This is a genomic window from Brevibacterium sp. SIMBA_078 (genome assembly GCF_046534565.1).
In the GTDB taxonomy this organism is placed as follows: Bacteria; Actinomycetota; Actinomycetes; order Actinomycetales; family Brevibacteriaceae; genus Brevibacterium.
The window spans coordinates 401,769-457,993 of sequence record NZ_JAWRYQ010000003.1; the positions used below are offsets into that span (position 1 = coordinate 401,769).

General features: G+C 65.4%; 54 protein-coding genes, 1 tRNA gene, 1 other RNA gene and 1 pseudogene (2 of these 57 cut by a window edge). 25 read left to right on the forward strand and 32 right to left on the reverse strand.

Going from position 1 to position 56,225, the window contains the following annotated elements:
• From SB749_RS13695 to SB749_RS13735, 9 genes are all read right to left on the reverse strand, one after another.
• Window positions 1–1,684 carry the 5' portion of a transglycosylase domain-containing protein gene (locus SB749_RS13695; RefSeq protein ID WP_410710779.1) on the reverse strand. 635 nt of this gene lie to the left of the window's left edge, so the window shows 1,684 of its 2,319 coding nt (coding positions 1–1,684); the start codon lies at window positions 1,682–1,684; its stop codon lies beyond the left edge, outside the window.
• Between the two features lie 103 nt (window positions 1,685–1,787).
• Window positions 1,788–2,735 carry a metallophosphoesterase gene (locus SB749_RS13700; protein ID WP_410710780.1) on the reverse strand — a complete coding sequence of 316 codons (948 nt, stop codon included), beginning with the start codon at window positions 2,733–2,735 and terminating at the stop codon, window positions 1,788–1,790.
• Window positions 2,736–2,820: 85 nt separating this feature from the next.
• Complete coding sequence (locus SB749_RS13705; protein WP_410710781.1) at window positions 2,821–3,729, reverse strand: metal ABC transporter permease; 909 nt, start codon at window positions 3,727–3,729, stop codon at window positions 2,821–2,823.
• Window positions 3,726–4,595, reverse strand: a complete 870-nt coding sequence (locus SB749_RS13710; protein WP_410710782.1) for a metal ABC transporter ATP-binding protein — start codon at window positions 4,593–4,595, stop codon at window positions 3,726–3,728. The genes SB749_RS13705 and SB749_RS13710 overlap by 4 nt, the downstream gene beginning before the upstream one ends.
• Window positions 4,596–4,597: 2 nt before the next feature.
• On the reverse strand, window positions 4,598–5,668 hold the full coding sequence (locus tag SB749_RS13715; protein WP_410710783.1) for a metal ABC transporter solute-binding protein, Zn/Mn family: 1,071 nt from the start codon (window positions 5,666–5,668) through the stop codon (window positions 4,598–4,600).
• 379 nt (window positions 5,669–6,047) lie between these two features.
• The gene (locus tag SB749_RS13720) at window positions 6,048–7,100 is read right to left on the reverse strand and encodes an aspartate-semialdehyde dehydrogenase (RefSeq protein ID WP_410710784.1); all 1,053 of its coding nucleotides are present in this window, start codon (window positions 7,098–7,100) and stop codon (window positions 6,048–6,050) included.
• The gene (locus tag SB749_RS13725; RefSeq protein WP_139468722.1) at window positions 7,097–8,422 is read right to left on the reverse strand and encodes an aspartate kinase; all 1,326 of its coding nucleotides are present in this window, start codon (window positions 8,420–8,422) and stop codon (window positions 7,097–7,099) included. Before SB749_RS13725 ends, SB749_RS13720 begins: the two co-directional genes overlap by 4 nt.
• Before the next feature lie 385 nt (window positions 8,423–8,807).
• Window positions 8,808–9,413, reverse strand: coding sequence for a recombination mediator RecR (recR, locus tag SB749_RS13730; protein ID WP_025780860.1), 606 nt, complete (start codon window positions 9,411–9,413; stop codon window positions 8,808–8,810).
• On the reverse strand, window positions 9,410–12,739 hold the full coding sequence (locus tag SB749_RS13735) for a DNA polymerase III subunit gamma and tau (protein ID WP_410710785.1): 3,330 nt from the start codon (window positions 12,737–12,739) through the stop codon (window positions 9,410–9,412). Before SB749_RS13735 ends, recR begins: the two co-directional genes overlap by 4 nt.
• Window positions 12,740–12,831: 92 nt before the next feature.
• Between SB749_RS13735 and SB749_RS13740 the strand changes: the two genes are divergently transcribed.
• Genes SB749_RS13740 through SB749_RS13775 form a run of 8 tightly spaced genes read left to right on the forward strand, consistent with a single transcriptional unit; the run spans window position 12,832 to window position 18,640 of the window.
• Window positions 12,832–13,494, forward strand: a complete 663-nt coding sequence (locus SB749_RS13740; protein ID WP_410710786.1) for a DUF1707 domain-containing protein — start codon at window positions 12,832–12,834, stop codon at window positions 13,492–13,494.
• Window positions 13,491–13,757 carry a hypothetical protein gene (locus tag SB749_RS13745; RefSeq protein WP_410710787.1) on the forward strand — a complete coding sequence of 89 codons (267 nt, stop codon included), beginning with the start codon at window positions 13,491–13,493 and terminating at the stop codon, window positions 13,755–13,757. Before SB749_RS13740 ends, SB749_RS13745 begins: the two co-directional genes overlap by 4 nt.
• 31 nt (window positions 13,758–13,788) lie before the next feature.
• Window positions 13,789–14,817: a GNAT family N-acetyltransferase gene (locus SB749_RS13750; protein ID WP_410710788.1), complete on the forward strand. Its 1,029-nt coding sequence runs from the start codon at window positions 13,789–13,791 to the stop codon at window positions 14,815–14,817.
• A 24-nt stretch (window positions 14,818–14,841) separates the two neighbouring features.
• On the forward strand, window positions 14,842–15,492 hold the full coding sequence (locus tag SB749_RS13755; protein ID WP_410710789.1) for a DUF4178 domain-containing protein: 651 nt from the start codon (window positions 14,842–14,844) through the stop codon (window positions 15,490–15,492).
• Window positions 15,492–16,118 (forward strand): DUF2617 family protein, encoded by a 627-nt coding sequence (locus SB749_RS13760; RefSeq protein ID WP_410710790.1) that lies wholly within the window; start codon window positions 15,492–15,494, stop codon window positions 16,116–16,118. The genes SB749_RS13755 and SB749_RS13760 overlap by 1 nt, the downstream gene beginning before the upstream one ends.
• Entirely contained in the window at window positions 16,115–16,552 is a 438-nt protein-coding gene (locus SB749_RS13765; protein WP_410710791.1) for a hypothetical protein, read from the forward strand. The genes SB749_RS13760 and SB749_RS13765 overlap by 4 nt, the downstream gene beginning before the upstream one ends.
• A 28-nt stretch (window positions 16,553–16,580) precedes the next feature.
• On the forward strand, window positions 16,581–17,009 hold the full coding sequence (locus tag SB749_RS13770; protein WP_052240077.1) for a DUF350 domain-containing protein: 429 nt from the start codon (window positions 16,581–16,583) through the stop codon (window positions 17,007–17,009).
• On the forward strand, window positions 17,006–18,640 hold the full coding sequence (locus tag SB749_RS13775) for a polyamine aminopropyltransferase (RefSeq protein WP_410710792.1): 1,635 nt from the start codon (window positions 17,006–17,008) through the stop codon (window positions 18,638–18,640). Before SB749_RS13770 ends, SB749_RS13775 begins: the two co-directional genes overlap by 4 nt.
• A gap of 95 nt (window positions 18,641–18,735) precedes the next feature.
• Here the strand turns inward: SB749_RS13775 and SB749_RS13780 are convergent, their stop codons facing one another.
• The 3 genes from SB749_RS13780 to SB749_RS13790 form a co-directional block, all read right to left on the reverse strand.
• On the reverse strand, window positions 18,736–19,137 hold the full coding sequence (locus SB749_RS13780) for a DUF4190 domain-containing protein (RefSeq protein ID WP_410710793.1): 402 nt from the start codon (window positions 19,135–19,137) through the stop codon (window positions 18,736–18,738).
• Window positions 19,138–19,240: 103 nt separating this feature from the next.
• Window positions 19,241–19,831, reverse strand: coding sequence for a TIGR03085 family metal-binding protein (locus SB749_RS13785; protein WP_410710794.1), 591 nt, complete (start codon window positions 19,829–19,831; stop codon window positions 19,241–19,243).
• An 83-nt stretch (window positions 19,832–19,914) separates the two neighbouring features.
• Window positions 19,915–20,826 (reverse strand): Sir2 family NAD-dependent protein deacetylase, encoded by a 912-nt coding sequence (locus SB749_RS13790; RefSeq protein ID WP_052240076.1) that lies wholly within the window; start codon window positions 20,824–20,826, stop codon window positions 19,915–19,917.
• A 58-nt stretch (window positions 20,827–20,884) separates the two neighbouring features.
• On the opposite strand from SB749_RS13790, the gene SB749_RS13795 reads away from it, so the two are divergent.
• From SB749_RS13795 to SB749_RS13810, 4 genes are all read left to right on the forward strand, one after another.
• Complete coding sequence (locus tag SB749_RS13795) at window positions 20,885–21,334, forward strand: flavodoxin family protein (RefSeq protein WP_410710795.1); 450 nt, start codon at window positions 20,885–20,887, stop codon at window positions 21,332–21,334.
• Between the two features lie 147 nt (window positions 21,335–21,481).
• Window positions 21,482–21,904 carry a hypothetical protein gene (locus tag SB749_RS13800; RefSeq protein WP_098730695.1) on the forward strand — a complete coding sequence of 141 codons (423 nt, stop codon included), beginning with the start codon at window positions 21,482–21,484 and terminating at the stop codon, window positions 21,902–21,904.
• Between the two features lie 13 nt (window positions 21,905–21,917).
• Window positions 21,918–22,280 carry a winged helix-turn-helix domain-containing protein gene (locus SB749_RS13805; RefSeq protein WP_083532759.1) on the forward strand — a complete coding sequence of 121 codons (363 nt, stop codon included), beginning with the start codon at window positions 21,918–21,920 and terminating at the stop codon, window positions 22,278–22,280.
• A 70-nt stretch (window positions 22,281–22,350) separates the two neighbouring features.
• Window positions 22,351–23,757 carry an amidase gene (locus tag SB749_RS13810; RefSeq protein WP_410710796.1) on the forward strand — a complete coding sequence of 469 codons (1,407 nt, stop codon included), beginning with the start codon at window positions 22,351–22,353 and terminating at the stop codon, window positions 23,755–23,757.
• Window positions 23,758–23,772: 15 nt separating this feature from the next.
• Here SB749_RS13810 and SB749_RS13815 read toward each other — a convergent pair whose 3' ends face one another.
• The 4 genes from SB749_RS13815 to SB749_RS13830 all read right to left on the reverse strand — a co-directional run bounded on the left by SB749_RS13815 (window position 23,773) and on the right by SB749_RS13830 (window position 27,343).
• Window positions 23,773–24,438 (reverse strand): DNA alkylation repair protein, encoded by a 666-nt coding sequence (locus SB749_RS13815; RefSeq protein WP_410710797.1) that lies wholly within the window; start codon window positions 24,436–24,438, stop codon window positions 23,773–23,775.
• 15 nt (window positions 24,439–24,453) lie between these two features.
• Entirely contained in the window at window positions 24,454–25,524 is a 1,071-nt protein-coding gene (locus SB749_RS13820) for an FUSC family protein (RefSeq protein ID WP_410710798.1), read from the reverse strand.
• A 187-nt stretch (window positions 25,525–25,711) separates the two neighbouring features.
• Window positions 25,712–26,911, reverse strand: coding sequence for an RNA polymerase sigma factor (locus tag SB749_RS13825; RefSeq protein WP_410710799.1), 1,200 nt, complete (start codon window positions 26,909–26,911; stop codon window positions 25,712–25,714).
• A 24-nt stretch (window positions 26,912–26,935) separates the two neighbouring features.
• Entirely contained in the window at window positions 26,936–27,343 is a 408-nt protein-coding gene (locus tag SB749_RS13830) for a YciI family protein (protein WP_410710982.1), read from the reverse strand.
• A gap of 256 nt (window positions 27,344–27,599) precedes the next feature.
• On the opposite strand from SB749_RS13830, the gene SB749_RS13835 reads away from it, so the two are divergent.
• The 3 genes from SB749_RS13835 to SB749_RS13845 all read left to right on the forward strand — a co-directional run bounded on the left by SB749_RS13835 (window position 27,600) and on the right by SB749_RS13845 (window position 30,766).
• Window positions 27,600–28,295 carry a hypothetical protein gene (locus SB749_RS13835; protein ID WP_410710800.1) on the forward strand — a complete coding sequence of 232 codons (696 nt, stop codon included), beginning with the start codon at window positions 27,600–27,602 and terminating at the stop codon, window positions 28,293–28,295.
• A 238-nt stretch (window positions 28,296–28,533) separates the two neighbouring features.
• Window positions 28,534–29,067 (forward strand): type 1 glutamine amidotransferase domain-containing protein, encoded by a 534-nt coding sequence (locus tag SB749_RS13840; protein ID WP_062861167.1) that lies wholly within the window; start codon window positions 28,534–28,536, stop codon window positions 29,065–29,067.
• A gap of 124 nt (window positions 29,068–29,191) precedes the next feature.
• On the forward strand, window positions 29,192–30,766 hold the full coding sequence (locus SB749_RS13845) for a SpoIID/LytB domain-containing protein (protein ID WP_410710801.1): 1,575 nt from the start codon (window positions 29,192–29,194) through the stop codon (window positions 30,764–30,766).
• A 19-nt stretch (window positions 30,767–30,785) separates the two neighbouring features.
• On the opposite strand, the pseudogene SB749_RS13850 reads toward SB749_RS13845, so the two are convergent.
• The 3 genes and pseudogenes from SB749_RS13850 to SB749_RS13860 form a co-directional block, all read right to left on the reverse strand.
• Window positions 30,786–31,421 (reverse strand): annotated as a pseudogene (locus SB749_RS13850) (LLM class flavin-dependent oxidoreductase); the annotation flags it as partial.
• A 408-nt stretch (window positions 31,422–31,829) separates the two neighbouring features.
• A tRNA-Ser gene (locus SB749_RS13855) sits at window positions 31,830–31,917 on the reverse strand.
• Between the two features lie 139 nt (window positions 31,918–32,056).
• Window positions 32,057–32,956, reverse strand: a complete 900-nt coding sequence (locus SB749_RS13860; RefSeq protein WP_410710802.1) for a helix-turn-helix transcriptional regulator — start codon at window positions 32,954–32,956, stop codon at window positions 32,057–32,059.
• Window positions 32,957–33,077: 121 nt separating this feature from the next.
• On the opposite strand from SB749_RS13860, the gene SB749_RS13865 reads away from it, so the two are divergent.
• Window positions 33,078–34,574 (forward strand): MFS transporter, encoded by a 1,497-nt coding sequence (locus SB749_RS13865; protein WP_410710803.1) that lies wholly within the window; start codon window positions 33,078–33,080, stop codon window positions 34,572–34,574.
• On the opposite strand, the gene SB749_RS13870 is transcribed toward SB749_RS13865, so the two are convergent.
• The 3 genes from SB749_RS13870 to SB749_RS13880 are packed head-to-tail and all read right to left on the reverse strand — an operon-like array spanning window position 34,552 to window position 37,627.
• A complete protein-coding gene (locus SB749_RS13870; RefSeq protein WP_370037356.1) occupies window positions 34,552–35,751 on the reverse strand; it encodes an ABC transporter permease in 1,200 nt (399 codons plus the stop codon). The genes SB749_RS13865 and SB749_RS13870 overlap by 23 nt on opposite strands.
• A complete protein-coding gene (locus SB749_RS13875) occupies window positions 35,748–36,497 on the reverse strand; it encodes an ABC transporter ATP-binding protein (RefSeq protein ID WP_410710804.1) in 750 nt (249 codons plus the stop codon). Before SB749_RS13875 ends, SB749_RS13870 begins: the two co-directional genes overlap by 4 nt.
• On the reverse strand, window positions 36,494–37,627 hold the full coding sequence (locus tag SB749_RS13880; RefSeq protein WP_410710805.1) for a hypothetical protein: 1,134 nt from the start codon (window positions 37,625–37,627) through the stop codon (window positions 36,494–36,496). Before SB749_RS13880 ends, SB749_RS13875 begins: the two co-directional genes overlap by 4 nt.
• 160 nt (window positions 37,628–37,787) lie before the next feature.
• Here SB749_RS13880 and ffs point away from each other — a divergent pair.
• Together ffs and SB749_RS13890 are read left to right on the forward strand one after the other, a co-directional pair.
• Window positions 37,788–37,883, forward strand: an RNA gene (gene ffs / locus SB749_RS13885) — signal recognition particle sRNA small type.
• A gap of 180 nt (window positions 37,884–38,063) precedes the next feature.
• Entirely contained in the window at window positions 38,064–39,560 is a 1,497-nt protein-coding gene (locus SB749_RS13890) for a L,D-transpeptidase (RefSeq protein ID WP_410710806.1), read from the forward strand.
• 51 nt (window positions 39,561–39,611) lie between these two features.
• On the opposite strand, the gene SB749_RS13895 is transcribed toward SB749_RS13890, so the two are convergent.
• Window positions 39,612–40,640, reverse strand: coding sequence for an iron-siderophore ABC transporter substrate-binding protein (locus tag SB749_RS13895; RefSeq protein ID WP_410710807.1), 1,029 nt, complete (start codon window positions 40,638–40,640; stop codon window positions 39,612–39,614).
• A gap of 178 nt (window positions 40,641–40,818) precedes the next feature.
• On the opposite strand from SB749_RS13895, the gene SB749_RS13900 reads away from it, so the two are divergent.
• Entirely contained in the window at window positions 40,819–41,178 is a 360-nt protein-coding gene (locus SB749_RS13900; RefSeq protein WP_410710808.1) for a helix-turn-helix domain-containing protein, read from the forward strand.
• On the opposite strand, the gene SB749_RS13905 is transcribed toward SB749_RS13900, so the two are convergent.
• From SB749_RS13905 to SB749_RS13925, 5 genes are all read right to left on the reverse strand, one after another.
• Entirely contained in the window at window positions 41,175–41,456 is a 282-nt protein-coding gene (locus tag SB749_RS13905; protein WP_410710809.1) for an SHOCT domain-containing protein, read from the reverse strand. The genes SB749_RS13900 and SB749_RS13905 overlap by 4 nt on opposite strands.
• A gap of 119 nt (window positions 41,457–41,575) precedes the next feature.
• A complete protein-coding gene (locus SB749_RS13910; RefSeq protein WP_410710810.1) occupies window positions 41,576–42,250 on the reverse strand; it encodes a response regulator in 675 nt (224 codons plus the stop codon).
• Window positions 42,247–43,536 (reverse strand): sensor histidine kinase, encoded by a 1,290-nt coding sequence (locus tag SB749_RS13915; RefSeq protein ID WP_410710811.1) that lies wholly within the window; start codon window positions 43,534–43,536, stop codon window positions 42,247–42,249. The genes SB749_RS13910 and SB749_RS13915 overlap by 4 nt, the downstream gene beginning before the upstream one ends.
• An 80-nt stretch (window positions 43,537–43,616) precedes the next feature.
• Complete coding sequence (locus SB749_RS13920) at window positions 43,617–44,198, reverse strand: ClpP family protease (protein ID WP_410710812.1); 582 nt, start codon at window positions 44,196–44,198, stop codon at window positions 43,617–43,619.
• Window positions 44,195–44,839, reverse strand: a complete 645-nt coding sequence (locus SB749_RS13925) for a ClpP family protease (protein WP_410710813.1) — start codon at window positions 44,837–44,839, stop codon at window positions 44,195–44,197. The genes SB749_RS13920 and SB749_RS13925 overlap by 4 nt, the downstream gene beginning before the upstream one ends.
• Before the next feature lie 147 nt (window positions 44,840–44,986).
• Between SB749_RS13925 and SB749_RS13930 the strand changes: the two genes are divergently transcribed.
• Together SB749_RS13930 and SB749_RS13935 are read left to right on the forward strand one after the other, a co-directional pair.
• Window positions 44,987–45,292 (forward strand): hypothetical protein, encoded by a 306-nt coding sequence (locus SB749_RS13930; protein WP_264800804.1) that lies wholly within the window; start codon window positions 44,987–44,989, stop codon window positions 45,290–45,292.
• A 135-nt stretch (window positions 45,293–45,427) separates the two neighbouring features.
• Entirely contained in the window at window positions 45,428–46,240 is an 813-nt protein-coding gene (locus SB749_RS13935) for a YidC/Oxa1 family membrane protein insertase (protein WP_410710814.1), read from the forward strand.
• 96 nt (window positions 46,241–46,336) lie between these two features.
• Here SB749_RS13935 and SB749_RS13940 read toward each other — a convergent pair whose 3' ends face one another.
• Window positions 46,337–48,886, reverse strand: a complete 2,550-nt coding sequence (locus SB749_RS13940; protein ID WP_410710815.1) for an ATP-dependent Clp protease ATP-binding subunit — start codon at window positions 48,884–48,886, stop codon at window positions 46,337–46,339.
• A 176-nt stretch (window positions 48,887–49,062) separates the two neighbouring features.
• On the opposite strand from SB749_RS13940, the gene SB749_RS13945 reads away from it, so the two are divergent.
• On the forward strand, window positions 49,063–49,713 hold the full coding sequence (locus tag SB749_RS13945) for a TetR/AcrR family transcriptional regulator (protein WP_410710816.1): 651 nt from the start codon (window positions 49,063–49,065) through the stop codon (window positions 49,711–49,713).
• Window positions 49,710–51,458 (forward strand): DHA2 family efflux MFS transporter permease subunit, encoded by a 1,749-nt coding sequence (locus tag SB749_RS13950; RefSeq protein ID WP_410710817.1) that lies wholly within the window; start codon window positions 49,710–49,712, stop codon window positions 51,456–51,458. The genes SB749_RS13945 and SB749_RS13950 overlap by 4 nt, the downstream gene beginning before the upstream one ends.
• 88 nt (window positions 51,459–51,546) lie before the next feature.
• Here the strand turns inward: SB749_RS13950 and SB749_RS13955 are convergent, their stop codons facing one another.
• The 3 genes from SB749_RS13955 to SB749_RS13965 all read right to left on the reverse strand — a co-directional run bounded on the left by SB749_RS13955 (window position 51,547) and on the right by SB749_RS13965 (window position 53,783).
• Window positions 51,547–52,320, reverse strand: a complete 774-nt coding sequence (locus SB749_RS13955) for a DUF3152 domain-containing protein (protein WP_410710818.1) — start codon at window positions 52,318–52,320, stop codon at window positions 51,547–51,549.
• 105 nt (window positions 52,321–52,425) lie between these two features.
• Window positions 52,426–53,094, reverse strand: coding sequence for a VOC family protein (locus SB749_RS13960; protein WP_410710819.1), 669 nt, complete (start codon window positions 53,092–53,094; stop codon window positions 52,426–52,428).
• Complete coding sequence (locus SB749_RS13965) at window positions 53,082–53,783, reverse strand: VOC family protein (protein WP_410710820.1); 702 nt, start codon at window positions 53,781–53,783, stop codon at window positions 53,082–53,084. Before SB749_RS13965 ends, SB749_RS13960 begins: the two co-directional genes overlap by 13 nt.
• Window positions 53,784–53,973: 190 nt before the next feature.
• On the opposite strand from SB749_RS13965, the gene SB749_RS13970 reads away from it, so the two are divergent.
• A complete protein-coding gene (locus tag SB749_RS13970; protein WP_410710821.1) occupies window positions 53,974–55,695 on the forward strand; it encodes a TIGR04028 family ABC transporter substrate-binding protein in 1,722 nt (573 codons plus the stop codon).
• Window positions 55,692–56,225, forward strand: the beginning of a protein-coding gene (locus tag SB749_RS13975) for an ABC transporter permease (RefSeq protein ID WP_410710822.1). 546 nt of this gene lie beyond the right edge of the window; only the first 534 of its 1,080 coding nucleotides appear in the window; the start codon lies at window positions 55,692–55,694; its stop codon lies off the right edge, out of view. The genes SB749_RS13970 and SB749_RS13975 overlap by 4 nt, the downstream gene beginning before the upstream one ends.

Consider the following 56,225-nt stretch of genomic DNA (forward strand, 5'->3'; position numbering starts at 1 on the left):
TGATCTCGATGATCGGCTTCGGTCCGCAGAATTCGCCCTCGTTCGCGAAGGTCGCGAACGCCGCGGCCATGGCGATCGGGGTGGTCTCCGTCGTACCGAGGATCGACGACGGTGACAGGGCTTGGATGAAGCCGGACTTGTCCTTGTAGTCGAGCGCTTCTCCGCTGCCATAGCGGATGCCGAGGTCCATCGCGGTATCCATGATGTCACACATGTTCAGCTGGTTGCCCATGGCCGCGTAGCCCGTGTTGACGGACTTCTTCGTCGCCTCGAGCGCGGTCATCGAACCCTTGCCTTCACCGTCGCCGGCGTTGTTCGGGTCCCAGTCTCCGCCCATGTTCGGACAGCCCTCGTACTTCCAGGAGCTGGCCGGGAAATTGCGCTTCGTCGCATTGACGGTGGTGTTGAGGCTCTTGCCTTCCTTCAACCATGCCGTCAGGACGAAGGGCTTCCACGTCGAACCGACCTGGAAGCCACCGCCGCCGTTGTGCTTCTTGTCGACGGTGTAGTTGATCGAGGTCTTCTTGTTCTTGTCCTTCTTCTTCACCTCGCCGACCGTGTACTCACGGTTCTCGGCCATGGCGATGACTTCACCGGTTCCAGGTTCGATCGTCACCAGGGCATGGCCGGCACCGGAGGGATCGCCGACGGGAACGCGCTTCTTGATCTCTTTGTCCGCGATCTTCTGGATATCGGGGTTGAGGCTGGTCTTGATCTTCAGACCGCCACGTTGGAGGAAGGCCAGGCGTTCGTCAGCCGTGTCGCCGAAGGTGTCGTCATTCATGATGACGTTCTGGACATAGTTGCAGAAGAATTCTGCCTTGCTCTTGGCAGCCGAACAGCCGTTCGGGGTCTCATGCAGGTCGAGGTCGAGGTCGGTCTTGACCGCCTTGTCGTATTCCTTCTGCGTGATGTGGTCGTATTTGAGCATCTGCCCGAGCACAGTGTTGCGACGCTTGAGCACCTGGTCGGGGAACCGCTGCGGGTTGAACGCCGAGGGGTTCTGCACAATTCCGGCGAGCATCGCCGACTGCTGGATGTTGAGATCCTTCGCGTGGATGCCCCAGTACCGGTAGGCGGCGGCTTCGACGCCGTAGACGTTCGGGGATCCCGAGTAGTTGTTGATGTTCATGTAGCGGTTGAGGATTTCCTTCTTGTCGTACTTCTTCTCAACCGCGACAGCGAGTTTAGCTTCGCGCAGCTTACGCGCGTAGCCGGCGGTGCCTTCGGACTCCTTCGCCGCAGCCACACCTTCGGAGTCCTCCTCGGCATGCGCGTTCTCTGCCAGCACGTTCTTCACGTACTGCTGGGTCAGCGTCGATCCGCCCTGAGTCGTCGAGGACACCATATTGTGCACCGCTGCACGAGCAATGCCCTCGATGTCGACGCCGCCGTGTTCGAAGTACCGGTAGTCCTCGACGGCGATCGTCGCATTCTGCATATCCTTCGAGATCTTATCCAGCGGGACCTCCTGGCGGTTCTGCCAGTAGAACTCCGCAAGCTCGGACCCGTCGGAGGCAAGCATCGTCGACTTCTCACCGAGGTCCTTGATCTCCAAGGTCGCGGGGAGTGAATCGAAGATCTCGACAGCGCTGTTCGCACTGGCTGTTGCGACACCGACTCCGGGAATGGCCAGACCGGCAGCGACGATTCCCGCCACTGCGCTGACGGCCACGAACTGCATGAACGCGCCCATTTTTGTGGGTGGGGCGTTTGACTCAGGAGACACCATGGTAGCCAGTTTAACGAATTTGCCTTGTGCAGATCTTCAGAAACCGCTGAACGGGTTAGGCCATTGCGACGAGTTCCAAGACGCTGACTTCGGGTCGGCAGGCGAAACGCACTGGTGAGTACGGTGAGAATCCGAGACCGGCGGAGATGGCGACGAGGCTCTTCCTGTACGGAAAGACTCCGCGTGCGCGTGTCCGATCGAGGTCGCAGTTCGTCACCGGCGCACCCCAGAAGGGCACGCGGATCTGTCCCCCGTGAGTGTGTCCGGCCATGATGAGGTCCGCCCCCGCCGAGGCGAACGCCTCCAAGGTCCGCGAATACGGGGCGTGTGTCACGCCCACCTTGAGCCCGGCCTCGGAATCGAACCGCGGATGCTCAAGCACGCCCTTGCCGGGTGCTCCCCCACTCCAACGGATCCGGTCGCGGTCGATATGGGCGTCGCCGAGCCCGGTGAAGTGGATCCGAGTGCCCTTGATCGTCAGGGTCGCCTCGGTGTTGTCGAGGAAATGCCATCCCTGACTACCGGCCGACGAGTCCGACGGGGATGTCGGTTCTTCGAATCCGCGGACGAGGGCCTCGACATCGAGATCGGGGTTCACTCGGTGTTTGACCTGGGACGGCGAGCGCAGATACTTCGCGGGATTCTTCGCCTGCGGCGAGAAGAAGTCATTTGACCCCAGGACGAAGACTCCGGGTGTGTCGAGCAGACCGGAGAAGACGTCGAGGACGTCGGGCACGATATCGGCCGAGAGGTTGTCACCGGTGTTGACGACGACGTCCGGTTCGAGCCGGGTGAGCGCTTTGACCCAGGAGGCACGGTGCTTCTGCCAGGGCGCCAGGTGCAGGTCGGCGACGTGGAGGATCCGGATGGATTCGGCTCCGGCAGGCAGGATCGGCAGGGTGTGGCGGCGGATGGCGAAGAGGTGCGGTTCGACGACCGCACCCCAGATTCCGGCGGCCGTGGGGGCGGCCAGAGCACCGGCGAGGAGAGCGCGCTTCTTCATTCCCCCAACTCTATCCCCTCCCATTACTACCTGACGGCGGCCCAGCAACCTCGCGCGAGGTTGCTGGGCCGCCGTCAGGTAGTAATCAGGGGGTGGGGATGGGGGCGTTGTGCTCTTTTGCGGCACGGTGGGCGCGGCGACGATGCAGGGATTTCATCCGGCGACCGCCGACGAGGCGGCAGACGACGTAGATGAGGAACGAGATCGTCGTGACGAACGGGCTGATCGGGACCACCGGCGAACCGAGCGCGATGAGGATGCCACCGACCGAGGCGGTCACGGCGAAGATCACGCTGAGCACCGGAACCCACACCGGAGAGGCCGAGAGCTGAGTCGCCGCGGCGGCCGGAGTGATGAGAAGAGCGAGGACGAGGAGGACACCGACGACCTGCACACTCAGCGCCACGGCGAGTCCGAGCGTGAGCATGAAGACGATGGTGAGCACACTGACCGGCACACCCTTGGCCCGAGCCACCTCGGGGTCGAGGCTGGAGAACATGAGCGGACGCCAGACGATCGCCAACACCACGAGAACGGCCAGCGCACAGATGATGAGGGTGAGGATCTGGCCGGGGGTGATCGCGACGATCTGGCCGGTGAGCAGCCCGAACTTGCTCGCCGCTCGCCCGTCGTACAGGGCGAGGAAGAGGATCGCCAGTCCCAGGCCGAAGGGCATGAGGACGCCGATGATCGCGTTCTTCTCCGAATCCTTGGCCCCGCCGATGCCGATGATGAGGGCAGCGACGACGGACCCGACGATCGACCCGGTCACGACGTCGAAACCGACGAGCAGAGCGAAGGCGGCACCGGCGAAGGAGAGTTCGGAGACCCCGTGAACGGCGAAAGGGATGTCCCGAGCCATGACGAAGACACTGATGAGGCCGCCGACGACACCGAGCAGCGCCGCGGCGATGAGCGAATTCGCCAGCAGCGCGACGAGTTCGCCGTAATCCTCGAAGGTGAAGAGGTTCGCAAAGACCTCTGTCATACTCATCGGTTCACCACCGTCCCGTCGAGGTCGAAGGAGTCATCGGGCAGGGTGTGGTGATCGACGCACTCCTCCTCACCGCCGACGACGACGAGGCGGCCGCCGACGCGGACCACTTCGACCGGGGCGCCGTAGAGGCGGGACAGCGATTCGGTGGTCATCACCTCGGCGGGGGTGCCGATGAGGAAATGCCCGCCGACGATGTAGAGGATCCGGTCGACATACGGCAGGATCGGGTTGATCTCGTGGGTGACGAAGACGACCGCGGCATCGCGTTCGACCCGCTGTTCGTGCAGCAGCGCGGCCACCACCTGCTGGTGGTGCAGGTCGAGGGACAGCAGCGGTTCGTCGCAGAGCAGAACCGTGGGATCGTTGGCCAGGGATTGAGCCACACGCAGTCGCTGCAGCTCACCGCCGGAGACCGTGCCGGCGGGGGCATCGGCATAGTCGGTGGCGCCGACGGAGGCCAAGAGGTCTTCGACCTTCTTCTTCCGTCCCCGGGACAGCAGGCCCATCCCCCACCGGTGACCGTCGATGCCCATGCGCACCAGATCGCGGCCGCGCATCGGGGTGTGCGGATCGATTCCGCGCTGCTGCGGAATGTAGCCGATGGCGGGGTTGCCCTTGTGCACTTCCCGACCTCCGACTTCGGCGGTGCCGGACGACAGCGCGTTCTGTCCCAGCAGCACCTTGAGCAGGGAGGTCTTGCCGGTGCCGTTGGGGCCGAGGACCGCGAGGAACTCCCCGGGCGCGACGTCGAGGTCGAGATCGTGCCAGAGCACACGCGGACCGAACCGCAGTTCGGCGTCGCGCAGTCGAATCACCGGCTCCCGTGGTGTTGCCGGTGCGGAAGCGTCGGATTCCTTGGCCATGTTCAGTGCTTGTGCCCTTCGAGTGCTGTTGAGATTTCGGTGATGTAGCCGCCCATCCAGTCGGCATAGTGCGTTCCCGAAGGCATGGTCTCGGCGAGGTCGACGACCGGGACGTCGGAATCCTCAGCTGTGGACTTCAAGGCCTCTGCCTGCGGACCTGCCGCTTGAGTATTGTATCCAAGCAGCACGGCATCTCCATCGGAGATCTGCTTCTCCGCGGCCTTGAGCACCAGCGGCGGCACATCATTGCCCTCTTCGACGGCGGCGAGGAACTCCATCGATGTGACGTTCTCCAACCCCATATCGTCGAACAGCCACAGCGGGATCGGTTCGGTCGCGGCGACCTTCTCGCCGCCGTGTTCCTTCTTCACCGCATCGATATCGTCCTGCAGCGCGGTCAGCTCCGCTTTGTATTCCTTCGCGTTCTCCTCGAACTCGCCCTGATGTTCGGGCAGGGCCTCGCCGAGGTGAGTCGCCGCTTCGTCGACGAGCTTCGTCATCGTCGGGACCGAGTACCACAGGTGTTCGTTGAATGATCCGTGATCATGGCCTTCGTGCCCCTCTTCATCGTGACCTTCATCCGCGTGCTCATGATCATGGCCCTCCTCACCCTCGTGAGTGTGCCCGCCGCCGTGCGCTTCCTCTTCGTCATGGCCCTCGCCGTGATCGTGGTCGTGCGGCTCGTTGCCGAGGCCCTCCGAGCCGGGCAGGCCGGAGATCGAGACCGTGTCGATGATGTCGACGTCGGTACCGGAGGCATCGAGCATTCCGGTCATGAATGCGTCGTAGCCGCCGCCGTTCTGTACCACGAGGTCGGCCTTCGACAGTTTCAGGCGGTCCTGCGTGGTCGCCTCGTAAGAGTGCGGATCCTGGTTCGGATCATCGATGATCGGGCTCACCTCGGCGAAGTCGCCGGCCACCTGGGAGACGATATCGGCGTAGACGTTGGTCGAGGTCACCACGCGCAGAGCCCCGGTGTCGGCTTCAGAGGCCTGTCCCCCACAGCCGCTGAGGACCAACGTCGCCGAGGAGGCGATGGCAGCGGAGGTGAGAAGAATGCGCGAGGAGGTCATGAGGAGCCTTTCTAAGGCGTCGAGGATGAAGCAGCATCGTCGACGATACTCAGATCGAGGGCCCGCCACTAATATAAATATTTATATATAGCAACGCTTTTATATGTTGCGGCCACTTTCGACACTTTGCACCCATACCGTCGCCCGAGGTCCGCTCGTTCAAGGCGGAGCGCACTTTTCGCTCCGTGTACCGCGTGCAATCTGCGGTTGCGCTTGAACGAGTTCGACCGGCGTGCGGGAACTCTGGATAAACGAGCGTGGCCTTGAACGAGACTGCCGCTGACGGGCAGTCGAGTGCGACTGCGAGAAACAACAACGAACCGCCCGAAAGCGTGTGCATCCGGGCGGTTCGTCACCTGACTGTCGTTGCCTTGCTGGCTCAGGCGGCCTTCGCCTCGAGCTTCTTGGCCAGCAGGGCGGCGATCTGCACGGTGTTCAGTGCCGCACCCTTGCGCAGGTTGTCGTTGGAGACGAAGAGGACGAGCCCCTTGCCTGCCGGTGCCGACTGGTCGGCGCGGATGCGGCCGACGTAGCTGTCGTTTCGACCCGCGGCCTTGAGCGGGGTCGGGACCTCGTCGAGGGCAACTCCGGGAGCCTGCGACAGGATCTCGGTGGCCTGCTCGGGGCTGATATCGGAGTCGAATTCGGCGTGGATGCTCAGGCTGTGTCCGGTGAAGACGGGCACGCGCACGCAGGTACCGGCGACCAGGAGGTCGGGCAGTCCGAGGATCTTCCGGCTCTCGTTGCGCAGCTTCTTCTCTTCATCGGTTTCGTTCTGCCCGTCGTCGACGACCGATCCGGCCATCGGCAGAACGTTGAACGCGATCGGTTCGACGTAGTTGTCAGGCTCCGGCAGGCTCACCGCGTTTCCGTCGGTGGTGAGCTTGCGGGCGTCGGGCAGACCGGCTTCGAGCTGACCGGCGAGTTCCTCGACTCCGGACAGACCCGAACCGGACACGGCCTGATAGGTGGCCACGATGAGACGGCTGAGCCCGGCCTTGTCATGGAGAGCCTTGAGCACGGGCATGGCGGCCATGGTCGTGCAGTTCGGGTTCGCAATGATGCCCTTGGGCGGTTCATTGAGGGCATCGGGGTTGACCTCGCTGACGACGAGCGGAACCTCCGGATCCGAACGCCAGGCCGAGGAGTTGTCGACGACGATGACACCGGCCGCGGCGAAACGCTCGGCCTGCGCCTTGGACGTCGCCCCGCCGGCGGAGAACAGAGCGATGTCGAGTCCGCTCGGGTCCGCCTCGGCGGCGTCTTCGACGGTGATGGGCTGGCCCTTGAAGTCGATCGTCTTCCCTGCCGATCGGGCCGAGGCGAAGAGCCTCAGAGTTCCGATCTCGAACCCGGGATCATCGGCCAGGAGGTCGAGCATGACTCCGCCGACCTGGCCGGTCGCACCGACTACTCCGATATTGACGCTCATCGTCCGGTACCTCCGTACACCACTGCTTCGTTGTCTTCACTGTCGAGTCCGTACGCGGCATGAGCGGCACGGACCGCGTCGTCGAGCAGGTCTGCTCGGGTGACGACGCTGATGCGGATCTCCGAGGTGGAGATCATATCGATGTTGACCTGGGCTTCGCTGAGCGCCTCGAAGAGAGTCGCGGTCACGCCCGGGTGGGAGCGCATTCCGGCGCCGACGACGGAGAGCTTGCCGATCTGGTCGTCGTAGCGGACCTGGTCGAAGCCGATCTCTGCCTTCACACCGTCGAGGGCCTCAAGCGCCTTGGCTCCGTCGTCCATGGGCAGGGTGAAGGAGATGTCCGTCTTCCCCGGCTCGCGGGTGGAGATGTTCTGGACGATCATGTCGATGTTGGCTTCCTGCTTGGCCAGAGTCTTGAAGATCTCGGCGGCCTTGCCGGGGACATCGGGAACACCGACGATCGTGACCTTGGCTTCCGAGCGGTCGTGGGCGACGCCGGAGATGATTGCCTGTTCCATGGTGGACTCCGTTTCTGGTTCCGCTGCCGGGGTCGATGATCCCCGGCCCTGGCGGAAGGCTTCGGGGATGGGTGAATCGGTCACCCAGGTTCCTTGGTTGCGAGAGAATGAGGACCGCACGTGCACCGGCACGTTGTAACGGCGGGCGTATTCGACGCAGCGGAGCATGAGGACCTTGGCGCCCGAGGCGGCCATCTCCATCATCTCCTCGTAGCCGATCTCATCGATCTTGCGCGCCGTGGGCACGATCCGCGGGTCGGCGGTGAAGACGCCGTCGACGTCGGTGTAGATCTCGCACACATCGGCATCGAGCGACGCGGCCAGTGCCACAGCGGTGGTGTCGGAGCCGCCGCGACCGAGCGTGGTGATGTTCTTCGCAGTCTGGCTGACGCCCTGGAATCCTGCGACGATGGCGACGTATCCCTCGTCGAGGGAGGACCGGATGCGGCCGGGAGTGACGTCGATGATTCGGGCCTTGCCGAACTGCTCATCGGTGATGACTCCGGCCTGGGAACCGGTGAAGGACTGGGCTTCGAAGCCGAGGTTGGCGATCGCCATGGCCAGAACCGCCATCGAGATGCGCTCACCGGCGGTCAGCAGCATATCGAGTTCGCGGGCGGGGGGCATGGGGGAAACCTGTTGGGCCAAGTCGATGAGATCATCGGTACTGTCACCCATGGCCGACACCACGACAACTACTTCGTGACCGGCTTGACGGTACTCGACAATTCGTTTGGCCACCCGCTTGACCGATTCCGCATCGGCTACCGAGGACCCACCGAACTTCTGGACGACTATGCTCACTGCAGTATCTTCCTTATCGCTGATAAGTTCCGTGCCAGGCGATCGATTCCATGGTTCCAAACATGGAGGTCTCGTGCTGCATCGATCAGGATTTCAGCCGTGTCGGGCTCCCGGCACCTGAACCATTGTATGAGGTAGGTCATTCCGCTTCACCTTCGCCCGTCATTCAGACACCGTCTGACCGGGCTGAATGTCTGCACGTGCAGACCCGAGCGTTGACTGTGCACATAGGCGAGACGGCGGTTGGTCACCGGGCGTTCAGCCCCCGCTCAGAAATCGTTATAAACGGGACGTCTGAGCTCGACGAATAGGACCTCGGAGCCCGGGAAATCACCTGAGCAGATGCGGAAGATCCGTGAAGTCGAGAGTCTTCCCGCCGAGGCGGTCAGTCGATTTCGCGGCGACCGGAGAAGGCCCGGCCGAGGGTGACTTCGTCGGCGTATTCGAGATCGCCGCCGACGGGCAGCCCCGAGGCCAGACGGGTGACGGTCACACCGAGCGATCCGAGCAGGCGGACGAGGTACGTGGCGGTGGCTTCGCCTTCGAGGTTCGGGTCCGTGGCGATGACGGTCTCCTTGACCTCACCGTCCTGCAGGCGGGTCATGAGCTCTTTGATCCGCAGATTGTCGGGTCCGACCCCGGCCATCGGGTCGATGGCTCCGCCGAGGACGTGGTAGAGGCCCCGGTATTCTCGGGTCCGCTCGATCGCGACGACGTCCTTGGGCTCTTCGACCACACAGATCATCGACCGATCGCGGCGCGGGTCCTGACAGACCGTGCATTCGGCTTCTTCGGAGACGTTTCCGCAGATCTCGCAGAATCGCACTCGCTTCTTCACGTCGGTGAGCGCCTGTGCCAGTGCGTTGACGTCCTGCGAGTCCGTCTGCAGGATGTGGAACGCCAGACGCTGGGCCGATTTGGGCCCGATGCCCGGAAGCTTGCCGAACTCTTCGACCAAGTCCTGAAGGGCACCTTCGTATACAGCGCTCATACTTCTCTTTCGTCAATGATTTCGCCGCCGAGGACCCGTGCGATCACGTCGACGCCCATCTGCGGCGCTTCGGAGACGTCGAGGTCCGTTTCCGGATCATACTCGTCCTCGTCCGATCCCGACCGCTGCGGGTAGGGGTTCGATCCCGGCGCCGAGGCGGCCCCCGGTGCGTTCCCGCCCGCCGGGTTGGTCTGCGGAGCTGATCCGTATCCGGATCCGGCAGGCGGAGTGGTGGTGGCACCGTGCTTCTCGGCAAGCGCGGCGAAGCGCGATTTGAACGGTTTCGCCTCTCCCCCATGGGCCGGCGGCGACTGCACGGCACGTGCCGACTGGTCGAAGGCACCTCCCCTGAAGTCGCTCGAAGTGTCGGCGAGATCGGGATAGTCGAGATCGTCATCGGGCGGCGGTACGACGACAGCTCCGACGTCGACAGCTCCGCTGCCGGCGCTCGTCTCGTCGATGTCGGCCGAGGCTGTGCCTGTCGATGCCGCATCGACGGGTGCGGGGTCGATCGGTGAGGGACCGTCGTTCCAATTCGGTTCCTCCCAGCGAGGTTCGACATACTCCATCGGCGAATCGTCGACGAAGCCGGTCGAACCCGCAGACGCTGATTCCTGCGAATGGGATTGCGCCGACCGGCCGAAGTCGTCGGCCGGTGCGTTGCCGGAGTCGGTCGAATCAGTTCCCGCGTCTGTCGGCGTACCGAAGAAGTCATCGTCGGACAGGTCGGGCACAACGACGTCCGGGACGGCTGGTTCGGAAGAATCGTGGTCAGGAACGCTCGGCTCAGGAGCGTTCCAGTCTGATCCTTCGGAGACGGACGAGTCCGAAGCGGGAATCTGAGAGCCCGAGGATTCCGGATCAGAATCGGCCGATCCCTCTTCGGTGGTTTCGGCCGGTTCAACGGGGTTGTCCTGAGGTGTGGGTTCAGTCGGTGGGCCCGGCTGTTCCCCCTCCTCGTCGTCGGAGGACCAGGGACCCTGAGTCGGACCGCTGGGTTCCCAGAACTTCTCGTGGTCGACCTGTGGTTTGTCGACTTCACGAGTACCGACGACTGCGGCGACTTCCTGCGGACTCGGGCGGCGCTGGCTCGGCGCCGGTCCGTGATTGCCGCCGGGGTCGTTCATGGGCGGCGCCGAGGAACCTTTGCCCTGATTGCCGGCGCCGGCAGTTCCTCCGCCGATCCGACCGACATCGCCGACGTCGATACGAGCCTGGATGCCCAGGACGTCATTGATCGCCGCTGCGAGTTTGGCCGCATGGTCACGCTGCTGGAATCCCTGCACGGATCCGGCGTTGTTGAAGCCGAGGTAGACGACTCCGTCGGAGAACGACTGCGGGATCGCATTGGCCGCGATGATCGCTCGTGTCAGACGGCTGCGCTTCTCCACCGAGGCGAGGATGCTCGGCCAAGCGCGGCGGATCGCTTCGATCTCACCGCCGATGTCGCCGGATCCCGCCACCGAGGTCGCTTCCGGCGCCGCTGCCTGCTCGGACTGTTGTGAGCCATCGGCGGGTCCGGCTGGTGTCGCAGCCGCAGGCGCAGGAGCGGACTGACGCTGAGGCTGGTTCGACGACGCGGAGTCCGGTGCGAAACTGGGCACGGAGGCACCGGCAGAGTCCCGGCTGTGCTGGTTCTCCTGCACAGATTGCGATTCATTCTGCGGCGCACCCGACGCTTCGGCCGAAGGCTCGGGCAGCGAATCGGGCGACGACTGCTGTTCCTGCGCCGGCCGGCCGTCAGCTGCGCTCCGGGGATCCTCAGCAGACTGCTGCTGCGGACCAGCGTTCGCGGTCTGAGATTGAGGTCCGGACGGCGGTGCCTGCTCTGGCTCGGCCTGGCCATCATGCTGAGCCGACTGCCCCTGCTCAGGCTGCTGCCCCGGCTGCGCCACCGGTTCGTTGAGCATCGATTCGGCAGCCGCAGCCATGGCCGCGATGTCGTCGAAGTCGTCGTGAGCGGCACTCTGGGTCTGTCCGGCAGACGCGTTCGCAGCCGGTGCTCCGGCTCCGCGGCCCGGCGCACCGGGCGACGCCTCACCTGCCGAGGGTCGACCGGCAGACTGTCCCTGATCGGCAGGAACACCCTGCACAGGGGCCTGCGCCGCACCCGGGTCCGGGACGGCCTGCGCCGGCGGCACGTTCGCTGCCACGCCGGTGGCCGACATGCCGATGCGACGCTCCATCCGCTCCATGCGGCTGAGCACAGCATCCCGGCTGCGGCCGGAACCGGGCAGCAGAATGCGGGCACAGATGAGTTCGAGCTGCAGCCTCGGCGAGGTGGCACCCGACATCTCCGTCAGGCCCACATTCAGCAGGTCCGCGGCACGGGAGAGCTCACCCTGCCCGAAGCCGTTGGCCTGCAGGGTCAGCCTCTCCAGGCGGTCCGGCGGCACTTCGGGCAGGAAGGCATGGGCCGCCTCGGGGGCGGCGTTGATGACGATGAGATCCCGGAAGCGCTCGAGCAGATCTTCGACGAAGCGCCTCGGGTCCTGACCGGATTCGATGACCCGCTCCACCGCGCGGTACACCCCGGCACCGTCGCCGGCGGAGAATGCATCGACGATGTCGGACAGTAGCGAATCAGGAGTGTATCCGAGCAGAGCGACGGCTCGACCGTAGTCGACCCCATCGGGCCCGGCCCCGGCGATGAGCTGGTCGAGGACCGACAGCGTGTCACGCACCGATCCCCCACCGGCGCGGACGACCAGCGGCAGCACGCCCTTGGCCACCTGCACACCCTCGCGAGCGCACAGCTCCTCGAGGTAGTTGCCCAGGGCCTCCGGCGGCACCAGCCGGAACGGATAGTGGTGGGTCCGCGAGCGGATCGTGCCGATGACCTTCTCGGGTTCGGTCGTGGCGAAGATGAACTTGATATGCGGGGGCGGCTCTTCGACGATCTTGAGCAGAGCGTTGAAGCCCTGCGAGGTGACCATGTGCGCCTCGTCGAGGATGAACACCTTGTACCGATCGCGCGCAGGCGCATAGACGGCACGTTCACGCAGGTCACGGGCGTCATCGACGCCGTTGTGGCTGGCCGCGTCGATCTCGACGACGTCGAGCGAACCGGGTCCGCCGTTGGCCAGGTCCCGACAGCTCGGGCATTCCCCGCACGGCACCGGGGTCGGTCCCTGCTCGCAGTTGAGGCACCGGGCCAGGATCCGCGCCGAGGTGGTCTTGCCGCACCCGCGCGGGCCGGAGAACAGATAGGCATGGTTGATGCGGCCACGTTCGATGGCGGCCTTCAGCGGATCGGTCACATGCTCTTGACCGATGACCTCGTCGAAGGTCTCTGGGCGGTATCTTCTGTACAGTGCGGTGGACACGTCCCCTAGCCTAATGCCAACGGCTGACACGAGACACGGCCCCGGACTCCCCGCCGTTGTCGCCGACTTCCCGATCAGGCACGATAGAGATCATGAGCTCAGCCACCCCCTCCCCCGACGAGTACGACCCCGCAAAGACCTTCCGCATCGGCCACAAGGAACGCGACGAGGCGATCGAGATCCTGCGGGAAGCCGCCGGAGACGGTCGGATCACGGTCGACGAGCTCGACGAACGGATGGAGAAGGTTCAATCCGCGAAGTTCCCCATCGACCTCGACGAGGTGCTCGCCGACCTCACCACCGAGCGGCCCTCCGATCGCTTCCGCCCCGCCTCGGCGATCGCTCCTGCCCCTGCTCGCGCGATGACGGTCACGGGCCATGACCGCTTCGATCCGCTCGTCATCAAGGCCGGTTGGGAGTCCGAGGTCCGCCGTGCCAGGTGGGCGGTCCCGCCGTATATCCGCTGCGAACCCTCGATGTCGAACATCGAGCTGAACTTCCTCGAGGTCGAGACCGATCTCGAGGTCATCGAGGTCGAGATCGTCGCCGGAATGGGCGCCGTCACCGTCGTCGTCCCTGCTGACTGGGCCGTCAACGTCGACCAGCTCTCGAAGACCTGGGGCAGCGTGAAATCCGTCGTCGATGCGGTGCCGACCGGGCGCCGACCCCTCGTGCGCGTGGGCGGATCGATCGGCATGGGGTCGTTCAAGGCTCGCTTCGCGAACTACTTCGACCGTCGGCGAATGGCGAGATGATGCAGCCCGGACTCGGCGCTGTCATCTTCCTCACCCTGTGCATCATCGTCGTCTTCAGCGTCGGCGCCTTCCTCGTGTACCGGGTGATGAACACTCCCGGTGCGCATATCGGCTCCCGCCTGCCCAAACGCGATCCCCACGCCGAGGCGGCCCCCACCGACCCACCCGACCCCGGATCCGCTGCGGACCAGTCCGGCTCCGAGGGGATCAACAGCACCGACGACCCCGACCGTCCCGAGGGCCCCGAACCCCGGCGTCCTTGAAAACCGGCACCTGCCGTGATCGACTTTCACCATGTCTGAGATTCAGATCACGCGCATCACCGCCGACGATGAGTCTGCGCTGCTGACGTGGAACGACGTCATGCGCACCACTTACACCGAGGGCCGCACCGCCGCCTGGTGGCGCAGCGCCGAGACGACGCTGACCCAATTCGCCCACCCGCGCCCGGGAGGGCAGGACATCGCCCTGGTGGGCCGCCTCGGCGAGCAGATCATCGGCGGCGTCGAGATCAGCTTCTCCCCCGAAACACCGACCGATATCGAACTCGGTGTCCTCTCGGCTCACCGTCGGCAGGGTTTCGGCACTGCCCTCGCCGAGGCGGCCGCACAGTTCCTCGATGACGGTGGCGAATCCTCGGCGATCGTGCAGACCGAAACCTACTGCCCTGCCGGGGTCGCCTTCGCGCAGGCGCACGGGATGAGCATCGGCAACGAGGAGCACCGGCTGCTGCTCGACCTGCCCGCCTACCTCGACGCCGATGCGAATCGGTACAAGGATTCGGGTGCATCGACGGTCGTGCCCGTGATCAGGGAGGACCCGGACTTCTCGGTCACCTCATGGATCGGAGCCTGCCCCGAGGAGGTGTTGGAGTCCTGGACCCAGCTGCGGGAGCAGATGGATGAGGACGTGCCCGTCGGCAAGCTCACCCGCACCGCCACCCATGCCAGCACTGCGGCGATCCGCAGCCATGAGGAGCGGATGGAAGAGCAGGGCTGGACCTTGGTCAGCTCGATGGCGCACGTGGGCGAACTCGCCGTCGGCTATACGGAGATCATGGTCTCCTCGCACGATCCGCAGATCGTCATCCAGGAGGACACGCTCGTCGACCGAGCCTATCGAGGCCGCGGAATCGGTCGGGCCCTCAAGGTCGCGAACCTGCGTCAGCTGCCCGCGGTCGCCGCGACCGCCTCGGCGAAATGGGTGCAGACGTACACGGCGACGGGCAACGAACCGATGCTCGCACTCAACCGCGACCTCGGGTTCTTCATCGCCGATACGATGACCGCTCTGGAGAAGAAGTCCGATCACAGCCGCGCGTGACATTCCGGTCGACTAGAGTGGGCGGTGACCCGTCCGGCCATCGAATCGAAGCAGACCGCCGTGCCCACAGAACTCCTCATCGCCGTCCTCGTCTTCATCATCGTCGTCCTCGTGACCGTGCTCGTCATCCGCTCCCGCGCGAACAAAGCCCGCAAGCAGGAGCAGACACAGCAGCCGACCACCCCGCGCGACCCCTTCGCCGCCGACCAGAACACCGGCGGTGATCCCGAGACCATCAAAGCCGGCGATCTCCTCGAATTCGGCAACGAGAAGTTCTTCGTCCGCGGCACCCTGCGCATCTCCGAGGGCGGCTACGACTGGGCCGAGCACTTCTTCCAGGCCGACGCCTCGGCGACCCGCATGTGGCTGAGCGTCGAACGCGACCCCGACGTGCAGGTCGCCCGCTGGCGCGACCGCCCCGACCTCGACATCGAACCGAAGGCCCGGACCATCACCATCGACGGCACCGACTACGAACTCGTCGAGCACGGCACCGCCTCCTACCGGTCCGAAGGCACCACGGGGCTGAACGAGAAGGGCGGGGTCGACTATGTCGACTACGAATCCGGTGACGGCCGCCTGCTCGCCTTCGAACGCTTCGACCACGGACGTTGGGAAGTGAGCACGGGAGAGACCATCCCGACCGGTTCCTTCACCATCTACTCCGGCAGCTGATGCTCACCCTCCCCCGCCCACTCGACGTCCCCTTCACCGACACCAGTGCCGAGGCGCTGCGGCTGAGCCTCGACCACGGACGGATCGCTCCGCTGGCCTCCCGCAACGTTCATGTGCCCACCGTAGTCGCACCCACTGACGCAGTGATCGCTGATACAGAGTCCACCCTCGCCGAGGCGACGCCCGCGTTGGCCCTGACTCTGACCGTCATCGGTTCCTCCCACCAGGCGATCCTGAGCGCCGGGCGCACCGATGCGTTCATCGAGACCTTCGCCTGCCTCGGCGAGGATGGGGACGATTCGTCTCCGAAACGACCGCGGTGGGACTGCGAAGACATCCGCCACGGTCGGTGGGCCGGATTCACCGAACACCGATTCACCGCGACTCGCACCCACGTGACCGGGGACTTCCCGAGGGCCGCCGCCGAGGTGCTCGCCGCCGGTGCCGACCGTGCCCTCACCGCAGACGACCACCTCTCGGTCGCGTTCCCCGGACAGCCCGGCGCACTGACGGCACTGTCGCTGACCGCAGCAGGTCCCGACCGGATCGCCTGGCAGTCGTGGCACTGCTACCCGCAGCATGGAGAGATCGTGCACAGCAGCTCCGAATTGAGGAGGTCGACATGAGCCAGGGACCGAACGTCTCGATGGGCGGCGGCTCTTTCAACTTCGACCGCGAAAACTCCGGTCCATCCGGCCCCCAACGTCCCAGCGGACCGCAGCGGCCCGGCGACGGATCGGGGCGGAAGCCGCGCCGCATCGGCTGCGGACCGATCATCTTCTTCGTCGTCATCCTCATCGTCATCGGCAACATGTTCCAAGGCTGCGGCTCGTCCGGGTCGTCGAACTGCGGTGACTACGACCTCAGCAACGGCCAATACGTCTCGAATCCCGGTGAGGGCGATTACGAGAAGAACGGCAGCAGCTACGACTACGTCGGCTGCGACTCGTCCCGCTCCAGAGGCGGCGGATTCTTCTTCCTCCCGTTCTTCACCGGCGGCGGATCGAACTACGGCGACGGCTCCGGCTTCCGCGGCGGCGGACCGGGCACCGGAAAATAGGCACGATCAGGCACAGCGAAAGGCAGACATGCTCCTGAATTACCTCATCTACGAGACCGGAGTCGTCCTCTCCTATGCGGGCTGCGGACTCCTCCTCATGGTCATCGGCTACTTCGTCGTCGACCTGCTCACCCCGGGCAAGCTCCACGTCATCCTGTGGGAGCAGAAGTCGCGCAATGCCGCGGTCCTCGTCGCCTCCGACCTGGCCGGAGTCGCGATCATCGTCATCGCAGCCATCCGCGCGAGCTCCGATGACCTGGCCGCAGGCATCCTGTCCACCCTCGTCTTCGGCATCCTCGGCATCATCCTCATGGGAGTGAGCTTCGTGCTCATCGGCCTGCTCACCCCGGGCAAGACCGGCGACATCATCAACTCCCCACAGATGCACCCCGAGGTCTGGGTCAACGCCACCGCCCACCTGGGCATCGCGGGCATCATGGCCGCAGCCCTCCTTTGAGCGCCGCTGACGAATCCGGTCGGCACTCGGCCGGGACCGCACCGACCGACACCACCACCGAGGCGGCCCGACCGATCACTTTGCCGATGCGTCCGGGGCCAGCCCGATTCTTCGTCCTGCTCGCCGTGTTCATCTGCGCGAGCTGCGGAATGGTCTACGAGCTCGCGCTCGTGGCCTTGGGGTCCTATCTGCTCGGCGACACCATCGTCCAGGCCTCCATCGTCCTGGCGGTCATGGTCTTCGCCATGGGTGTGGGGTCGCTGGCGACCAAACGGCTGACCGGGTTCGCCGCGGTCTCCTTCGCCCTCATCGAGGCGGCCCTGGGCATCATCGGCGGACTCTCCGTCATCCTCCTCTACCTCGCCTTCGCCTTCGCCGACGTCTACACGGTGGCCATGGTGGCCCTCGCGTTCGTCATCGGCGCGCTCATCGGCGCGGAGATCCCGTTGCTCATGGAGCTCGTCCAGCGTATTCGGGCGCAGAAGGCCTCGAGCGCGGTGGCCGACCTCTTCGCCGCCGACTATGTGGGCGGACTCATCGGCGGGCTCGCCTTCCCGTTCCTCCTGCTGCCGCTGCTCGGATTGCCGCGCGGTGCGCTGGCAGTGGGGATGACGAATGCGCTGGTGGGCATCCTCATCGTCCTCTGGCTCTTCCGCTCTGAACTCAGCCGCGCCGCCCAACTCATGTTGGCAACGCTGCTTGTGCTCATCCTCGGCGGGCTCACTGTGGTGTGGGTGTACACCGACGATATCGAGGTCACCACCCGGCAGCGTCTCTACCGGGATCCGATCGTGTATTCGCAGCGGTCGGACTACCAGGAGATCGTGCTCACCGAGGCGAAGCGGACCGGTGATACGCGGCTGTTCCTCAACGGGGATCTGCAGTTCGCCTCGGCCGATGAGTACCGCTATCACGAAAGCCTCGTCCATCCGCTGCTGGACGGTCCGCGCCGCAACGTCCTCGTTCTCGGCGGCGGTGATGGCCTGGCCGTGCGTGAGATCCTCAAGTATCCCGACGTCGAGTCCGTCACGCTCGTCGACCTCGACCCCGCGGTCCTCGAACTGGCCAAGAACTCGGAGCACTTCACCGCGTTCAACGACGACTCCCTCGACGATCCGCGGGTGAGAACGATCGCCGCCGATGCCTTCACATGGCTGCGGGAGGCGAAGCATTCGGCCTATGACGCGGTCATCGCCGATCTTCCCGACCCCGATGATGTCGCGACGTCGAAGCTCTACAGCATCGAGTTCTACGGACTCATCCGCCAGGTGATGTCGCCGGAGGCGCGCCTCGTCGTCCAGGCCGGCTCCCCCTATTTCGCCCCTGAAGCCTATTGGGGCATCGGTGAGGCCGTCGCCGAGGCGGGTCTGTCGACGACTGCCTATCACGTCGATGTCCCCAGCTTCGGTGATTGGGGATACTTCCTCGCCGATCTCGACGGAGAGGGCCCCGAGGTGACCGTGCCCGATGATGCTCCGGACGGGTTGAAATTCGCCACCGCGGAGGTGCTCGCCGCCTCGACGACGTTCCCACCGGACCGTGATCGCGCGTCTGTGGGCAAGGTCGAGGCCTCGACGCTGCTGCACCCGCGGGTCCTCGACCAGGAACGCGGAGCCTGGGTCGGATACTGAATTCGTCTGACACGGGCTTCCGACAACGGCAGAGGGCCGACCCAACCGGGTCGGCCCTCTGCCGTTTCTCTGTCGGTGCTGCCTTCTTCTCGCGGTCAGCCGGCCATGAGGCTGGCCAGGCCGCCGACGATGCCGAAGGAGATTCCGAGTGCCCATCCGAGGACTAGGAGTCCGAGGAAGACGAGGCCTAAGATGAAGCCCCATTTGCCCATCTCGTTGTCTCCGTACCCGGCTTCCTGTGAGCGCTTGCGCGCCATGTGACCGGTGATGATGCCGATGACGGGTCCGATGAAGTTGAATCCGAGGAAGGTCGACAGGGTCGCCACGAGCGAGACGATGCCGAGCACCTTGCCCGGATCCTCCTCGGCGCGCTGGCCATAGCGGTTCTGGCTCTGGTAGCTCTGCGGTGCTTCGCACTGCCCGGTGGACGGGTGGGGGTACTGTCCCGCGGAGGGGCGGTCGAACTGATCGGGAGTCGGGGTGGGTGCTGCATTCATGGTGCTGGTCTCCTTGGTATCGGCTGTTGACACCAGCCTAGGAAGGCTTCACCGGGCGCCGACAGGGACCAATCCCCCGACCTGGATGGGGTTTTCCCGACATTCAGCGCACGTCGACGAGCGCGTGGTCCTCTCGTCCCATGAGGTAGAGAAGCAGTTCAAGCGGTGCCCCGGTGATCGTCGCGGCCTCACCGCCGCCCTTCTTCCCCGCTGTGCGGGCACCGAAGCCCGGAGCTTCGATCGTCACGGGACCCTTCGCCTTCGCCGCGTAGGGCAGAAGCGCCACCTTCGTCTGTGCCCAGACGGTCGCGGTCTCTGCTTTCGACAGCCGACGCGGAATCCATTCGATCGCGGCGCGGCGGATGTCTTCGTGGTGGACGAGGAACTCGGTCGTGTTCATCACCGTCTCCACACCCGGCAGGGCGCCCGGGGTCCACTTCGGCGGTGCGGCGACGAGTCCGAGCAGCCGACTGAACGGCATCTCGGCGTACTCGTCTTCCTTCGCCTGCAGGCGGTCGGAGAACTTCGGCATGAAGATGCCCGCGGCAGCGCGGGGATGACGTTCGCGGATGACGAGGTGGGTGGCAAGGTCCCTGACCGTCCACCCCTCGCAGAGGGTGGGGGCGTCGTCCCCGGCGCGGCGGGCTGTGTCGACAAGGCGCAGTCGTTCGGCGCGAGCCAGATTGTCTTTCATACCCGCCAGTCTTCCATCTCCGGCTTGGACTCGCCTGGACGCTTCGTCATCTCACCGCCCGGTCGCTTCGCCGGCCTGTCACTTCACCGGCGGGCCCAGGTCGTGACGAAGTCGGCGACGCGGGAGATCGACCGGAAGTCGGCGAATTCGTCTCCGCGAGTTGGCCCGTCGGTGACGATGACGACGGGTTTGCCTTCCTTCGCGGCGGCCCGAACGAACCGCAGTCCCGACAACACTGCCAGCGAGGACCCGAGCACCACGAGTCCGGCAGCCTCGTCGGCGATCCGATTGGCTGCCTGGACCCTGGCGGCCGGGACGGAATCGCCGAAGTAGACGACATCGGGTTTGAGCAGTCCACCGCATTCGGGGCAGTCGAGGACTGCGAATCCGGCGGTGTCCTCGAGTTCGACGTCGCCGTCGGGTGCGGTTTCGACGTCGATGGGGTCGATGCCGACCGCCTCGGCGAAGTCCGGGTTGAGTTCGCTCAGTCTCCGCTGTACCCAGTCGCGGTCGAACAGGTGTCCGTTGCTCAGGCAGATCACTCGGTCGAGGCTGCCGTGGAGGTCGATGACGGGACTCGGCGCCAGCGCTCCGGCCTCTGTCGCACGGTCGGCGGCGACCGCCTCGGCGGCGGCCTGATGGAGTCCATCGACGTTCTGGGTGATGATCCCGCCCACGGACAGCTCGGCCAGGGCGAGGTGGGCTTGGTTCGGTTGGGTGCTGCGCATCCGCGGCCAGCCCATCCACGATCGTGCCCAGTACCTGGCGCGCTGATCGGGGTGGGATAGGAAAGTCTGGATCGTCATCGGATTCCGCGGCGGGGAATCCGGTCCGCGGTAGTCGGGCACGCCTGAGTCCGTGCTCATTCCCGCCCCGGTGAGCACCGCCCAATCCGCATCGGAATAGGTCTTCGTGAGGACGTCGATGATCGCGGCATCGGGGTGGCTGGCTTCCGGACGCACACGTCCGCGCAGGGGGTCGAAGATGACTGCCATGGCTCCACTGTAGACATGGGTGCTGACGGAGGTCACCGGGCGGGGCTAGGGTGGGGCCATGGTCAACGTTCTGCTCGTTCATCATTCCCCGTCCTCTGCGACGGCGCAGATCGCCGAGGCGGCCGAGTCCGGACTCCGCATGCCCGAGCTCGGCGACATCGACGTCACAATCCGCCCGGCGCTGGAGGCCAGCGTCGAGGATGTGCTCGCCGCCGATGCCTATGTGCTCGGGACGACCGCGAACTTCGGCTATATCTCCGGTGCCCTCAAGCACTTCTTCGACACCACGTATGACGCGGTTCGCGAGCCGACCGCCGGCAGGCCGTTCTCCTATTGGATCCACGGCGGCTATGACACGACCGGGGCCGAGACAGCGATGAAGCAGATCACGACGGGCCTGGGCTGGAAGCTCGCCTTCGACCCCCTCATCTTCACCGGCGAAGTCACCGAGAAGCATTTGGAGCGAGCCACGGAGCTGGCCGCCACAGTCGCAGCCTCCACCCCCTAATTGCTACCTGACGGCGGCCCAGCTACCTCGCGCGAGGTAGCTGGGCCGCCGTCAGGTAGTAATTCCTACGAAAGTACTTTCCAATATGGAAAGTAGTTGGTACTGTGGAACTACTTCCACAGATCAACCTCAATCAAAGGAACCGACATGGACGCGAACCCCACCCCGCAGCAGGCTGCAGATCTCCTCAGCCAGGTCGAAGCGAACCAGTCCCAGGCGCGCAGCGGCGATGCGTGGCCTCTGGTCACACTGCTCTTCGTCCTCTCCGCCGGGCTCTCCGTCGGACTCATGGCCGTCGGCATCATCGACGACAACACCACCCAGCTCATCATCGCCGGAGCCGGACTGAGCTGGATCATTCCCGCCCTGGTCGTCTATCTCGTCAAGGCCCTGTCCTGGAGCCGCCGCTCCACCGCCCTCCTGCTGACATGGCTGGGCGTCATCATCGTCGCGTTCATCGTCGGCGTCATGGCCGATTCGTTCGCAGCCGGCGGTCCGATCCCGTTCATCGCCGCAGGACTGCTGTGGGTCGCCGCCCCGGTCTTCTCCCTGCTGGCCCTGCGCCGCTGAGGAGGGACCGACGATGACTGCGAAACAGAACTCCGCGACCGAACCAGAGGACGCGCACACCGAAGACGAGGCGATCCCCCACCTCGGCGATTCTCTGACCCGGCTCGAACCGGAGCTGAACAACCCCACGAGGCTCGGCATCGTCTCGAGCCTGAAGAACCGGGACAAGGCCGAGTTCAAACTGCTGCGCGACAGCCTCGGCGTCTCCGATTCCGTGCTCTCCCGGCACATCACCGCACTCGAGAAGGCCGGAATGATCGAGGTGAAGAAGGGGTACGTGGGCAAACGCCCGCGCACCTGGGTCTCGATCAGCAAAGACGGGAACAGCCGCCTCGAGGCACACATCCAAGCATTGCGGGAACTGGCCGGAGCATAACCCCGTAGATCACTGTTCCCCCTGGTGAGAAGATCGGCTAGGGTGATGGAAACCGATGCAGGGAGGCATGATGACCACACCGACGAGCACCGAGATCCCGTTCCTCGAACTCCACGAAGTCTCAACTCTCATCCGCACCAGGCAATTGTCCTCCCGTGAGGTCACCGAGGCGATGCTCGAACGCATCGAGCGACTCGAACCCCGACTGCAGGCCTTCGCCACGGTCATGGCCGAATCCGCCCTCGCCGAGGCCGACCGCGCCGATGCGCTCCTGTCCCGCGGGAACTGGCTCGGCGATCTGCACGGTGTCCCCGTGGCGGTGAAGGACCTCGCGAACACCCACGACGCACCGACCGGTGCAGGCACCACGATCCATGCGGACTTCCGCCCCGACTTCGATGCCACCGTCGTCGCTCGACTGCGAACCGCCGGAGCCGTCATCCTCGGCAAACTGCGCCTGACCGAAGGGGCGTTCACCGGTCACCATCCGGACCTTCCGACCCCGGTCAATCCGTGGGATGCCGACACCTGGTCGGGCGTCTCCTCCTCGGGATCCGGTGTGGCCACCGCGGCCGGACTCTGCTTCGCCTCTCTCGGTTCGGACACCGGCGGCTCGATCCGCCTTCCGTCCTCAGCCAATGGCGTCACGGGACTCAAACCGACCTGGGGCCGGGTCTCCCGCCACGGCATCTTCGCACTCGCTCCCAGCCTCGATCACATCGGGCCGATGACCCGCAGCTCCCGTGATGCCGCGATCGTGCTGCGGGCCATCGCCGGCCACGATCCGGCCGATCCCACCTCGTCACTCGAACCGGTGCCTGACTACCCCAATGAGCTGCACGTCGACCGGGCCCCGGTCGTCGGATTCGACCGCACCCTGGCCGAAGAGCACTTCGATGACGCGACGAACGCGATGCTCGAGGACACCATCACAAAAGTGACCGGCCTCGGGTGGCGGGTGCTCGAGGTCGAGACCCCAGGTTTTGAGGCCGCGGCCAAGGAGTGGACGGCTCTGTGCGGGGTCGAGACCGCCGGTGTCCACTCGGAGACGTACCCGGCCCGAGCGGACGAATACGGTCCCGACCTGTCCGGTCTCATCGATATCGGGCGCGGACTCTCCGCCGTCGACTACCACCGACTACTCGAATCGCGGAGAGACTTCACCGGCCGTATGCGCACCCTCATGGCCGATATCGATCTGCTCCTGCTGCCGGGGTTCGGCGTCGGCTCGCCGACGATCGCCCAGATGGCGAATCTGGGTTCCGACCAGAAGCTGTTCGCTGCGGTGACCGTGCCGACGGCTCCGATCGACAACTGCGGAATGCCGTCGATCACTCTGCCCGCAGGGTTCACCGACCGGGGCACTCCCCTGGCTGCACAGTTCGTCGGCGGTGACTTCGCCGAACCCTTGGTCCTGGCCGCCGGTCACGCCTTCCAGCAGGTCACGGACCACCACACCCGTCACCCGGCACTATAGGAGCAGCGCCGCGGCTCACTTCGCCGCGTTGCGGGACACCATCTCCGTGATCCAGGTCGGGGCGAAGGGCGAGGTGCAGCCGGGCGAAGTCGGGTAGTCGCGGAGCACGCCGAGGCGCTCACCGATGTCGATGGCACGTTTCCGCCGATCCGGGTTCTCGATGCCGATATAGGACAACGTCTCGTTCATCGCCCACTGCAGACGTTCGGGGGCCTCGGCCATCTCGGCCTCGATCGTGTCCAGCAGACCGGACAAGTCTAGGCCTTCGGGTTTCTTATTGACCCGTTCGCTCGTCAGTGCCCAGCCGGCGGAAGCGACGACCGGATCGGGATCGTCCATCCACGACTGACGCAGCGCCTCGGCGTGGGGCGACTTCTTGACGATGTAGCTGACCAGCCAGCCGTGGACCTTCGGGACTCGGGAGTCACGCAGCATCTCATCGAGCTGTGCTTCGCTCCAGGCCTTCGGGCGCATGATGAGGATCGCGACGAGGCGGGCCGCAGTGTCACCAGTTGCCCAGAGCTCGCCGGCGAGTTCGTCGTTCTTCTTCAGGTCCTTCGCCACAGCCCGCAGCTTCGTCAGGTTGACCGCGTGGTCGTCGCCGTGGCGGGCGTTGACGGCGCGGATCTTCTCGTCCTCGAGCGAGGCCAGGGTGGCGAGCACCTCGGTGCTGGTGGTCATGGTGTCCTCCTAGGGTCAGTCGTCGTCATCGGCATGCGGCGAGGCATCGATTTCGGCGCGCGTCCTCTTTGCACTGCGGAAGCCGACGATGACGACGATCATGCCGACGACGGCGCCGATGACGGTTTCGATGGCGCGGGAGGCCAGCAGCTCCGAGACCGGGTGCGGGCTGCCGATCTGGGTCATGAGCAGTGCCAACGGAGTGATGAAGAGCAGCGCCACCGAATAGTTGCGCAGCACGAAGATCTCGGCGAGGAACTGCAGCAGGATCACCCACACCACCAGCTGCCACGGCTGAGTGGGGAACGACAGCAGGAACGCTGTGACGATCACGCCCAGCAGGGTTCCGACCACCCGGTGGACGCCGCGCTTGAGACGGGCCGAACGACCGGGTGGAGTGATCGGTGCGACCGCTGCGACCATCGCCCAATAGCTGTGGGACAGCAGCGGGAGCACATCGATGAGCAGGGTGCCGAGAACTCCGGCGATGAACGGGGCGATCGTGAATCGGGCGGCGTGGGCGGCCAGATCGGACTTGCCCACCGGCGACAGCCCGACCCGCACATAGGTCTCCTTCTCCGGAGGCATGCGTTCGCCGGCATAGTGGGCGAGCGCTCCGAGACCGATGCACACCAGCGCCGAGGCGGCCGCCACACCCATTGCCACCGGCACCGAGGCGCCGCCCGGAATGGATCCGACGGCTCCCGTGGCGAAGATGAAGAAGATCGACCCGCCGGGTTTGAGCCGGAAGCGCAAGGCGATGGCCGCACCCGCACCGGACACGAGCGAGGTGATGACGACGAGCACCCAGACCGAAGCTCCGAGGCTGCTGAGCAGGGCGCCGATGCCCACGCAGACGACGAGGACGGCGGCTGCGATCGACTGTCGCCTGGTCCGCGATTGTGGGGATTCGAAGCGTGCGTAGATGCCGGTGAAGGCGCCGAAGGCGGCATAGACGGCGAGGTCGAGGCGGTCGATTCCGAGCAGCACGAGGAGTGGGATAGCGACTCCCAGGGCGATGCGGAACGCGGGAATATGGTCGCGTTCACCCGGTGGGATGCGGAAGAACTCCTGCAGGTGGCTCAAACGGGTTCGGCCTCTTTCGACATCGGGAACGGACCCCGGTGACGGGATCGCTGAGATGGGGTGGTGAGCTGAGCGCTCCCTTCGATCGTAGTCCGCCATCGGTGCGTACGAATGTCTTCTGCCGACAGGAGTGATCAACCTCGCTCACCGAGGCGGCCGATCGAGACCGTGATCACCGTCGTCTCGGTCACGGCAGGTGCCCCTGCCCCGACCGAACGCGTGCCGCCTGCCGGTTGAGATGGTCGCGTTCGGCGAGGCTGCCGGCCCGTTCGGCGGCCCGTGCGTAGAGGTCGGCGGCCCGCTGTGACTCCCCTGCCCGCTCGCGCAGGTGCGCTTCGACGGCGAAGTACCGGGGCAGCCCCTCATCGAGGGCACGAAGTTCGGCCAGGCCCGCCCTTGGACCGTCGGCCTCCCCGATGGCCACGGCACGGTTGAGTCGCACAATCGGCGTATCGCGCAGGGCCAGCAGTTCGTCGTACCACTCCACGATCTGCACCCAGTCGGTGTCCTCGACCGTCTGCGCATCGGCGTGGAGTGCCGCGATGGCGGCCTGTGCCTGATATTGGCCGAGTTCGTCCCGACCAAGCGCTGCCTGCAGGATTTCGATGCCCTCGACGATGAGTCGTCGATCCCACAGGGTGCGGTCTTGATCGGCCAGCGCGATGAGGCGACCGTCGGCGCCGAAACGGGCGTCGCGGCGGGCGTGGTGGAGGAGCATGAGGGCGAGCAGTCCGTCCACCTCGGCGGAGTCGATCACGGTCCGCAGGCTGCGGGTCAGTCGGATCGCCTCGGCGACGAGGTCGACCTCGCCCGAGTGTCCTTCGTTGAACACGAGGTAGAGGGTGGTGAGCACCGAGGACAGGTCGCCGGGTCGGTTGAGCCGGGACCCTGCGATTGTGGATTTCGCCCGGCTGATGCGCTGGGCCATCGTCGACTCGGGCACCATATAGGCTGCGGCGATCTGCTTCGTCGTCAGTCCGCCCACCGCCCGCAGGGTCAGGGCCACCGCCGAGGCGGGGCTGAGGTCGGGATGGGCGCAGAGGATGTAGAGGTCGAGGGTGTCATCGGCGTTCGGGACGCCGTCCGTCCCGGGTTCGGACGAGGTTCCGGGCTCGGCGAGAGTGGCGGCCATGACCCGTTCCTCGCGTTTCATCCGCGATCCTTCAGATCGCACGATGTCGAGGAACTTCCGCCACGCCACCGTCACGAGCCAGCCCCGCCGGTCACGGGGCGGGTCGGACCGCCACGATCGCAGGGCTTCGATGAGCGCGTCCTGAACGGCATCCTCGGCGGTCGCGAAGTCTGCTCCACGACTGACGAGGATGCCGATCACGGCGGGGACGAGCTCACGCAGCTCCGCCTCGGCGAGGGGATCCGGATTGGTCATCGCGGACTCCGTTCGCGTCCCTGATCATTCGTCCACGCTGGGTGCGTGGTCGAGGAAGGGGCGCAGTTCGAGCCATTCGTTGATCGACTCTCCTCCCTTGCCCGGTGCGGCGGACAGCTCACCGGCGAGTTCGAGAGCCCGGTCGTAGTTCTCGACGTCGATGACCATCCACCCGGCGATGAGGTCCTTCGTCTCGGGGAAGGGACCGTCGGTGACCGGAGGCTTGCCCGGTCCGCCGGATCGGACGAAGGTGCCCTCGGGCGAGAGCGCCTGGGAGTCGACGAATTCGCCGGAGTCTTTGAGTTTGTCGGCGAAGGCGTTCATGTACGCCACATGCGCGTCGACCTCGTCGGGACTCCACTGGTCCATCGGGGTGTAGTCCATATACTGCTCCGGCATCCGATAGTGCTTGAGAATGAGGTACTTGGCCATGCCGCTCGCACGGGTTGTGCTCGCTGACATGTCTGGGACGCAGCCGGACGCGTGTTCTCGACATCGGCGGAGAAGTTTTCTCGTATCTCTTCGGCTCCGGTCATCGAACACAGTCCCAGAATAGGCCGATGTGTCCGTCCTGGAACATTCGTCACCGGATCCGAACACGAATCGGCCCAGGTCACGGCTCCGCGCTGAGAGGCTTGTCTTGTACGAAACACCGACAGCCTCTTACACACGAGACCAGGAGCAGATCATGAAGGCACAGACACTTCTCAAGACCATCACCGTTGCCGGAGCCGTTGCCGCGACCCTGACGCTCTCGGCCTGCGATATGAAGATCACCTTCGGCCCGGAAGGCCAGGGACAGGAACAGGGCCAGGACGGCCAGCAGGAGCAGCAGACCGAGGACACCGAGACGACCGCCGAAGAACCGGCGTCGGATTCGGGCTCCACCTCGGACTCCGCCGGTTCGGGTTCGACCGGCACGAGCGATAACGGCACTAGCGACAACGGCACCACCGGCAGCGGCGGATCCACCGATTCGTCCAGCGCCTCCTCGGCGAGTGGCTCCTCCACCTCGAACGGCTCGTCGTCGACCGGATCGTCGTCCTCGAGCGACTCCACCTCGAGCGGATCATCGTCGTCGAGCAGCACGACCGACACCGGCTACCAGGGCCCGCGGATCGGCGAAGACGGAGTCGAACTCGACGCCGACGGCAACGGCAAGATCCCCGCCGACGTTCTCGAGGCGGACATCAAGAACGCCTACGCCAAGCAGGGCACCACGGTCGACACCGTCGACTGCTATTCCGACCTGCGGATCTTCTCCCACAGCGGATCGCAGAACTGCACCGTCACCGCTGCCGGCAAGAATCACTACGGCACTGTGAAGATCACCTCGGCGTCGCAGTCCGGCATCGGCTACAGCCTCGAGTTCCCGAACATCTGAGCCGTCCGCCGGGCCTACGAAACGTACCCCTCGAGCGTCTCGCATCCCCGAATCGCATTCCCCTGGTGACCTCGGCCAGGGGAATGCGTTCGTCGCGGTCTGGAACAGATCGGTATTCTTCGTTGTTGAGCCCAGCGTGGGTGTCGGTTCAGCCGCACGTCGGCCTCGACGTTCCGGCCAGCCGGGCCCATGTCAGATTCGACAACCTCACAGATCACAACTGACAAGGAGCACCATCATGGCACTCTCTGACAAGAAGATCGCATTCCTCCTCACCAGCGGCGTCGAGCAGATCGAACTCACCAGTCCCCGCACCGCTCTCGACGAGGCCGGGGCGACAACCGTCATCGTCTCCCCCTCAGAGGGGACTCTGCAGGCGATGGAAGGCGATTGGGAGCACGCGAAGACCTTCGACGTCGACGTTCCCGTCGCCGAGGCCTCGGTCGATGACTTCGACGCCCTCGTTCTGCCCGGCGGCACCCTCAACTCCGATGCCCTGCGTCTGAATGAGGACGCCGTCAACCTCGTCAAGGCGTTCTTCGCCGCCGACAAACCGGTCGCGGCCATCTGCCATGCTCCGTGGATCCTCGCCGAGGCGGGAGTGGCCAAGGGACGGAAGCTGACGTCCTTCATCTCGACGAAGACCGACCTCATCAACGCCGGAGCCGACTGGGCCGACACCGAGGTGGTCGTCGACGGCAACCTCATTACCTCCCGCAGCCCCGACGACCTCGACGCCTTCAACAAGGCAATCGCTGATAAGTTCAGCTGACCTGGAACGATGCCTCTTTCGCCGAGGCGGAACCACCTCGGCGAAGAACTCCCCGGAACGATCGTTCCGGGGAGTTCGTCTGTTCGTCACCTGGGGTCTTGACAGCCGCGCTTATGATCTACTCATGCCAGCTTCCCCGTCCGTCAAGGCGACGACTCCTGCCCTCGCGGCACTGCTCATCGGGTTCCTTCTCATTCTCTGCTCCACACCGCCTCCGGCACATGCTGCCTATGCGACTTCGGGTGCGATCGGGACGATGCACAGATCGCTCGGTGGGAATTCCGGCAAGCTCGGCCCAGCGGTCGGCCCGCAGCGGTGCACGCTGATCCAGAAGGGCTGCTATCAGTCGTTCAAGCACGGCAGCATCCATTGGACGAAGGCCACCGGCGCCCATGCGACTCTGGGTGCGATCCGCACAGCATGGAAGAAGTCCGGGTGGGAACGCGGTCCGCTCGGCTATCCGACGAGCAACGAATACCGCTCAGGTTCGGAGACCCGGCAGAAGTTCCAGAACGGCATGATCGTGTGGACGGCGAAATCCGGGGCGAAGGTGACGCTGACGAAGGCGCCGTCGTCGTTCACGATCAAGGGGTCGGGGTTCGGCCATGGAGTCGGGATGAGCCAGTACGGAGCGCGCGGAATGGCGACAGCCGGAAAGTCGTCGACGCAGATCCTGCAGCACTACTACACGGGTGCCAAGGTCACGACGATGTCGAAGAACGCCGACGCCAGTCTCAAGGTGCAGCTGCTGACCGGTAAGAAGTCCGTGACGGTCACTCCGCGGTCCGGCCGTCTGCGGGTCAAGGTCGGGTCGAAGACCATCGAATCAGGCTCGAAGGTCACGATCGAACGGACGTCATCCGGTTCGGTCAAGGCGACCGTCGGGTCGAAGAGCTATTCGGGGTCGAAGCTCACCCTCGAATGGCAGGGCACCCGATATTGGAAGAGTTCGTCGGCGACGACGGTGTCGGTCAGCGGTGCCCAGAACGGGGCGACCGGCACCTACCGACACGGACGGCTCGAGATCGGTCAGCTGAAGAGCTCGCTCAACGTCATCAACGTGGTGGGTCTCAACAAGGAATATCTGCCGGGCATCGCCGAGATGCCGGCGTCGTGGCAGTCCGAGGCCCTGCGCTCTCAGGCCATCGCTTCGCGCACCTACGCCTACCGCAATCTCGGTGCGGTGAAGCCGGCCTGCGGGTGCAACGTCTATGACGAGGTGGCCTCGCAGCGTTTCCTCGGGTGGACTCATGAGAATGCAGGCGATTCCGGTCCATGGCGCAAGGCCGTGGCCGCGACACAGACCACGAGCGGGTCGACGGTGAGGTCGGCGCGCCTCATCACCTACAGGGGCGGGCTCATCGATGCTGTCTACTCGTCGTCGGCCGGGTCGAAGACGCATTCGGCTGCCGAGGTGTGGGGGTCGGCCGTGCCGTACCTGGTCTCGGTCGATGACTCTCCGTCGAAGTATGCCTCTGCGCAGAACCCGAACGCCTCGTGGTCGGTGACGGCCAAGCAGTCCGACATGGCACGGGCCTTCGGGCTGGCAGACGTCCGGTCTGTGGCGGTGGCGAAGACCGGCTCAGGTCTGGTGAAGACGGTGAAAGCCACCTCGGTGAAGGGGAAGACCGCGAGCCTCACCGGCGATCAGCTGCGAACGAAGCTGAAGCTCAAGTCCGCGTCATTCAGCGTGGCCTGAGGGAAACCGACTGGCTGACTCAGACTCCGGCGGGGGTGAGCAGTCCCCTGTTGACGAGTTCGGCTTCCTTCTCGCGCACGATCGGGATGACGGTCTTGCCGAATGCTTCGAGTTCTTCCTGGAAGTGGAGGAAGCCGGTGAGGATGAGGTCGACGCCGATCTTCTTGTATTCGATGATGCGGTCGGCGACCTGTTCGGGGGTGCCGATGAGCTGGGTGCGGAAGCCGTCGTTGTACTGGACGAGGTCTTCGAAGCTCGAATCCGCCCACATGCCCTTCTTATCGTGAGTCGAGGCTCCGGCCTGTTGGACGGACTTGCGGAATCCTTCGACGGCGCCTTCATCGGCTTTGGCGATGATCTCGCGCAGCTGTTCTCGGGCCTCGGCTTCGGTATCGCGGACGATGGCGAAGCCGTTGAGTCCGAAACGGACCTTCCGATTGTGCGCTCGGGCCACCTCGGTGACGTCGTCGTACTGTTCGCGGAAGCCGTCGAAGTCCTTGCCGTTGGAGAAGTACCAGTCGGAGTGTTTGCCGCCGTTGATGCGGGCGGCCGAGGAGTTTCCGCCTTGGAAGATCTCCGGGTGGGGGCGGGCTTCGACCGGGTAGGGGCCGGGGCGGAGAGTGAAGTCGTCGACGGTGTAGAAGTTGCCGCGATAGCTGCGACGTCATCGGGCCAGTTCCCTTCAGTCGCTCGTGATGTGTGCAGGTGTGCAGTATCTTCTGTGCGGGTGTGCCGTGCCAGACTACTGAGACGCAGGCCACATACGGCGGGCAGACTTCGCGGGCTGACGCATGACGTCACAATCACGCACTCCGCCACGAACCGTCATGCGATTTGTGCGTCCAGCAGCGGTCGTGGGCTGCGCCGCGCTGGGCATCCCTCACCGCGAGCGGCACACCACCTCGTTGCACCGGTGCGTTTTGGCAGGAGCGATGAGGGATGCGAAAGCACCCGTAGGAGATGCCACGGCCGGTGGAGGATGCAGCGACCGACCGGCTCGGAACCCATAACCGGTGAATCGACGAAGTCCCGGCCCGCAGCAACTGCGAGACCGGGACTTCCGTGGCGGAGGATAGGGGATTCGAACCCCTGAGGGCGTTAACCCAACCCGCGTTCCAGGCGAGCGCCATAGGCCACTAGGCGAATCCTCCGCGAATCAGCTTATCCGAGTCATGACGACAATGCGAAATCGCGGTGGCCGAGTGTGAAGCATCCCACTTCCCGCAGGTGAACAGGCGGCCTCGACCTCCGACCGCGAACACGCGACCTCATCACTCGACGGCACACGGCTCAATCGGCGACGGCGCGGAGATGCCGTTCTGCCGACGGCTGCGCCCCGTCCTCCCGTCGGCGTTCGATGCTGCCGTCGTTGATCCAGCCGTGCAGCGTCTCCAATCGGGACCGCGTCACCGTGTCCACCGGCTGATAGACCGAGAGCGTCAGCCTCTGGTTCTCCTGCGCGATGAGCGTCGTCATCGTCAGCTTGAGCGTGCCCACATACGGGTTCTCAATGGTCTTGACCCGCCCCACAGATCGACCGACCGATCCCGAATCCCACAGGCGGCAGAATTCCGGATTCCTGCGCAGCCGCGACAGCAGCGGCGACCACTCCGGATCGTCGATCGACTCCGCGTAGGAGGCACGCAGCTTCGCGACGACCTGCGCCCGGTGACCGTCGTCGGAGTGGAAGGTCCGCGCCCATTCCGGACTCTCGAAGGACTGGATCGCGCAGTTCCGGTCGGCCGGAGCGAGCGCTTCGAGGTCGGAGGCGAGATACCGTTCGACGGAGTTGAAGGCGAGGATCGTATACCGCGGATCAGTGACCATCGCCGGCAGCGGCAGCAGTTCGTCGAGCAAGGTGCGCATCTGCTCTCCCACAGCCGAGTCCCCCGGGTTCGCGACCCGATCCGGATATCCGCCCAGCAGGAAGAGATGGGCACGCTCCTCACGGTCGAGCAGGAGCGCCTCGGCGATGGATTCGAGCACCGACTCCGAGGGGTGGACCTCGCGCCCCTGCTCAAGCCAGGTGTACCAACTGGTGCCGATGTTCGCGAGCACAGCGACCTCTTCACGCCGCAGCCCCGGCACCCTCCGCCGGGTGCCGGCCGCAAGACCGACCTCGCAGGGCCGCACCCGGTTGCGTCGCGAACGCAGGAATCGTCCGAGCTCCTCGGTTCTCACTTGTGCCATGCCTCCATTGTCCGCCCGACGCTCACGCCGTTCCACCCCGTCACCGCCCTCAGCCTGGTGGTGCGACCAACACCATCAGCACGCCCTCCCACTCCCCCGCGGGCCACCGCAGACTGGATCCATGAGAGATTCCCACACGCAGACATCATCGACCTCCGCCGGGGCGGTTCCGACTTCGGCCCTCGCCGAGGCGGCTCCCGGTCACGCACCCAACGTCGACCCAGCCCCCACCGCGGGCCATCCCGCCCCGGTGCTCTGGCCGCTCCACCTCGGTGCGTTCCTCGCGACGTTCATGTTCTCCGTCTCGAACGTCGCAATCCCCGCGGTGAAGGCCGACATCGGTGCGAGTGATGCGACCTCGGCCCTCATCGTCGGTCTGTTCTCCGCAGCCTTTGCCTCCGGCCTCATCCTCTGCGGTCGCATCGGGGACCGCTTCGGGCGTCGCCGCCTGTTCATGATCGGCACGGGCGCGCTCGTCATCACCTCAATAGCCGTCGGACTGGCACCCGATCCGCTCTTCCTGCTCGTGGCTCGCGCAGCCCAGGGCTCGGCAGCGGCGATGATGATGCCGCAGATCCTCGCGAGCTTCCAGCATTCGCTCTCCGGGGCCGCACGGCTGAAGGCGATCAGCCTCTTCGGCGCGTTCTCCGGAGTCGGCACCGTCGGCGGTCAGGTCCTCGGCGGAGGACTCATCTCCCTCTTCGGCGAGACCTGGGGGTGGCGAGCGGCGTTCCTCAGCTGCGCGCTCACCGCCGCAGCCGCCTATCTCGGTTCCCTGCGACTGACCGAATCACGCAGCACCGACCCGGCACCCCTCGACGCCCCCGGCGCGATCCTCCTCGGCGTGGGCATGATGTGCCTCGTCATCGGACTGGCGCTTGGACCGGTCACCGGCTGGCTTCCGCTGCCCGCAACCCTCTTGGCAGCCTGCGCTGCAGCACTCACCGCGTTCGCACTCTGGCAGAACCGCGCCGAGGCGGCCGGACGGGACCCCCTCATTCCGCCACAGGTGGTTCGCATCCCTGCCGCATGGATCGGGATGCTCATGGCCTTCGTGTTCTTCGCCGGCTTCGGCACGTTCCTCTACAACTTCGCGCTCACATCGCAGACCGGCCATGGTGACCCCGCCGCCGTCTCCGGACTCACGCTCGGCCTCTTCGCCGCAGCTTTCCTCATCACCTCTCTCCTCGTCCCCCGGGCCGTCGGTCGACTCGGCGGGCCCGGCACGATAGTCCTCGGCACGACCCTGCAGGCGATCAGCCTTCTCGGGGTGGCTTGGGCGTCGGCAACGGCCCCAGCCACAGAATGGAATCTGTGGTTCCAGCTTCCGGGAGTCGTCCTCGGCGCGGCTCAGGCTCTCCAGTTCGGTCCTCTTGTCGGCACCGTGGTCGGAGCGGTCCCCGACCGAGTGGCCGGGCTGAGCGGCGGTCTCATCGCAACGATGCAGCAGGCAGGCATCGCCGTGGGCGTGGCACTGCTCGGAGCGCTCTTCCATGTCTTCACGCTCAGCCTCGGCTATGACAATGCCTTCGCCGTGGCATGCCTCGTTCAGGTCGGGCTGTGCCTGGCCTTCGGAGCGGGCGCTCTGGCACTCCTCAGGCTCGGATCGCGTCGATGATCCGCACCCGAGTGGCGACGACAGCAGGCACCGATCCCGCCAGCGCTCCGGCTCCGACCGAGACGAGCATGCCCACGATCGCGGCAGAGATCGGGACCTGCGGAGTGCTCGCACCGTCGAACATGAACTCAGAGACGAGCGGCGCCTTGAGCACGAGCACGGCGATGAGAACGCCGACAGCGCCTGCGATGGTCGTCGCGACGACGCTCTCCATCATCACGGAGAAGAAGATGCGCCGACTCGTCGCCCCGAAGGATCTGCGGATGCCGATCTCCCTGATCCGCTGTTGGATCGTCACAAGAGAGATGTTGAGCAGGCCGAGCATACCCATGAAGAGAATGAGGATGCTGATGACCAACAGCACGTTCTTCACCGGACCCAGTGTTTCATCGATGTCCGAGGCGAAATCGGTTCTGTCCGCACTGACGTCGAAGCCGGGCAGCTGCCGTCTGAGATCACTCGTCACCTGTTTGCTCAGCTCCTCACCGACCTCGGGCGGCACCCACATCTCGAATTCGGTGACGGCGTAGGCGTCTGCGGCGAACTGCTTCTCCTGCCCGTTGAGGACGTAGATCTCCCCGTACTCCTGGAATTCGGAGGAGGGCACCGAACCGATGACCGTGGCCGTCTTCTTCGGGGAACCGGACAGCTCGATCGTGGCCGGCAGGGAAGTCGGGTCGATGCCGTATTCGCTGAGAAAAGTCTCATCGGCGACGACGGCCGGCGACAGGTTCGCGGCGTCACCGGCGGTGAACCACCTGCCGTGATCGACGGAGAGTCGGCGCATGACGTCGAAATCCGGGTCGACGATGTACATCGAGGCGCTGACGGTGCCAGCCGGTCCCGGCACCGTGGTTTCGACCTGACCGTAGGCGGAGATGTGGCTGATTCCGAAACGGTCGGCGGTCTCGTCGAGTGCTGACCGGACCTTCTCGACCTCGGATTCGCCCATCTCGGACTCGGTCGGATTGAGGCTCAGGGTGTAGGTCGCGGCTCGACCACCCTGCTGCTCGTACGAGTCGGCGAGCCCCTTCTGCATCATGTTCCCGAACCCGACGACGAGGGTCAGTGCACACACAGCCACGCCGACGCCGATCAGGGACATCAGCACGCGCACCTTGTGCACCCTCAGTTCCTGCCAGGCTTCGACGATCGATGCGGCGAATCCTGTGATCATCGGCTCTCACCCGCCAGCGCCTCGGCGGTGGCCCCGTCGAGGACCGGATGGAGACACCCCTGACTGAGCGAGAACTGTCGGGTGGTCATGTTCGCCACCCCGAGATCATGGGTGATCGTGATGAGCGCGGCCCCCGAGTCCTTGGTGATGCCGTCGAGGATCTCCATGACCTGACGCCCCGTCTCAACGTCCAGGGCGCCCGTCGGCTCGTCGGCGAGCACGAGCTTCGGCTCACGCACCAGCGCGCGTGCGATCGCGACTCTCTGCTGCTCACCTCCGGAGAGACGGTTCGGCTTCGCCTCGATCCGGTCGCCGAGGCCGAGGCGCTCGAGCATGGCTTCGGCCGATCTCCGCCGATTGCGGAACTCCCGCCCAGTGGCGTACATCAGTGGGGCTTCGACGTTCTCGACCGCGGTGCGTCCGGGCAGGAGGTTGAACTGCTGGAAGACGAATCCGATGTCCCGTCCTCTGATCGCTGCGGCCCTGTTCCGGGAGATCTTCTGCACGGGTTCACCTGCGAACTCCATGTCCCCGGTCGTCGGCGCGTCGAGGAGTCCGAGGATGTTGAGCAGCGTCGATTTGCCGGTGCCGGAGCGCCCGACGATGCCGATGTGCTCCCCCACCCCCACCTCGAGGTCGATATCGGCAAGGATCGTGAGCAGCTGATCGTCAGCGATCGGCACCGAACGCGACACATGCCGCAGCGAGAGCAGAGTCTCTGCCGCCGTCGGCTCCGGGCGGCTCACCAGTCCTCTCCCTCGCCGAACTCGTCATCCATCCCGCCCTCGGAACTCTCATCTTCAGGTTCGGTGCCGGGAACGAATTCATCGATCTCCTCACCTTCTTCCAGGCCCGACTTCACTTCGACCATGGACCCGTCGTTGAGGCCGATCTCGACCTCGCGCTCCTCGGACTTGCCGCCGTCTCCGGTCACCCAGACTGATCCCTTCTCGGTGAGTCCGCGCACCGCGGTCACCGGAACGACGATGACGTCCTTCGCCTCTCCAGCATCGATGGTCATAGTGAGATCGAGGCTGTTGTAGACGGTGACATCGTCGGGGATGGCACAGATCAGCTGCGGACCGTCTCCGGAGCCTCCCTCCGAGCCTTCGGCGGCAGAACCGTCGTCACCTGCGCCTTCAGCCCCTGGGCCCTCGGACTCATCCTCACTCGTCGACGACGATCCCGAGGCCGCACCCGGTCCCTGGTCGAGTCTGAGACCCGTGCAGTCGAAGGGCTTCGGGCCTTCGTCGATCGCGATGTTCGCGGTATCCGGAAGCTCCTGCACTCGGTAGAGGTCGGTCGCCTTGATCGGCGCCTTGGCGGTGAAGGTCTTCTTCAGCAGCTCGGTCACCTGGGTGTCGGCGGAGACGGTGTCACCCTGCTCGACTGAGAAATCACCCACGGTGCCGTCTTCCGAGGCGATCACCGAATGATACTTCGGCTTGGCCGGGATCGACGGGTCGCCTCCCGATGCCTCGTCCCCGCGTTCCGAGTCTGCTGGCTCGGCACCGTCGCTGCCGCCGTCCGGTTCCTCTGGCGCCTCCTGCTCACCCTCGCTTCTGACCTGGAACAGCTCCGCGCCTTTGAATACCTCATCACCGGGCTTGACGAAGAAATGGTTGACCACTCCGTCGTGGTCGGCTTTGACCGCGGTCGGGGAGTCGACGTTGATGCGTCCCTTGACCTCGATTGTGTTGGAGATGTCGCCGCGCTCGGCGGTGATGGTGGATTCCGCCGGTTCCCCACTGGCTCCGACATCGTCGAATTCGTCGTCGGCAGCCGGTCTGAATGCAATCCAGCCGAGGAAAACAGCGATGAGGATGAGGACGAGGAGGAAGGCCAGCGGCAGAACCACTCTGCGGAAAATGTGCATGATTCCTTAGGGATGGGAAACGAGGATGCGTCCACACTATCCAGTGAATGTCCCGCTCAGATGATGTTTCTGTCACGAGTGGATAACAGAGTCCTTGTCGCAATCTTGTGGCCCCGCCCACTCGTTTTGTCCACCGAGGCCGCTCTCGACTAGACTGATTCACGGCTCCCCGTGCGGCGTCATCTTGTGAACTCCCCCAGGGCCGGAAGGCAGCAAGGGTAAGCGAGCTCTGTCGGGTGCACGGGGAGTCCTCTATTCCCCAACATCACAATTCCACAACTCCCCCTCTCCCCCATCTGCCCAGGTCAGCTCTGCCTCCACGACCTGCCGAGCGCCGGAATCGGGGCAAAGATGCGAAAGCGTTAATACTTTCGTGATTTTGCTTCATTACCATTATTCGCAGTTCTCATCCCTGTGTTTATACGAGGTTTCCCTGTTGTCCACGAAGATCCAAGGGGCCGTTGCCGCCCTTTCGGCACTGGCCCTGCTCACGGCGTGCACGCCGTCGAGCGACGATCCCGACGCGACCCGCGATGGCGCGAACAAGACCGCCGAGGCGGCCGCGGACCCCGTGTTCCGCGTCGGAGCCATCACCTCCGAGGCAGCAGAATCCGCGTCCGAATCGACACCGACGTCGCAGTCCAGCGATGCGACCTCCTCAGCTGAGCCGAGTGAGTCCGCCGATGCAGCGACCGCGATGCCCGGCGCTGGGGACTTCGGCGAAGTGACCGAATCCGGTGACGACGTCGGCCTCGAGGCCGGCCAGCGGATCGGCATCTCCGTCGAGAACGCCGACCTCAGTGACATCTCCGTCACCGAGGAGGCCCACCCCCGCATCGCGCACGATCCCGGCACGTTCTTCGACGCTTCGGGCGCCGCGCTCGACACCGATGACGACGCCCAGGCCGGATCGTCGACACCGAGCTCCACCGAGTCCGGGACCGCCGACGATGAGGCGAAGGACGGCGAAGCAGAGAACAAGGACAGCGCCGAGGCGGTCGCAGCCCCCGATGAGTCCGCCGCCTGGATCTCGACCTACGGCCTCGTCGCCGACAGCGAATACACCGTGAAGGCCACCGCCACCACTGCCGAGGGAGACGAGGTCGACCTCGACGCGACGATCACCGTCGGCGCCAGCGACGGCGCTCCGATGTCGGTGCGCACAACGCTCGCCGATGATCAGACGGTCGGCGTCGCCGCCCCCATCATGCTCAACTTCGGTTCCACCGTGTCCAAGGACTTCCGCGACGATGTCGAACGCCGCCTCTCGGTCAAGGTCACCGATGAGGACGGCAAGGAGCGGGAGGTCGAAGGCTCCTGGGGTTGGCTCTACGACGACCCTCAGTCCCGCCTGCACTTCCGTCCGAAGGAGTTCTGGCCGGCGCACTCGAAGGTCTCCGTCGACGTTCCGCTCAAGGATGTGCCGACGGGCGAGAACAGCGTGGGTCAGAACGACCTCACGCTCGATTTCGAGATCGGACGCAAACAGGTCGTCAAGGCCGATGTGAAGACCCACCGCATGACCGTCACCCGTGGCGGCAAGACCGTCATGGACTTCCCGGCCTCGCTCGGCGCGCCGAAGTCCCCGTCCTACAACGGCACGCATGTGGTGATGTCGAAGGCCGCCGACTATACGATGACCTCCGAACAGTGGGACTACGAGACGGATGTGCAGTGGGCGGTGCGCATCCACAACAACGGCGAATTCATCCACGCCGCCCCATGGTCGGCAGGCGTCCAGGGTTCGCAGAACGTCTCGCACGGCTGCATCAATCTCACCACCGAGCGGGCCAAGGAGTACTACGACTCCGCGATCTTCGGCGACCCCGTCGAGGTCACCGGCTCCCACGTGAGCCTGTCGACCAACGACAGCGACATCTCGGACTGGGTGTACTCGTGGGATGAATGGAAGAAGCTGAGCGCCCTCGGTTGAGAGCGCCCAGCTTGCTTGCCTGACCGATGCGACAGACTCCTCGCCGACGACTTACTTGTCGAGCTTCTTCACCGCTTTGTCGATCATCGGCACATAGCGCTCGAGCGTCCAGGGGACGGTGAGCGGGTTGATGATCGAGGAGCCTGTGACGAAGGGCTGGTCCTCCGGAGCCACGACGGCCCCGGCTTTGATCGCCGGAATGTTCGCATACAGTCCCTGCGATTCGATCTCCTTCCTGTTCTTCTCATCGGAGTAGAAGGTGAAGATGAGGTCCGAATCGTTGAGCTTGTCCGCATTCTCCAGACCGATGAGCGCTGAATCCGTTCCCGGCTCGTCGTAGTCCTTCTTCAGTTCGTCGATGATCGGATCCGGGGTCAGCCCGAGCGCCGAGACCATCGCCACCCGCTGCTCGTTGGGGTAGAAGACGCCGAGGGTGCCGGGGCCCGAGTTGTAGATGAAGGAGAACGTGAGGTCCTTGTATTCCTCCCGCTTCGCCTCTTTCAGCTGGGTCTTGATGTCGTCGACGAGGCCTTCGGACTCCTCTTCCTGACCGAGCGCCTTGCCGATCGTGGTGATCTGCTCATCCCACGTGATCGTCCACGGCTGCTTCGGGTACGCCACGGTCGGGGCGATGGCATCGAGCTGTTTGTACTGCTCAGCCGTGATTCCCGACCAGGGGGCGAGGATGACATCCGGTTCGAGTTCGGCGATGGCCTCGACGTCGAGTTCCGTATCGCCCTGGAACTGTTCGGGCAGCTTCTCGCCATTGTCCTTCACGGCCTCGTAGATCCACGGCATGTAGCCGGTGTCATCGGATCCCCAGGCATATTCCTCCATGCCGACCGGCGTCTTGCCCAAAGCGATCGCGGTCTCCGTCGATCCCTGGCCGAGGGTGACGACGCGTTCGGGCTCGGACTCGATGACCGCTTCGCCGAGTGCGTGCTTGATCGTCACGGTCTCGAAATTCGCGGACCCGGATTCCTCCGCGGCCTGCGATCCCTGTCCGCAGGCGGTGGCGGTGAGCGAGAGCGCAACGAGCGCTCCGGCGATGACGGCCCGTCGGCTGTGAGGAACTGGCATTCCTGTCCTTTCGACAGTGGTCGGAGCCTGATGCGGCCCCTCGACATTAACGTAGGTCAGCCTAACTTAACCTACTGCCGTTTCCGCAACACCTGTGAGCCACCTCACGTCAGTCATCCTCATCTGCTGACAGCAGAAACCCTCGCCGAGGCGGCGCAGAAGACCGTAGGCTCACCCCATGACCGACATGCTCCCGCACAGCCCGACCCCGCCGCCGCTGTGGCGTGAGGCGCTCGGCCGCGCTCTCCGACTGCGCCGCACCGATCTGGGTCTCACCCTGGCGCAGGTCTCCCATCGGTCCGGGGTCTCGACCCAGTTCCTCTCCGAGATCGAACGCGGGCTCAAGGACCCGTCGTCCGAGGTCATCGAGGCAGTGGCCGAGGTGCTCGGGCTCCAGCTGCCGCAGATCCTCGTCCTCGCGGCCTTCGGCCTGACGTCCGGGGTCCCTGCGACCGCGCTGCTGTCGGCGACCGATATGACGCGAGCCGCACCTGCTCCGCCTGCAGCGGGTCAGGTACGGCTCGCTCTCGCAGCCTAGCCGTTCCCTGCCTCGAGCCGATTCGCCCGCAGCACCTCGAGTCGGGCGCGATACTCGGCCTCCTCGATGTCCCCTTGAGCGAAGCGCTGGGCCAGAGTCGCCTCGGCGCTCCTCGTACCCTCTCGTGCTGCAGCCGCCCACGGCGGTCCCCCGGCCTGCCGCCACCGGCGACGGTTGAGAGCCACGATGAGAGTGACGATGAGTCCGATGACGAGGACCCAGAAGATCGGGATGAGGAAGAAGAACGGCCAGGCCAGCGGTCCGTGTTCCATGTGCATGATGCCTCCTTGGCGGGTGTCCACGCCGTTCGTGGACCTGACATCAATGACACACCTCGGGCTGGTCCCTGCGAATCCGCCGACGGGAGTCACCTGTGCTGCTCCGCACGGAGCAGAACTCAGTGCTCGTTCAGCCATCCGGGAGAGACCAGCCCCGATTCGTAGGCGAGGACGACGAGGTGCACGCGGTCTCTGGCCCCGACCTTCGTCATGATCCGCGAGACATGGGTCTTCGCGGTCAGCGGGGAGAGCACGAGCGATTCGGCGATCTCATCGTTCGACTGACCGCGGCCGACGAGCGCGAGGACTTCGCGTTCGCGGTCGGTGAGAACGTCGAGTCCGGAGTCGGGTTCTGCCTTCAGCCCCAAGGACATGCGGGAGAGCAGGTACTTCGTGACTCCGGGCGAGAGCAGGGCCTCACCGGCGGCCACGACGCGCACGGCGCGGATGAGGTCGGTCGGGTCGGTATCCTTGAGCAGGAACCCGCTGGCCCCCGCGCGAACGGCGCGGACGATGTATTCGTCGAGTCCGAAGGTCGTCACGAGCACCACGCGGACGGCGTCGAGCCGCGGATCGGCGGCGATCTCCTCCGTCGCCCACAGTCCGTCTCCGTCGGGCATGCGGATGTCCATGAGGACGACGTCGACGGGTGCTGCGCGCAGCGCCTCGAGCAGAGCGTGTCCGCCGGAGGCTTGGATCGTGACCTCGATATCGTCCTCGGAATCGAGCAGTGAAGCGAAGCCGGCGCGCACGAGCTGATGGTCATCGGCGATGGCGACTCGGATCGGTGTCATCGGTGCGGCTCCTCGTCGGGCAGCTCTGCAGGGTCGGCGTTCCAGGGGAGGTCGACGTCGACGGTGGTGCCCTGTCGACCTTCCGATATCAGGGTGAGTGACCCTTGCAGCAGCTTCGCCCGCTCACGCATGCCCATGATTCCCGTCCCTTCGACTCCGTCTGGGAGTCCAGCCCCATCATCGCTGATGCGCACCCGCAGCCGATCCGAGTGCCGTGCGATGACGACCCGTGCGCTGCCGGCGCCGGCATGTCTGAGCACGTTCGTCAGTGCTTCCTGGATGATCCGATAGGCGGCTGCATCCGTTGACTGGCCGGGTGTCTCTCTCACTCCCTCGGCGTGCGTATACCGCCGATCGTCCACGCTGATGTCCGTGGTGCCGACGAGGCGGGAGACCAGCGCCGGAACATCGTCGAGCCCGAGCACCGGAGCCAGGGGCGCCGGTCCGGAGGCTTCGGCAGCACCGGTGTCGGAGCGCATCGTGTGCAGCACGGTGCGCACTTCGTTGAGCCCGGTGCGGCTGAGTTCTCTGATGGCCGCGAGTGCGGACCGCGCCTGCTCCGGATCGCGGTCGATGAGGTGTTCGCCGACTCCGGCCTGAACGTTGATCTGGGACAGAGCATGGCCGAGGACGTCGTGGAGATCCCGGGCGATGCGCAGTCGTTCGGCCTGGACGACCTCGGCGCGGCGTGCGTTCTGCTGGGCTGCCTCCTGGCGACGCAGCTCGCCTCGGCGGCGGACGAAGGCGCCGATGCCCACAGCGATGGCGAGTCCCATCGTCGCCGAGACCACCCGCCCCACCGACCAGTCGATTCCCAGCAGGGGACCCAGCAGCAGGCAGCCCGCCCAGGCTCCCGCCGCCGAGGCGATCGCCCAGACTGCCTTTCCGCGGACGATCGCGGCGACGACGGCGAAGAGGTAGGCGGCATAGAACGGCGTCGTCCCGGGCCCGGCCTCCGCGGGCGACCAGGGACCTCGGTCGCTCCACGCACCCGGTCCCATGCCGAATCCACCGGGGCCCGGATCGGGAGTCGCCGCCGCCCACACCAGGACATCGAGGAGGACGAGCCCTGCCAGTACGGCCACGCGCGGTCCGGGCCATCGCGCTGCGACGAAGAAGATCACCGGTGAGAGGACCGCGGTGCCGATACGGGCGATCATCGCTGCCGCAGTCGTCTCGGTCGCCGCGGCGAGGACGATGGCGAACGGCAGCTGCAGCACCGCTGCGGCGACGGTGAGCAGGACGATCCGCCTGCGCGCGCGGCGGTCTGGACGGGCCGGTCTCATTCTCCGATCGTAGCGACCCGACCCGGAGCTCGTCGTCATCCTCAGGGAGTATCTCCGCCCACCGCGGCGAGAGTACGCGGTCAGAGGATGACGTCGACGAGTCCGAAGTCCCGCGCCGCCTTCGCGTCGAGGACGAGGTCGCGATCGAAGTCACGGTGGATCTGCTCCGGGGTCCGTCCGGTGCTGCCGGCGAGCATCTCTTCGACGTCTCGGCGCTGCCGGACGATCTCGTCTGCGGCGACGATGAGGTCGGGGATCGTGCCGCGCGCCCCTTCGGCGTGCGGCTGTCGCAGCACGGCGCGGGCGTGGGCGAGCATGGCCCGCTGGCCGGGTTCTCCGGCGGCCAGGAGCACGGCCGCGTCGGCGACGGCCTGCCCGACGCAGGTGGTGGCCACGGGTGCGCCGATGTGGTGCATTGCGTCGAAGATCGCCGTCATCGCGGTCAGGGAGCCGCCCGGGGAGTTGATGTACATGCTGATCGGCAGGTCCCGGCTGCTCGAATCGAGGTGGAGCAGCTGCGCGATGATCGTGTTCGCCACCCCGTCGTCGATGGGCACGCCGAGGTAGACGATCCGGTTGCCGAGCAGATGCGAGTAGACGTCGACGATCTTCTCGCTGCCTCCGGTTCGGTCGACGACGTTGGGGATCGTGTACTGGCTCATCGCCCTCCTCCGATCTGAGCTCGCAGGTCGGACGGGGAGTCGATGACCCGATCGATGAGTCCGTACTCGATCGCCTCCTCGGCGGTGAACCACCGGTCCCGCAGGGAGTCTTCGAAGATGCGGTCGTAGGTCTTCCCGGTCGCCTCGGCGATCCGGTGCAGGACGGTGTCCCTGACCGATCGCAGGTCGGCGGACTGCAGTTCGATGTCGGCGGCGGCGCCGCCGATCCCGCTCGAGCCCTGGTGGAGGAGGATGCGGGCGTGGGGCAGGGCGAGGCGTCGTCCGGGCGTTCCCATCATGAGCACGAACTGTCCCGCCGACAGGGCGTAGCCGAAGGCGATCGTGACCACGTCGTTGGGCAGGGCGGCGATGGTGTCGGCGATCGCGTGCATCATCGGCACGGATCCGCCGGGAGAGTTGATCCACAGGTGGATATCGGAGCGCGGGTCCTCGGCGGAGAGGAGGACGAGTCGGGAGATGATCTCCATTCCGTTCTCGTCGCGGAGCTCGCCGTTGAAGACGACGGATCGGTAGGCGTAGAGCATACGCTGGGATTCGGGAATCGCGGTGGCTGCCGCAGCTTCGTCGGAGTCGGAGAACAGGGGCGGTCGGCTGTGGGGCGAAGAGTTGAGAGTGAACATGCGTCCACCCTGACAGTGCCGGTGGGCGCGGGGAACCCTGATCCGCTCGGCGCAGACGCCTGCCGCTGTGAGCGGACGGACTCTTGTTTCACTGAACGGCCCGCACAGGCCCGCGTGCTAGCATCGACGCACTGGTTAGGGGGCAAGATGATGGCGAATATGTGGCTGACTCTGCAGCTGCTCGTCGTCGTGCTCTCTTCCGACCTCGACTCGGTCGTTCCCCAGTCCCCCACTCATCTCATCGTCCTGGCTCTCCTCGGTGCGGCCCTGCTGACGCCGATCGCCGCATGGGCGAGCATGTCTCTGCTGCGTGTGCTCTCGCTGTCGGCGCGCCCGCCGTCTCTGCCGGACGCGCGCCGAAGCATCCGCGAATTCCGCATGCCTGAGGAGCCCGGCACTCCGGGTACGGCACTGCCCAGAGCCCCCTCTTCCGTCGTTCACGCCATCGCCTGAACGACCTCGATCACGTTCCGTACGGAACGCCTCCCTGCCTCGGCGCGGGCAATTGTCATCAGTCGTCACGGTGATGGCCTGCAACGGCCCATTCAACTGCGCCTCAGTGCGCCTAAGTCCGAAGGACACTCACCTGTGAACATCTACGAATTCCTGCCTATCCGCCTGCTCGTCGAGGCCGCCTATACGGTGGTCACGGGGATCAGCGACATCCTCGAACCACTCGCCGGCGGCTTCAGCGCCGCCCTGGCCGTCATCGTGCTCACCGTCCTGGTCCGCGCCGTGCTCATCCCCGTCGGTGTGTCCCAGGTCAGAGCCGGCATCACTCGGAAACGACTGGCCCCGAAGATCAGCGAGCTGCAGAAGAAGCACAAAGACAAGCCCGAGCTCATGCAGCAGAAGCTCATGGAGCTGTACAAGGAGGAGAACGCCTCTCCTTTCGCCGGGTGCCTTCCGGTGCTCGCGCAGATGCCCGTGCTCATGGCCGTCTACGGTCTCTTCATCAATGCGACGATCGGCGGGCATGCCAATGAGCTGCTCGGTCATACTCTCTTCGGTCTGCCTCTCAACACGAGCTTCGTCAAGCTGCTCGGCGCCGGCGATCTGACGGGCACCGCGATCACGGTCTACCTCGTCCTCGTCGTCCTCATCGCCGTCGTCGCCGGGTTCTCCCGGCACCTGCTCACCCCGGCCACACCCGAGGCTCCGACCGCTCCCCCGGCGAAGAACGGGGCAGATGCTCCGGCGATGCCGGATCTGTCCGGAGTGATGAAGACTCTGAGCTTCATGCCCTTCCTCACCGCGATCTTCGCGCTCTTCGTCCCCTTGGCCGCCGCTCTCTACCTGGCGACGACGACCACGTGGACGCTCGGCGAACGGCTCGTCCTCAACCGCCTCCTCGGAGCGAACGAATCGCAGTCGGAGGCGACCACCGCGGTGTCCGGCTGAGTCGGGAGCACAACAGAGCCCGGGGCGGAGGATTCCCATCCTCCGCCCCGGGCACTGTGGCGGCGGCCGGCGCGGGCCGCCTCGGCGATCGAATGATCAGGCGATCATCGGCTCCGGGCGGGTCCCGGCAACGACCTTGAGTGCGCCGTCGACGACAGTGGCGCGCACGGTGCCGCCCTCATCGACCGCCTCGGTGACGAGGAGATCGGCGATGCGGTCGTCGACTTCGCGCTGGATCGTGCGACGCAGCGGACGAGCGCCGAACTCGGGTTCGTACCCTTCGTCGGCCAGCCAGTCGAGAGCCTCTGCCGAGACGTCGAGGGCGATGCCCTGAGCCTCGAGGCGCTGCTTCGACGCGGCCAGCTGCTGATCGACGATGGACCGCAGCTGCTCACGGTCGAGCCGCGAGAACATCACGGTGTCATCGATGCGGTTGATGAACTCCGGCCGCATGAACTCCTTGAGGCGACCCATGACCTTGGCCTTGAGATCCTTCTCCGCGTCTCCCGCAGCACCGGAGGCGAAGCCCAGCGGAGTGCCGGACATGAACTCGGAACCGAGGTTCGAGGTCATGATGACCACGGTGTTGCGGAAGTCGACCGTGCGGCCCTGGCCGTCGGTGAGCCGTCCGTCGTCGAGGACCTGCAGCAGCAGGTTGAACGCATCCGGGTGGGCCTTCTCGACCTCGTCGAGGAGGATGACCGAATATGGGCGACGGCGGACCTTCTCCGTCAGCTGCCCCGCCTCGTCGTAGCCGACGTAGCCGGGAGGAGCACCGACGAGGCGGGACACCGTGTGGCGTTCTCCGAACTCGCTCATATCGAAGCGGATCATGGCCGACTCGTCGTCGAACAGGGTCTGCGCCAGAGCCTTCGCCAGCTCAGTCTTGCCGACACCGGTGGGGCCGAGGAAGAGGAAGCTGCCGATGGGCCGATTGGGATCGGCCATACCGGTCTGGCTGCGGCGGATCGCGCGCGACACGGCGGTCACGGCTTCATCCTGTCCGACCACGCGGTCGTGGAGGACCTCTTCCATGTTCGCCAGTCGTGCCTTCTGGCTCTGCGTCATCCGTGCTGCCGGGATTCCGGTGGCCCGGGAGACCACGTGCGCGATCTCCTGTTCACCGATGATCGCCTCGGCGGCAGCGGTCTTCGCGGCCTCCGCGTCCGGGTTCTCGGCGGATTCGATCCGGGCGGTCACCTCGTTGATCTCATCGCGGACACGGCCGGCACGCTCGTAGTCCTCCACCTCGATAGCGGACTTCTTCTCCGCTTCGAGTTCGGAGAGATTGAGCTTGAGCGCGTCGATATCGACCGCGGGTCCGCGCCTGAGCGACATCCGGGCACCGGCCTGATCGATGAGGTCGATGGCCTTGTCCGGCAGGAAGCGGTCGGTGATGTAGCGGTTCGACAGCTCCACGGCCGCACGGACCGCCTCGGCGGTGTAGGTGACCTCGTGGAACTCCGCGTAGCGGTCCTTGAGCCCGTCGATGATCGTCACCGCATCCTCGACGCTCGGCTCACCCACGGTCACCGGCTGGAAGCGACGCTCGAGAGCCGAATCCTTCTCGATGGTGCGGTACTCCTTGAGCGTGGTCGCGCCGATCATGTGCAGATCGCCGCGGGCCAGGCGCGGTTTGAGGATGTTGCCGGCGTCCATCGAGTTCGCCTCGCCGTTGCCTCCGGCACCGACGAGGGTGTGGAGTTCGTCGACGAAGACGATCATGTCTCCGTCATCGGCGATCTCGTTGAGTGCTCCGGTCAGGCGCTCCTCGAAGTCACCGCGGTAGCGGGTGCCGGCGAGCATTCCGGGCATGTCGAGAGCGATGATGCGCTTGCCCTGCAGCTGCTTGGGCACTTCGCCCGAGTGGATGGCCTGAGCGAGGCCTTCGGCGACCGCGGTCTTGCCAACGCCGGCCTCACCGAGGAGGACCGGGTTGTTCTTCGTCCGGCGGGCGAGGATCTCGATCGTCTGTTCGATCTCCTCCGAGCGGCCGATGACGGGATCGAGCTTGCCCTCGGCGGCGAGCTCGGTGAGGTCCGTGCCGAACTTCTCCAGCACTGATTCCTGACCGTCCTCACCCTCGGCCTCCTGGCCGGGGTGCATCCCTGCGGCTTCGGCCGCCTCGGCACCGGCCTGCAGCGCGGCCTGGGTGACGCCTGCCTGCGCGAGGATCCGCCCGGCGGGCATCTCCTGGTTGAGCACGAAGGCGAAGAACATGTGTTCGGGATCGATGTAGGTCGACCCGAACGCTCGCGCCACCTGGTAGGCGTCGAGCAGGGCGCGCTGGGCCGAACCGGTCAGTGTGGGCGTGGAATCCGCCTCGGTGTCGGTTGCAGCCGGAAGGCGCTCTTCGATCGCATGGGCGATGGCCTCGGGATCGGCACCGGCCTGGCGCACGGCGGAGATTCCGGGTTCGGCATCGACCATGGTGCGCAGGATGTGGAGCGCGTCGACCTCGGACTGACCGTGTCGTCCTGCGAACTCCGCGGCCGCTTCGATGACCTCGTGGCTGCGCTTGCTCAGCAGTCGGTTGATGTCGACGGAACGGCCTCGGCGGGCTCCGGTCTGTCCCTGGAGGAAACGAGCGAGGAACTCGTCGAACGAGTCTCCGCCCGAGCCTGCGGGTCCGAAGAATGTGGCCAAAGCTGACCTCCTCTTTCAAAGTTGAGCGTATACGACTCAATCAACAGGTGGATGCGGACATATATTCCCACCTGTCGCCCGCCCGACGACGGAGTGTGAACAACATCACCGTCGAGAAATGCATCGGATGCATTTCTGCATTTGGTGCAAATTTGCAAGAGGTGCATAATTTTCTGGTGAGTTCCGAACCGACCGAATCCCTGCGCGAGCGTCAGACCCGTGAGCGCCGCGCGTCCATCCACGCCGCGGCCGTCGATCTCGTCTTCGATCATGGGCTCGACGAGGTGACCGTGGCTCGGATCGCGGAAGCTGCGGAGGTCTCGACGCGCACGTTCTTCAACTATTTCCCCACCAAGGAGATGGCGATCGTCGGACTGACGACCTCTGACGATATCGCCGCCGCTCTGCAGCGATTCATCGAGGACTTCGAGCCCCGGCGCGAGCGTCTGGTGGAGGATCTCTCCTTCACCATCCGCGCCGCGTTCGAATTCCTGCTGCCGCGGTCGGCGAACAAGCAGAAGCTGCGCGCGATCCAGGCTCGGCATCCGCACCTCGGCATGCTCAGCATGGAGACGAAGCGGCACTACTCCGAGCAGATCATCACCGGCATCCGCCGGCGGGTCGAACGTCGCGGAATCACCTTTGCCGATGACGACACCGCCGCACGGGCCACGCGGATGCTCGCGCAGCTGTGCAGCATCCCGCTCGAGCATGCTTTCGCCTCTGCGCGGTTCGACACCGAACACGAATTGGACGACGAGCGAGTGGACCAGGCGTTCACCTCCTCGATCGAACTGTTCCTGACCCTCTTAGAAAGGCTGAAATGACCACTACCGCCACTGAGCCCGCTGCCGAGAGGCAGCACGGCGCCGAGGAGGAGCCGGAGATCGAGACCTCGTCGGTGATCCTGCTGTTCACCGGCCTGATGCTGGCAATGTTCATGTTCTCGCTCAACCAGACCATGCTGGCCACGGCCCTGCCGACCATCGTCGGCGACCTCAACGGCGTCGACCAGATGCTGTGGGTCTCGACGGCGTTCATGCTGGCGTCGACGATCATGATGCCGATCTACGGCAAGCTGGGCGATTCGTTCAACCGGAAGAAGATCTTCATCTTCGCCATCTGCATGTTCATCCTCGGTTCGGTCGTCGGCTTCCTGGCCCACAACATGGCCGTCCTCATCACCGCACGCGTCATTCAAGGCCTCGGCGGCGGCGGTCTCATCATCCTCTCGCAGGCTCTCATCGCCGCGGTTGTGCCGGCTCGCAAGCGCGGCCCGTACATGGGCATCATGGGAGCGAACTTCGCGGTCACCTCGGTGGCGGGACCGCTGATCGGCGGCTGGATCACCGAGGGTCCGGGCTGGCGCTGGACGTTCGCCCTCAACCTGCCGTTCGGCGTGCTCGCCCTCATCGCCGCCATCCTCTTCCTCAAGGTCCCCAAGTCGGACCGGTCGGTCAAACGCCATGTCGATGTCGCGGGCATGATCCTCATCGCCGAATTCACCTCGGCGCTCATCCTCACGACTTCGTGGGGCGGACATCAGTACGACTGGGACGATCCGATCATCATCGGACTCATCGCCATCGCCGTCATCAGCGCCGTCGTCTTCGTCTTCGTCGAACAGGCTGTGCCCGAACCCGTCATCCCGATGTTCGTGTTCAAGGACACGAACTTCGTCCTCTGCACGATCGCCGGCATGTGCATCGCCATCGGCATGTTCGGCGTCCTCTCGTACATGCCCACGTTCCTGCAGATGGCCCACGGGATCGAAGCGACGAAGGCCGGGCTCCTCATGGTGCCCATGATGGCCGTGATGCTGCCGAGCTCGGTCATCATCGGCTTCGTCGTCTCGAAGACGGGACGGTACAAGTGGTACCCGGTGCTCGGCAGCGCGATCGTCGGCGTCGCCCTCTTCCTCATGGGGACCTTCGTCACGGCCGACCAGAACGTTCTCGTCGTCATCGGCTGCCTGTGTGTGCTGGGCCTCGGCCTGGGACTGTCGATGCAGATGCTCGTGCTCATCGTCCAGAACTCGTTCCCGGTCGCGATGGTCGGCACGGCGACGGCGTCGAACAACTTCTTCCGGCAGATCGGCGGCACGCTGGGCATGTCGCTGATCGGTTCGCTCTTCACCTCGCGGCTGGCATCCAACCTCGAGGACGGCATCAAGTCCCTGGGACCTCAGGGCGCCCAGGCGATGAAGGGCACGGGGTCGAACTCACTGACCCCCGAGGTGGTCAAGTCGCTGCCCGATCCGATCCATTCGATCATCGTCAATGCGTACAGCGATGCGCTGGTGCCGATCTTCCTGTGGGTCTGCCCGCTGGGAATCATCGCGGCCGTCATCCTCATGTTCGTTCGCGAGAAGGCTCTGGCCACGAAGCTCGATGCAGGTGCCCCGGCGGACCATCAGCGTGAGGTCGTCGCAACCGACAGCATCGCTGTCGTCGAACAGCCTGGTTCGCTGACCCCCTCGGGCACGAGCTCCGTCAACGATGAGATCGAGTACGAGAAGGCCACGCGGGGTAACGGAGACTATTCTCTGCGGCCCCGCTCGCCCAAGCATTGAAACGCACATCCACGCACTGACAGCGCAGGCCCCGCAATTGCGGGGCCTGCGGTGTATCGGCCTGAGTCTGTCCGCGACTGCCGCGGAACTAGCTCTTCGAGGGCCACCCGTTCGGTTTGCAGCCCTGCAGACCCTTCGTCTGCTGCTGCATGAGCGGGGCGGTCTTGCCCGGTCCGGGGCAGGATTCGTGGCCGTGGCCGAGGGCGTGACCGACCTCGTGGTTGATGAGGTACTGCCGGTACTGGACGATGTCGTCGAACTCTTCGGTGGCCGAGACCCAGCGCTTGGCGTTGAGGATGACGTTGGGTCCGTTGCGACACGAGAGTTTGCCCAGGGTCCGCAGCGGCAGACACATCTCGTCGACGGTATCGGGGCTGGCGATGGAGATCATCGTGTCCTGACCTTCATCGACGAGCTCGATGGAGACGTCGTCCATGTCCTGCCAGCCGCGTTCGTCCTGGAGGGTCTTGATGATGAAGTCGCCGGCCTCATCGACGTTGATGGGCAGGTTGTCCTCGACGCGCAGGGCAACTTTGAACGTCTTGCCCTCGTCGCGGTTGGGTCCGGTCTCCTCTTTCGGCCGGTCCCATCTGCCGCTGCCGTGGGTGTCGATATCGCCTTCGCTGACTCCGGCCGCTCCGGCGTCCTCGACGTTCGCGGTCTCGGTGGGCTCGCTGGTTTCGGTGGCTGAGCCGCTCGGGCCCGGCGAGGCGGCCTGCGTTTCGGCTGCCTTCGGAGTCGGCCGGGTCTCTTCGTCGGCGGCGGGCGCGCAGGCGCTCAGCCCGACGATCAGCGAGACAGCGGCAAGCGAGGTCAGGGTGCGGAGGCGTGGACGGGAGACAAGACGGGTTCGACTGAGCACGCCTGTGAGTCTATCTCCTGCCGATTCATCGAGAAACGGGCTGCGTGTCGAGAAACGTGCGCACACACCCGTGTCTCGACACTCAGCCCGTTTCTCGGCGAGTGATCAGAACTCGAGCACGCCGCCGGGTCCGCGCAATCTGGCACGCAGACGGCAGTCCGGCCCCTCGACCACCGTGGTGTCACCGGCCCCGAGCACCTCGAGCACCTCCCGCGCCGCCTCGGGCTCGGGCGATTCCACACGGAATTCGAGCAGTTCGAGGGTGGGCAGGGCCGCCTCGGCGGGATGCACGGATTCGCCCCAGTCGATGAGAAACGGCTGCGCACCTGAGTGCGGCAGCGGGGAACGCGTGGTCAGCCGCCATTCGAGGCGGTCACCCTCGGCAGTGTCGCGAGCCATGTCCTGGACCTCGCCGAAGTCGATGCCCGCGGAGTTCGCGGCCGCGATCTTCGCGAGGAACGCCGGCGGATGGATGGCCCAGGTCTGCAGGGTCGGCTCGGCGGCCAGATGAGCGTCGAGCGGCAAGGTCCCGTCAGCGGGCGGCACCTGCTGCGGGTCGGGGCCGAGGATCTCGAGGTAGGTGTGGGCTCCCTCCGGCCAACCATTCGGGGTGAGCCCGAGCAGAGAGTTCGCGGTCCCTCGCCCCGGGTGCGAACCGCCGGGAACCGCACGCACCCCGGTGGCCTCTTCCACGGCGGCGACCCCGGCCTCGAGGTCGGGCACCGTGATGATGAGGTGGTCGAGCTGCGCGGGAATGGTGTTCAGAGAGTCCATGATCCACCCGGACCTTTCAGATGAGCGTGTAGGCCCTCAGTCTCCCCCTCTTGGCGGCCTGGGGCAATGATGTCGAGAGCGATGCCGAAGAAGTCGAGGACCGAACCGACCGCAGCAGGCTCGTCACTCGCGGCCCACAGCTTCTCGAGGCGGACCCACGGCATCTCCTGGCTCGCCGGATGCTCGGAGTCCTTCCAATCGATGAGGAACGGCTGGATTCCCGACCACGGCAGTGGGGTGCGCCTGGTCAGGCGCCAATCGAGGACCACCCCGTCCGGTCGGCGTCGGGTCATGTCATGGACCTCGCCGAGGTCGACGCGCGGTTCCCGTGACCGCGCAGCTGCCGTGACGACGCCGTCGAAATCGTCCGGACGGATCGCCCACCGCTGCACGGTCGGTGCCGTGATCCCGGCCAAGCGCCCTGCCGCGAGTGCCGGGTCCTGCTCGGGGTCGGGGCCGAGGATCTCGAGGTATGTGAGCGGGTTCGCACCACGTGGACGCGCGAGTCCGAGGGACTCGGTGAGGTCATCGTCGAGCTCGAGCCCGAGCAGCGCATTGGCTGTACCCAACCCCGGATGGGCCCCACCGTCGATCGCTTTCACCCCCAGAAGATCCGCTGATTGCTCAACATATTTCTCAAGGTCGGGAACGGCGATCACCAGATGATCGAAACTCGATGTGTTCAACATGTCTCAATATTAAGCCCCGGATTGACGCGGATTGCACGGATGCGCTTAACTCAAGGCATGCACATCCACCTCGGGCCCCGCGCCGGACACTGCCGTTGCCTGCCGTCAACGGCAATCGCAATGTCCGTATATTGTTGAACTATCCGGCTCAATTCCCTCTGTTCCATTCCTCTTGCCCGAAGGACGTCCCATGACGGATCACCGTCTCTCCACCTCAGCGCGTCTGACTCAGCGCCTGACCGACCGACGCCTCGACCGCCGCTCGGTACTGAGCCTCGGTCTCGGTTTCGGCACTCTGCTCACCCTCAGCGCCTGCACTCCCCATGACTCAGGTTCCTTGGCCGAGGGCGAACCCGTCCGCGGCGGGGTGCTCACCTACTTCGAACCCCAGACCTGGACTCTGCTCTACCCGCCGTCGGTCGGCTTCTACCCCAACGGCGGAATCATGAACAACATCTCGGCACGCCTGCTGTGGCAGGATCCCGAGACCCTCGAGCTCCATCCGTGGCTGGCCACGGACTTGCCGGAGACCGACGCCGACGCCACGACCTACACCTTCACCATCCGCAAGGGCGTGACCTATTCGGACGGTTCGCCGCTGACACCGGAGAATGTGGCGAAGAACTTCGACCTCTTCGGTCGCGGCGACGAAGCCCGCACGCTGCCGGTGTCCGAGCAGATCTCGAACTATGAACGCAGCGAAGTCCTCGACGGAAATCGGGTCCGGTTCCACTTCTCCGCCCCCTCCCCTGGTTTCGCGCAGGCGACGTCGACGATGAACGCGGGGCTGCTCGCCGATTCCACTCTCGACCTCGACGCCGAAGGCTTCGGCCCGGGCGGAGCCACGCAGATCCACACCTGCGGGCCCTTCCACATCACTGACGAGACCATCGGCACGAAGCTCTCCGTCCGTGCCCGCGAGGACTACGACTGGGCGCCCCCGCACCTGAAGCATCAGGGCCGGGCCCACCTCGACGGCATCGACTACCTGACGAACAACGAATACTCCGTGCGCATCGGAGCCGTGCTCTCCGGGCAGGCAGACGGCGTCCGTGATGTCCAGGCACCGGATGAGTCGCGTGTCACCGAACAGGGGCTGCGCCTCTATGCGAAGGCGACGAACGGAATCAACAACAGCATCAACTTCCGGTTCCGCCACGACCTGCTGGGCGACATCGACGTCCGGCGAGCGCTCATCGCCGCCATCGATCGACAGGAGATCGTCGACAAGCTCTTCACCCCGAACTACCCGCTGGCCACCGGCCTGCTGGCCAAGGGCGCCATGGGCTACACCGACCAGTCCGGATCATGGGACTTCGACCCGGACAAGGCGAACCGCCTCCTCGACCAGGCCGGCTGGAGCGAGCGCAACGGGCAGGGCTACCGCGTCAAGGACGGAACTCCGCTGGCGCTGACGGTGAATATCGCACTGCCGCAGCCGCGGTCGAACGAGGTCCAGACCCTCATCCAACAGCAGCTGCGCCGCGTGGGGGTACGCCTGTCGATCAACCCCGGGGACCAGTCGAAGCAGACGCTCGACGCCCTCGAACTCGACACCGTGCAGATCTACCACTCGATGGTCGCCCGCGCCGACTTCGACAATCTGCGCTCGAACTACTCCTCGGTCAATCGCGACGTCTTCCTCAACGGAGTCGACCGCGCGGACGCCGACGACGATTCGGTCGACCCGAAGATCGACGAACTCCTCGAAACGCTGGCGTCCGAACCGAACCATGAGAAACGGCAGGAGGCCGCCGAGGCGGTCCAGAACTACCTCGTCGACCAGGCCTATGTGCTGCCGTTCTTCGAAGAACCACAGGTCTTCGCATTCCGCCGCCGCGTCCACGGCTTCACCACCGAACCCGTGGGCCGCCCCGACTTCTACAGCACCTGGCTGGCAGGAGAGAAATGATCCTCGACACCCGCTACCTCCTCCTGCGCCTGGGCCAGGCGGTCCTCGTGCTGCTGCTCGCGTTCACCGCGGCATTCATCCTGCTCAGCCTCATCCCCGGAGACGGCGTCACCGCCCGCTTCGCCGATCCCGCACTGGGCCTGTCCAACGACCAGATCGCCGAGATCCGAAACGCCACCGGCGCCGACGACTCCTGGTTCGGCAAGTACCTCACCAGCCTCACCGGGTTCCTCACCGGCGACTTCGGCTATTCGGTCCAGACCGGCGCGGCCGTGTCGACGAGCATCGCTGCGGCTCTGCCGTCGACCGCAGTGCTCGCGGCCTCCGGGTTCGTCACCGCCCTCGTCCTCGCCGTGATCATCGCCGTCTTCGCCACCTTCGGACCGTCCACCGGGCCGACTGCTCGGGTGCGCCGGATCCTCGACTCGGTGCCCAGTCTGTTCATCTCCATCCCGGTGTTCTGGCTCGGAATCCTGCTCATCCAGGTCTTCTCCTTCCAGCTCGGCGTCGTCTCCGTCGTCAATCCCGGC

Excerpts from the sequence above, each read along its gene's own strand:
- SB749_RS13870 (WP_370037356.1), bottom strand. The coding sequence starts at position 35,751 with ATGATCACAGGATTCGCCGCATCGATCGTCGAAGCCTGGCAGGAACTG.
- SB749_RS13805 (WP_083532759.1), top strand. The coding sequence starts at position 21,918 with ATGACTGCGAAACAGAACTCCGCGACCGAACCAGAGGACGCGCACACC.
- SB749_RS13830 (WP_410710982.1), bottom strand. The coding sequence starts at position 27,343 with ATGGCCAAGTACCTCATTCTCAAGCACTATCGGATGCCGGAGCAGTAT.
- SB749_RS13790 (WP_052240076.1), bottom strand. The coding sequence starts at position 20,826 with ATGGCAGTCATCTTCGACCCCCTGCGCGGACGTGTGCGTCCGGAAGCC.
- SB749_RS13905 (WP_410710809.1), bottom strand. The coding sequence starts at position 41,456 with ATGCACATGGAACACGGACCGCTGGCCTGGCCGTTCTTCTTCCTCATC.
- SB749_RS13915 (WP_410710811.1), bottom strand. The coding sequence starts at position 43,536 with ATGAGACCGGCCCGTCCAGACCGCCGCGCGCGCAGGCGGATCGTCCTG.
- SB749_RS13880 (WP_410710805.1), bottom strand. The coding sequence starts at position 37,627 with ATGCACATTTTCCGCAGAGTGGTTCTGCCGCTGGCCTTCCTCCTCGTC.
- recR (WP_025780860.1), bottom strand. The coding sequence starts at position 9,413 with ATGAGCGCTGTATACGAAGGTGCCCTTCAGGACTTGGTCGAAGAGTTC.
- SB749_RS13970 (WP_410710821.1), top strand. The coding sequence starts at position 53,974 with ATGACGGATCACCGTCTCTCCACCTCAGCGCGTCTGACTCAGCGCCTG.
- SB749_RS13900 (WP_410710808.1), top strand. The coding sequence starts at position 40,819 with ATGACCGACATGCTCCCGCACAGCCCGACCCCGCCGCCGCTGTGGCGT.
- SB749_RS13765 (WP_410710791.1), top strand. The coding sequence starts at position 16,115 with ATGAGCCAGGGACCGAACGTCTCGATGGGCGGCGGCTCTTTCAACTTC.
- SB749_RS13840 (WP_062861167.1), top strand. The coding sequence starts at position 28,534 with ATGGCACTCTCTGACAAGAAGATCGCATTCCTCCTCACCAGCGGCGTC.
- SB749_RS13800 (WP_098730695.1), top strand. The coding sequence starts at position 21,482 with ATGGACGCGAACCCCACCCCGCAGCAGGCTGCAGATCTCCTCAGCCAG.
- SB749_RS13845 (WP_410710801.1), top strand. The coding sequence starts at position 29,192 with ATGCCAGCTTCCCCGTCCGTCAAGGCGACGACTCCTGCCCTCGCGGCA.
- SB749_RS13860 (WP_410710802.1), bottom strand. The coding sequence starts at position 32,956 with ATGGCACAAGTGAGAACCGAGGAGCTCGGACGATTCCTGCGTTCGCGA.
- SB749_RS13760 (WP_410710790.1), top strand. The coding sequence starts at position 15,492 with ATGCTCACCCTCCCCCGCCCACTCGACGTCCCCTTCACCGACACCAGT.
- SB749_RS13810 (WP_410710796.1), top strand. The coding sequence starts at position 22,351 with ATGACCACACCGACGAGCACCGAGATCCCGTTCCTCGAACTCCACGAA.
- SB749_RS13925 (WP_410710813.1), bottom strand. The coding sequence starts at position 44,839 with ATGTTCACTCTCAACTCTTCGCCCCACAGCCGACCGCCCCTGTTCTCC.
- SB749_RS13825 (WP_410710799.1), bottom strand. The coding sequence starts at position 26,911 with ATGACCAATCCGGATCCCCTCGCCGAGGCGGAGCTGCGTGAGCTCGTC.
- SB749_RS13910 (WP_410710810.1), bottom strand. The coding sequence starts at position 42,250 with ATGACACCGATCCGAGTCGCCATCGCCGATGACCATCAGCTCGTGCGC.
- SB749_RS13895 (WP_410710807.1), bottom strand. The coding sequence starts at position 40,640 with ATGCCAGTTCCTCACAGCCGACGGGCCGTCATCGCCGGAGCGCTCGTT.
- SB749_RS13715 (WP_410710783.1), bottom strand. The coding sequence starts at position 5,668 with ATGACCTCCTCGCGCATTCTTCTCACCTCCGCTGCCATCGCCTCCTCG.
- SB749_RS13700 (WP_410710780.1), bottom strand. The coding sequence starts at position 2,735 with ATGAAGAAGCGCGCTCTCCTCGCCGGTGCTCTGGCCGCCCCCACGGCC.
- SB749_RS13950 (WP_410710817.1), top strand. The coding sequence starts at position 49,710 with ATGACCACTACCGCCACTGAGCCCGCTGCCGAGAGGCAGCACGGCGCC.
- SB749_RS13705 (WP_410710781.1), bottom strand. The coding sequence starts at position 3,729 with ATGAGTATGACAGAGGTCTTTGCGAACCTCTTCACCTTCGAGGATTAC.
- SB749_RS13770 (WP_052240077.1), top strand. The coding sequence starts at position 16,581 with ATGCTCCTGAATTACCTCATCTACGAGACCGGAGTCGTCCTCTCCTAT.
- SB749_RS13750 (WP_410710788.1), top strand. The coding sequence starts at position 13,789 with ATGTCTGAGATTCAGATCACGCGCATCACCGCCGACGATGAGTCTGCG.
- SB749_RS13720 (WP_410710784.1), bottom strand. The coding sequence starts at position 7,100 with ATGAGCGTCAATATCGGAGTAGTCGGTGCGACCGGCCAGGTCGGCGGA.
- SB749_RS13835 (WP_410710800.1), top strand. The coding sequence starts at position 27,600 with ATGAAGGCACAGACACTTCTCAAGACCATCACCGTTGCCGGAGCCGTT.
- SB749_RS13920 (WP_410710812.1), bottom strand. The coding sequence starts at position 44,198 with ATGAGCCAGTACACGATCCCCAACGTCGTCGACCGAACCGGAGGCAGC.
- SB749_RS13740 (WP_410710786.1), top strand. The coding sequence starts at position 12,832 with ATGAGCTCAGCCACCCCCTCCCCCGACGAGTACGACCCCGCAAAGACC.
- SB749_RS13965 (WP_410710820.1), bottom strand. The coding sequence starts at position 53,783 with ATGTTGAACACATCGAGTTTCGATCATCTGGTGATCGCCGTTCCCGAC.
- SB749_RS13745 (WP_410710787.1), top strand. The coding sequence starts at position 13,491 with ATGATGCAGCCCGGACTCGGCGCTGTCATCTTCCTCACCCTGTGCATC.
- SB749_RS13865 (WP_410710803.1), top strand. The coding sequence starts at position 33,078 with ATGAGAGATTCCCACACGCAGACATCATCGACCTCCGCCGGGGCGGTT.
- SB749_RS13710 (WP_410710782.1), bottom strand. The coding sequence starts at position 4,595 with ATGGCCAAGGAATCCGACGCTTCCGCACCGGCAACACCACGGGAGCCG.
- SB749_RS13930 (WP_264800804.1), top strand. The coding sequence starts at position 44,987 with ATGATGGCGAATATGTGGCTGACTCTGCAGCTGCTCGTCGTCGTGCTC.
- SB749_RS13795 (WP_410710795.1), top strand. The coding sequence starts at position 20,885 with ATGGTCAACGTTCTGCTCGTTCATCATTCCCCGTCCTCTGCGACGGCG.
- SB749_RS13785 (WP_410710794.1), bottom strand. The coding sequence starts at position 19,831 with ATGAAAGACAATCTGGCTCGCGCCGAACGACTGCGCCTTGTCGACACA.
- SB749_RS13780 (WP_410710793.1), bottom strand. The coding sequence starts at position 19,137 with ATGAATGCAGCACCCACCCCGACTCCCGATCAGTTCGACCGCCCCTCC.
- SB749_RS13960 (WP_410710819.1), bottom strand. The coding sequence starts at position 53,094 with ATGGACTCTCTGAACACCATTCCCGCGCAGCTCGACCACCTCATCATC.
- SB749_RS13815 (WP_410710797.1), bottom strand. The coding sequence starts at position 24,438 with ATGACCACCAGCACCGAGGTGCTCGCCACCCTGGCCTCGCTCGAGGAC.